General features: G+C 35.4%; 43 protein-coding genes and 5 tRNA genes (2 of these 48 running past the window's edge). 22 read left to right on the forward strand and 26 right to left on the reverse strand.

Features of this window, described 5'->3' with window-relative positions:
- The 6 genes from M2373_RS05170 to M2373_RS05195 form a co-directional block, all read left to right on the forward strand.
- Positions 1-278 carry the final stretch of an adenylate kinase gene (locus M2373_RS05170; RefSeq protein ID WP_259108329.1) on the forward strand. It extends 301 nt beyond the left edge of the window, so the window shows 278 of its 579 coding nt (coding positions 302-579); its start codon lies off the left edge, out of view; its stop codon occupies positions 276-278.
- Between the two features lie 80 nt (positions 279-358).
- On the forward strand, positions 359-1,342 hold the full coding sequence (gene obgE, locus M2373_RS05175; protein ID WP_259108332.1) for a GTPase ObgE: 984 nt from the start codon (positions 359-361) through the stop codon (positions 1,340-1,342).
- 73 nt (positions 1,343-1,415) lie between these two features.
- Complete coding sequence (locus M2373_RS05180; protein WP_259108335.1) at positions 1,416-2,078, forward strand: porin family protein; 663 nt, start codon at positions 1,416-1,418, stop codon at positions 2,076-2,078.
- Positions 2,079-2,126: 48 nt separating this feature from the next.
- Positions 2,127-2,615, forward strand: a complete 489-nt coding sequence (locus M2373_RS05185; RefSeq protein ID WP_259108337.1) for a DUF6438 domain-containing protein — start codon at positions 2,127-2,129, stop codon at positions 2,613-2,615.
- 83 nt (positions 2,616-2,698) lie between these two features.
- Entirely contained in the window at positions 2,699-4,003 is a 1,305-nt protein-coding gene (locus M2373_RS05190; RefSeq protein WP_259108339.1) for a DEAD/DEAH box helicase, read from the forward strand.
- Between the two features lie 50 nt (positions 4,004-4,053).
- Positions 4,054-5,028 (forward strand): class I SAM-dependent methyltransferase, encoded by a 975-nt coding sequence (locus M2373_RS05195; RefSeq protein ID WP_259108341.1) that lies wholly within the window; start codon positions 4,054-4,056, stop codon positions 5,026-5,028.
- A 125-nt stretch (positions 5,029-5,153) separates the two neighbouring features.
- Here the strand turns inward: M2373_RS05195 and M2373_RS05200 are convergent, their stop codons facing one another.
- From M2373_RS05200 to M2373_RS05230, 7 genes are all read right to left on the reverse strand, one after another.
- Positions 5,154-5,924, reverse strand: coding sequence for a TatD family hydrolase (locus M2373_RS05200; RefSeq protein WP_259108343.1), 771 nt, complete (start codon positions 5,922-5,924; stop codon positions 5,154-5,156).
- Positions 5,925-5,928: 4 nt separating this feature from the next.
- Complete coding sequence (locus M2373_RS05205; RefSeq protein ID WP_259108346.1) at positions 5,929-6,456, reverse strand: DUF4269 domain-containing protein; 528 nt, start codon at positions 6,454-6,456, stop codon at positions 5,929-5,931.
- On the reverse strand, positions 6,449-7,408 hold the full coding sequence (locus M2373_RS05210) for a GSCFA domain-containing protein (RefSeq protein WP_259108347.1): 960 nt from the start codon (positions 7,406-7,408) through the stop codon (positions 6,449-6,451). Before M2373_RS05210 ends, M2373_RS05205 begins: the two co-directional genes overlap by 8 nt.
- Positions 7,409-7,496: 88 nt before the next feature.
- Positions 7,497-8,468, reverse strand: coding sequence for a polyprenyl synthetase family protein (locus M2373_RS05215; protein ID WP_259108893.1), 972 nt, complete (start codon positions 8,466-8,468; stop codon positions 7,497-7,499).
- A 256-nt stretch (positions 8,469-8,724) separates the two neighbouring features.
- On the reverse strand, positions 8,725-9,867 hold the full coding sequence (locus tag M2373_RS05220) for an inorganic phosphate transporter (RefSeq protein WP_259108348.1): 1,143 nt from the start codon (positions 9,865-9,867) through the stop codon (positions 8,725-8,727).
- Positions 9,868-9,883: 16 nt separating this feature from the next.
- Positions 9,884-10,522, reverse strand: a complete 639-nt coding sequence (locus tag M2373_RS05225; protein ID WP_259108349.1) for a DUF47 domain-containing protein — start codon at positions 10,520-10,522, stop codon at positions 9,884-9,886.
- A 153-nt stretch (positions 10,523-10,675) separates the two neighbouring features.
- Positions 10,676-12,385, reverse strand: coding sequence for a DEAD/DEAH box helicase (locus M2373_RS05230; RefSeq protein WP_259108350.1), 1,710 nt, complete (start codon positions 12,383-12,385; stop codon positions 10,676-10,678).
- Positions 12,386-12,658: 273 nt separating this feature from the next.
- Between M2373_RS05230 and M2373_RS05235 the strand changes: the two genes are divergently transcribed.
- From M2373_RS05235 to M2373_RS05245, 3 genes are all read left to right on the forward strand, one after another.
- Positions 12,659-13,324 (forward strand): DUF2461 domain-containing protein, encoded by a 666-nt coding sequence (locus M2373_RS05235; RefSeq protein WP_259108351.1) that lies wholly within the window; start codon positions 12,659-12,661, stop codon positions 13,322-13,324.
- Positions 13,325-13,498: 174 nt separating this feature from the next.
- Positions 13,499-14,293, forward strand: coding sequence for an FkbM family methyltransferase (locus M2373_RS05240; RefSeq protein ID WP_259108352.1), 795 nt, complete (start codon positions 13,499-13,501; stop codon positions 14,291-14,293).
- A gap of 9 nt (positions 14,294-14,302) precedes the next feature.
- Positions 14,303-15,781, forward strand: a complete 1,479-nt coding sequence (locus tag M2373_RS05245) for a lipopolysaccharide biosynthesis protein (protein ID WP_259108353.1) — start codon at positions 14,303-14,305, stop codon at positions 15,779-15,781.
- Here M2373_RS05245 and M2373_RS05250 read toward each other — a convergent pair.
- The 5 genes from M2373_RS05250 to M2373_RS05270 form a co-directional block, all read right to left on the reverse strand.
- A complete protein-coding gene (locus M2373_RS05250) occupies positions 15,774-16,844 on the reverse strand; it encodes a hypothetical protein (RefSeq protein WP_259108354.1) in 1,071 nt (356 codons plus the stop codon). The two genes, M2373_RS05245 and M2373_RS05250, sit on opposite strands and share 8 nt — an antisense overlap.
- A gap of 94 nt (positions 16,845-16,938) precedes the next feature.
- Positions 16,939-17,793, reverse strand: a complete 855-nt coding sequence (locus tag M2373_RS05255; RefSeq protein ID WP_259108356.1) for a glycosyltransferase family 2 protein — start codon at positions 17,791-17,793, stop codon at positions 16,939-16,941.
- Between the two features lies 1 nt (position 17,794).
- Positions 17,795-18,589: a class I SAM-dependent methyltransferase gene (locus M2373_RS05260; protein WP_259108358.1), complete on the reverse strand. Its 795-nt coding sequence runs from the start codon at positions 18,587-18,589 to the stop codon at positions 17,795-17,797.
- A gap of 6 nt (positions 18,590-18,595) precedes the next feature.
- The gene (aspA, locus tag M2373_RS05265) at positions 18,596-19,996 is read right to left on the reverse strand and encodes an aspartate ammonia-lyase (protein ID WP_259108361.1); all 1,401 of its coding nucleotides are present in this window, start codon (positions 19,994-19,996) and stop codon (positions 18,596-18,598) included.
- A gap of 71 nt (positions 19,997-20,067) precedes the next feature.
- A complete protein-coding gene (locus M2373_RS05270) occupies positions 20,068-21,093 on the reverse strand; it encodes an N-acetylmuramoyl-L-alanine amidase (protein WP_259108363.1) in 1,026 nt (341 codons plus the stop codon).
- A gap of 136 nt (positions 21,094-21,229) precedes the next feature.
- Here M2373_RS05270 and M2373_RS05275 point away from each other — a divergent pair.
- From M2373_RS05275 to M2373_RS05295, 5 genes are all read left to right on the forward strand, one after another.
- Positions 21,230-21,314, forward strand: a tRNA-Ser gene (locus tag M2373_RS05275).
- 19 nt (positions 21,315-21,333) lie between these two features.
- Positions 21,334-21,408: transfer RNA gene (locus M2373_RS05280), tRNA-Pro, on the forward strand.
- Between the two features lie 45 nt (positions 21,409-21,453).
- Positions 21,454-21,527 (forward strand) — tRNA-Arg (locus M2373_RS05285).
- A gap of 656 nt (positions 21,528-22,183) precedes the next feature.
- Positions 22,184-22,258: transfer RNA gene (locus M2373_RS05290), tRNA-Pro, on the forward strand.
- Positions 22,259-22,273: 15 nt separating this feature from the next.
- Positions 22,274-22,347 (forward strand) — tRNA-Arg (locus tag M2373_RS05295).
- Between the two features lie 171 nt (positions 22,348-22,518).
- On the opposite strand, the gene M2373_RS05300 is transcribed toward M2373_RS05295, so the two are convergent.
- From M2373_RS05300 to M2373_RS05355, 12 genes are all read right to left on the reverse strand, one after another.
- Entirely contained in the window at positions 22,519-23,019 is a 501-nt protein-coding gene (locus tag M2373_RS05300; protein ID WP_259108365.1) for a hypothetical protein, read from the reverse strand.
- A 14-nt stretch (positions 23,020-23,033) separates the two neighbouring features.
- Positions 23,034-23,513, reverse strand: coding sequence for an SMI1/KNR4 family protein (locus M2373_RS05305; protein WP_259108367.1), 480 nt, complete (start codon positions 23,511-23,513; stop codon positions 23,034-23,036).
- A 15-nt stretch (positions 23,514-23,528) separates the two neighbouring features.
- Complete coding sequence (locus M2373_RS05310) at positions 23,529-24,374, reverse strand: SH3 domain-containing protein (protein WP_259108369.1); 846 nt, start codon at positions 24,372-24,374, stop codon at positions 23,529-23,531.
- Positions 24,375-24,393: 19 nt separating this feature from the next.
- Positions 24,394-25,221 (reverse strand): 50S ribosomal protein L11 methyltransferase, encoded by an 828-nt coding sequence (gene prmA, locus M2373_RS05315; RefSeq protein WP_259108371.1) that lies wholly within the window; start codon positions 25,219-25,221, stop codon positions 24,394-24,396.
- 147 nt (positions 25,222-25,368) lie between these two features.
- Entirely contained in the window at positions 25,369-27,294 is a 1,926-nt protein-coding gene (locus tag M2373_RS05320) for a T9SS type A sorting domain-containing protein (RefSeq protein ID WP_259108373.1), read from the reverse strand.
- Between the two features lie 311 nt (positions 27,295-27,605).
- Positions 27,606-28,319, reverse strand: coding sequence for a 3-ketoacyl-ACP reductase (locus M2373_RS05325; RefSeq protein ID WP_259108375.1), 714 nt, complete (start codon positions 28,317-28,319; stop codon positions 27,606-27,608).
- A 170-nt stretch (positions 28,320-28,489) separates the two neighbouring features.
- Entirely contained in the window at positions 28,490-30,073 is a 1,584-nt protein-coding gene (locus M2373_RS05330; protein ID WP_409013189.1) for a calcineurin-like phosphoesterase C-terminal domain-containing protein, read from the reverse strand.
- A 191-nt stretch (positions 30,074-30,264) separates the two neighbouring features.
- Positions 30,265-31,716 carry a SusD/RagB family nutrient-binding outer membrane lipoprotein gene (locus M2373_RS05335; protein WP_259108377.1) on the reverse strand — a complete coding sequence of 484 codons (1,452 nt, stop codon included), beginning with the start codon at positions 31,714-31,716 and terminating at the stop codon, positions 30,265-30,267.
- An 11-nt stretch (positions 31,717-31,727) separates the two neighbouring features.
- The gene (locus M2373_RS05340; RefSeq protein ID WP_259108380.1) at positions 31,728-34,703 is read right to left on the reverse strand and encodes a SusC/RagA family TonB-linked outer membrane protein; all 2,976 of its coding nucleotides are present in this window, start codon (positions 34,701-34,703) and stop codon (positions 31,728-31,730) included.
- Positions 34,704-34,969: 266 nt separating this feature from the next.
- A complete protein-coding gene (locus M2373_RS05345) occupies positions 34,970-36,541 on the reverse strand; it encodes a T9SS type A sorting domain-containing protein (RefSeq protein WP_259108382.1) in 1,572 nt (523 codons plus the stop codon).
- Positions 36,542-36,701: 160 nt separating this feature from the next.
- Complete coding sequence (locus M2373_RS05350) at positions 36,702-37,448, reverse strand: glycerophosphodiester phosphodiesterase family protein (RefSeq protein ID WP_259108384.1); 747 nt, start codon at positions 37,446-37,448, stop codon at positions 36,702-36,704.
- Positions 37,449-37,510: 62 nt separating this feature from the next.
- Positions 37,511-40,606, reverse strand: a complete 3,096-nt coding sequence (locus M2373_RS05355) for a TonB-dependent receptor (RefSeq protein ID WP_259108385.1) — start codon at positions 40,604-40,606, stop codon at positions 37,511-37,513.
- Positions 40,607-40,848: 242 nt separating this feature from the next.
- Here M2373_RS05355 and ligA point away from each other — a divergent pair, with 242 nt between their 5' ends.
- The 5 genes from ligA (at position 40,849) to M2373_RS05380 (ending at position 51,735) form a co-directional block, all read left to right on the forward strand.
- Positions 40,849-42,855 (forward strand): NAD-dependent DNA ligase LigA, encoded by a 2,007-nt coding sequence (gene ligA / locus M2373_RS05360; RefSeq protein WP_259108386.1) that lies wholly within the window; start codon positions 40,849-40,851, stop codon positions 42,853-42,855.
- A gap of 100 nt (positions 42,856-42,955) precedes the next feature.
- Positions 42,956-45,454, forward strand: coding sequence for a T9SS type A sorting domain-containing protein (locus tag M2373_RS05365; RefSeq protein WP_259108388.1), 2,499 nt, complete (start codon positions 42,956-42,958; stop codon positions 45,452-45,454).
- A gap of 199 nt (positions 45,455-45,653) precedes the next feature.
- On the forward strand, positions 45,654-48,110 hold the full coding sequence (locus M2373_RS05370; protein ID WP_259108390.1) for a T9SS type A sorting domain-containing protein: 2,457 nt from the start codon (positions 45,654-45,656) through the stop codon (positions 48,108-48,110).
- Between the two features lie 207 nt (positions 48,111-48,317).
- Positions 48,318-50,798: a T9SS type A sorting domain-containing protein gene (locus tag M2373_RS05375; RefSeq protein WP_259108393.1), complete on the forward strand. Its 2,481-nt coding sequence runs from the start codon at positions 48,318-48,320 to the stop codon at positions 50,796-50,798.
- 292 nt (positions 50,799-51,090) lie between these two features.
- A complete protein-coding gene (locus M2373_RS05380) occupies positions 51,091-51,735 on the forward strand; it encodes an MgtC/SapB family protein (RefSeq protein WP_259108394.1) in 645 nt (214 codons plus the stop codon).
- Positions 51,736-51,774: 39 nt separating this feature from the next.
- Here the strand turns inward: M2373_RS05380 and M2373_RS05385 are convergent, their stop codons facing one another.
- Positions 51,775-52,251 (reverse strand): copper resistance protein NlpE, encoded by a 477-nt coding sequence (locus M2373_RS05385; protein ID WP_259108396.1) that lies wholly within the window; start codon positions 52,249-52,251, stop codon positions 51,775-51,777.
- A gap of 168 nt (positions 52,252-52,419) precedes the next feature.
- Between M2373_RS05385 and M2373_RS05390 the strand changes: the two genes are divergently transcribed.
- The 3 genes from M2373_RS05390 (at position 52,420) to M2373_RS05400 (ending at position 56,700) form a co-directional block, all read left to right on the forward strand.
- Positions 52,420-54,558 carry a S46 family peptidase gene (locus M2373_RS05390; RefSeq protein ID WP_259108400.1) on the forward strand — a complete coding sequence of 713 codons (2,139 nt, stop codon included), beginning with the start codon at positions 52,420-52,422 and terminating at the stop codon, positions 54,556-54,558.
- A 79-nt stretch (positions 54,559-54,637) separates the two neighbouring features.
- Positions 54,638-55,624 (forward strand): polysaccharide deacetylase family protein, encoded by a 987-nt coding sequence (locus M2373_RS05395; protein ID WP_259108402.1) that lies wholly within the window; start codon positions 54,638-54,640, stop codon positions 55,622-55,624.
- Complete coding sequence (locus M2373_RS05400; protein ID WP_259108404.1) at positions 55,621-56,700, forward strand: GNAT family N-acetyltransferase; 1,080 nt, start codon at positions 55,621-55,623, stop codon at positions 56,698-56,700. The genes M2373_RS05395 and M2373_RS05400 overlap by 4 nt, the downstream gene beginning before the upstream one ends.
- A 98-nt stretch (positions 56,701-56,798) precedes the next feature.
- On the opposite strand, the gene M2373_RS05405 is transcribed toward M2373_RS05400, so the two are convergent.
- On the reverse strand, positions 56,799-57,671 hold the end of the coding sequence (locus tag M2373_RS05405; RefSeq protein WP_259108407.1) for a pitrilysin family protein. The gene runs 1,995 nt beyond the window's last position; 873 of the gene's 2,868 nt are visible here — the last part of the coding sequence; its start codon lies off the right edge, out of view — the gene reads right to left on this strand; its stop codon occupies positions 56,799-56,801.

Consider the following 57,671-nt stretch of genomic DNA (forward strand, 5'->3'; position numbering starts at 1 on the left):
TAAAAGAAGAACTGAATGATAAGATCAACGTTTGTCTTTCATTGGTCGTTGAAGATACAATTTTGGTTGAAAGATTACTAAAAAGAGGAGAAATCAGCGGAAGATCAGACGACAGCAATGTTGAGATTATCGAAAATAGAATTAAAGAATACTACGCAAAAACAGCAGAAGTTGCCGAGCTTTACAAGCAACAAGGCAAATATGTAGAGATCAACGGTGTAGGAGATATCAACGAGATCTCTGAAAAACTTTTCGCTGAAGTAGAAAAAGTAAAATAGTTAAAAGTTATGAGTGATGAGTTATAAGTTTTTAAAATTCATACTCATAATTCATAACTCATAACTCATAATTATAAGAAATGTCAAATTTTGTAGATTACGTAAAAATTCATTGTAAAAGCGGTCACGGAGGTGCGGGTTCTGCCCATCTTCGCCGTGAAAAGTATATCCCTAAAGGTGGTCCTGATGGTGGAGACGGAGGTCGGGGCGGTCACGTTATCATGAAGGGAAATGCTCAGGAATGGACTTTACTACCCCTTCGTTACACGCGTCACATTAAAGCTGAACGCGGTCAGAACGGGGCTAAAAACCAGCTTACAGGAGCTTACGGTGAGGATGTTTATATCAATGTTCCCATCGGAACTATCGCTAAAAATGAAGAAGGCGAAATCATTGGTGAAATCATGGAAGACGGTCAGGAAATCATCCTGATGGAAGGTGGAATGGGAGGAAAAGGAAATGAGCATTTCAAATCTTCCACCAACCAGACTCCGAGATTTGCACAACCGGGAATGGACGGGCAGGAAGGCTACGTAGTTTTTGAGCTTAAAATATTAGCAGATGTAGGTCTTGTTGGTTTCCCGAATGCCGGAAAATCTACTTTACTGGCTTCTGTTTCTGCTGCAAAACCCAAAATTGCCAATTATGCTTTTACCACATTAACGCCCAACTTAGGAATTGTGGATTACAGAAATTACAAATCTTTTGTAATGGCTGATATTCCGGGAATTATTGAAGGTGCTGCGGAAGGTAAAGGTTTAGGTCACAGATTCCTAAGACATATCGAAAGGAATTCAATCTTATTATTCCTTATTCCCGCAGATTCTGAAAGTCATTTTCAGGAGTTTAAAATTTTAGAAAATGAATTGAAAGAATATAATCCGGAGCTATTGGATAAAGATTTCATCATTTCTGTTTCAAAATCTGATTTATTAGATGATGAATTAAAGAAAGAAATTTCGAAAGAATTTCCTGAAAACAAACAGCCTTTATTTTTCTCAGGCGTTACAGGCGAAGGTCTTGTAGAATTGAAAGATGCGATCTGGAAACAGCTTCACGGATAAAATTTAAACATTTATCAAAACATATTAAAGTACACTTTTTGTGTACTTTTTTATTATCAATAAAATAATAACCATGTACATTATCAAAAAGAACTTAGCAGTTGCTCTGTTACTATCAGCTGCTGCAAATGCACAGAACACACAGGAAAAAATAAATTTAGAGCCTACATCGGATTCAAAAGTAAGTTTCGGTATCAAAGGAGGATATTCATTATCTCAAATGAAATTTTTCGATAGCAAATTAGACTCAAAATCCTATTTCTATGCAGGAATCGTTGCCGAACAACCTGTATCTTCAAAGGTAAGTATACAGGCAGAAGCACTTTGTACACAGTTGGGCGGAAAACAGGCTTATTCTTACCTATATATTAACGATCCTGATATGTCAATAGTGGATAACACTATAGAGTTTGACTATCAATTGACCCAGATTCAGATTCCGGTCTCTGTAAAGTATTATTTTATTCCTAATCTTTCTGCTTCTGTCGGGATGAATTTCGGAATCAATATCTCTGAAAAAGTAAAAACCGATGAAATAGTGAACGGATCAACTTCCAGAAATTATGAAAACATCAAAACCCTGAATTTGTTTCCGTTCTTAGGCGCAGAATATAAACTTACCGATAACTTTTTCGTTGATGCAAGATATCACTTTAATTTTATTGAAGTTAATAAAGGAGCGCTTCCTACAAAAATCGGATTTTTACAGGCTGGTGTAGGATATCGATTTAAATAAGTTGATTTTGGAACAATTGTTGAAAGACTCCAACAAAGATAAAAAACTATGAAATATTTACTGGGACTTTGTGCCTTTATATTTTTATTTTCATGCAATACGCAGAAAATACAATCGAAATATTCTAAAATCGAATATGAGGCAACACCGTGTTTTGGATTTTGTCCTGTTTTTAAAATGACTATTAATGCAGACAGAACCGCTATTTTTGAAGCTGAACATTTTAATTTCACAAAAACACCGTCAAAAGATGAGTTTTCAAAGCCTCGTGAGGGAACTTTTAAAGGAACAATCACAGAAGCAGATTACCAAAAATTAGTAGCCCTTCTTGATGGTTTAGACGTGAAAAATTTAAAGGATAAATATGGTGAAAGAAATATTTCCGATATGCCTACTTCTTATTTAAGAGTTAATATGGCTGACGGAACTTCAAAAAATATAGAAGATTACGGAAAACGAGGAACCGAAAAGTTATCAGAAATTTATAAATTCTTTGAAGAATTAAGACATAACCAGAAATGGACAAAAGTGAAATAATTCACTTAAAAATATTTAAACTACCTTTGTAAATTGAATTCCTTCAAAATGAGGGAATTTTTATTTAAATTAAAAATATTCATTTGAATTTTACAGACTTACAATTAATAGATCCTATTGCAAAAGCAATTGAGGAACAAGGATATACCAACCCAACACCAATTCAGGAAAGATCAATTCCTGAAATTTTAAAAGGTCGTGACTTTTTGGGTTGCGCGCAGACAGGAACCGGAAAAACAGCCGCTTTTTCCATCCCCATTTTACAGAATCTAGCTAAAAATAAAACGCCAAACAGACATATTAAAGCTTTAATATTAACTCCTACAAGAGAATTGGCGATTCAGATTGAAGAAAATATTAACGATTACGGAAAATATTTACCATTAAAACAATTGGTTATTTTCGGAGGTGTAAAACAGGGAAATCAGGAAGCAGCTTTGAGAAAGGGAGTTGATATTCTGGTAGCCACTCCGGGAAGACTGCTTGATTTTATCGCTCAGGGAATTATCAGCTTAAAAAATCTTGAAATATTTGTACTTGACGAAGCCGACAGAATGTTGGATATGGGTTTTGTACATGATGTAAAAAGAGTGATCAAGCTTTTACCACCAAGAAGACAGACTTTATTTTTCTCTGCAACAATGCCTGCTGAAATTCAGAAATTGGCTGATTCGATCCTGAATAATCCTGTAAAAGTAGAAGTTACACCTGTTTCTTCAACTGCAGATACCATCAAACAATCAGTTTATTTCGTTGAAAAAGAGAATAAATTAAACCTTCTGGCACATATCTTAAAAAATGATATTTCAGATTCTGTTCTGGTATTTTCAAGAACAAAACATGGTGCTGATAAAATTGCAAGAAAACTTCAGGGTGATCAAATTACAACAGAAGCTATTCACGGGAATAAATCTCAGAATGCAAGACAAAATGCATTAAACAACTTCAAATCCGGAAAAACAAGAGTTCTGGTAGCAACAGACATCGCAGCAAGAGGAATTGATATAGATGAATTGAAATACGTCATCAATTTTGAACTTTCCGATGTTTCTGAAACGTATGTTCACAGAATCGGAAGAACCGGAAGAGCAGGTGCTGAAGGAAGCTCTATTTCTTTTGTTGACGGTCTTGATTTACTGAATTTAAAAAATACGGAAAAACTTATCGGTAAAAAAATTCCGGTGGTGAAGAGCCATCCTTTCCATACTGATAATTTAGTTGCTCAGAAAAGAGATTCTAATAATAAACCAGCTGCTCCGGGTAGTGGAAGACCAAAAACATCAAGCCCTTCAGGATCCGGAAATTCAAACAATAAAAAGAAACCTTCCGCAACAGCTGCTGTTGGATACAAAAAGCCAAAAAACAAAAGCTTTTTTAGAAAAAAGTAAATAAATTTGTCTCTTAAATACGTTTGATTTATTCAAAAATCCTTTCTTGCATGAGAATTTTAACCATTGAAGATTTAAAAGATATTTATATTAAATTTCATCAAAGAGGGCTGCCTTTTCTTTTATCCAAATTAAGTTTTAATTCTTATAAAAGAACCCAGAGTGCTTTTAACGAGAAGGAAATACAAACGTCTAACTTCTGGATCATTCCCGAGGTCAGAAAAAGATGGAATAAACTCATCACAGGAGACGAAAATACAACGTATGAGGAGTATTTAACAAATTCTTTTTTCAAAGACAAAAGCAATATAAAAATTCTTGCTTTGGGAACCGGCGTCTGCAGTCATGAAATAAGACTTGCAGAGCTTAATCCCAATATAGAAATCCACTGTTACGATTTTTCTGATGAATTATTAAACAAAGCGAAAAATATTTCTGATCAGAAAAATCTTAACAACATTTACTATTTTGCTGAAAATGTTTTAACGTATTCCTTTAAGCCTGAAGAATACGATATTGTCTTTTTTCACGCGTCTCTGCATCATTTCGATAACATTCCGCAGTTTTTAAATGATGTGGTGATAAAGAGCCTTAAGCCCGACGGATACATTATCATTAACGAGTTTGTGGGCAATAACAGGCTGCAATATTCAAAGATTCAGCTTCAATATATCAATAAGGCTTTACTAGAGATCCCTAAGAAATTCAGAAAAATCTTTAAAACGGAGATTTATAAAAATAAATACTATGGTTCCGGTGTCATCAGAATGATTGTGGCTGACCCTTCCGAATGTGTAGATTCTAAAAGTATTATTCCGGCAATCCATCAAAAATTTGATATTATTGATGAGAAATCTTACGGAAATAATATTCTTCAAAGTGCATTTAAAGACATAGCCCATCATTTCGTAGACGTAGATGCAGAAAAAAAAATCATCCTCGAAAACGTTTTTGCTTTGGAGGATGAATTATTACGTAATCACCCGAGTGATTTTGTTTTTGGTATCTATAAACTTAAAAAATAATTAATTAGGGTCTTCGACAGGCTCAGACTGACAAATCTAATACTAAATGTATGATTTAGCGGCGTCAGATTGAGCTTAACCTGTAGTGATCTTTTATCGTTTTTTAAAGCTAAATTTAAACAGACTCAAGATTGTGCGTTAAAAATTCTTTTGGCGTTTTCAGTTGTGATTTTATCTATTTCTGAAAAATCTTTGCCATAGATATCCACCAGTTTTCCCGCTACCAGATCAAGGTAAGAACTTTCATTTCTCTTTCCTCTGTGCGGAACAGGTGCAAGGTATGGTGAATCGGTTTCCAGAACGATTTTATTAAGTGGGATCTCATTTAAAAACTGATCAATTTTACCGTTTTTAAAGGTAACTACTCCACCGATACCCAATATAAAATTAAGATCAACAGCATGTTTTGCCTGCTCCAGATTCCCTGAAAAGCAATGAAAAATACCTCTTAATTTAGGATGCTTTTTTCTTTCCAGCACCTCAAAAGTTTCATCAAAACTTTCTCTCGTATGGATCACAATAGGCAAATCTTTTTCAATAGCCCAGTCGATCTGCTGCTCAAAAGCTTTAACCTGAATATCTAAAGTAGTTTTATCCCAATACAGATCAATTCCAATCTCCCCTATCGCCGGAAAGGCTCTCTGATCCAGATAATTCTTAACAATTTCCAATTCTTTTTCCCAGGACTCCGGTTTTACATAGCACGGATGTAAACCCATCATTGAGAAAATATGATTGGGATATTCCGCTTCCAGCTGTAACATTTTTTCATGAGATCCGGAATCTATAGCCGGAAGATAAAAGTCTGTAATGCCCTTATCTAAAGCTCTCTGAATCGCTTCTTTTCTGTCTTCATCAAATTCTTCCGAATAGAGATGTGTATGTGTATCAATCATTCTTCTAAAATTTTAATAGATCTTCATAAGGGTTTTCCAAATGTAACAGCATCCCAAAAGCAGGTTCTGTTTTAATCCCTTTTTTCTTTAATTCTATTATTTTTTGTTTAAAATCTTCTCCTTTTTCCTGTAATATTTTGTATTCAGAGATCATATGGCGATAAGCATTCTGTTGTTCTGTCGGCCTATTCTGACCGAAAATTTCGATCGGAAATTCTTCCAGCATGAAACTTAAGACAATGCATTTTTCACCATTTACAATCGGATATTCAACGTCAACTTTTGCGTCATCAGGGATCAATTTACTGAACATTAAATCATCTAAAAAATCTTCTTCAAACTTCAAATCGACTTCGCATATTATATCCAGATCACTTCCTTCAATATCAATTTCAATAGGAACTGTTCCCGCTAAAAGCGGTGCATAATAACTTAATTTTTCGAATACTTTATATTGGGTAAGAACTTCATAAGCTCTTTTTTGCCTTTCATTTCCGATTTTCAGATAATCAATAACTGTAAAATCAATCATTTAAAAATATTTTATGTTTTACTTTTTGTTGCTGACTTTCAATTCTCTGATTTAATTTATCTCTGAACTCAATATATTTCGGATCTTTTTCGTCATTTGTCCTGTGCTCCAGAGATTTATATATCTTAAAATTTTCTTTGATAAAACTTTTGGTATTCTCAGAAAAATAAGCCTCCCCAAACTTATCAAAAATATAATTAACAGCTTGATTATTAGGATGAATCATATCTTCTTTATAGAACCGATAATCTCTGAGATCGTCCATCAAGATTTCATAAACCGGAAGATAATGGCAGTATTCCAGCTCATCAATCATTTCATGAATTGCCGTAATTAATTTTGACTTACTCAATTGGTTTTCAACCATTCCATCCTTTGTGTGACGAACGGGTGAAACAGTAAATAAAATCTGAACATCATCCACGCAGATATCTTTCAGATTCATGATCGTATCATAAATCGAATCCGTTAATTCCTGATAAGTCAGCAATCTTTTTTCAAAAAATTTTTGTGGAATTTTATGACAGTTGGCGACCAGTTTCTGCTTGGGAACAAACTCATATATAAATGATGTTCCGTAAGTAATAATCACCCAGTTGGTTGTCTGAAGAAACAGATTTCCCTTCTCAATATCACCATTTATTTTCTGTAGTGTCTGATGGATATACCGGCTGTCGAAACTCGTGTGATGGTCTAAAGAAATAAATTCATCATTAAAAGTGATCAGTTCATCTTCAGTATAAAATTCTGAATCATGAAGCCTTTTGATTGAATTACTGATCGAAAACGGGTTAAAAATAGTTCCAAACGGATTATTTACTGTCTGTAACTGTCCCTGAGAGAAAAGATCTGACATTTCTGAAGCAAAACAGGACCCAATTGAAAATATTTTATCTTCAACTTCAATTTTCTTTCCCGATGCTTTAATATCAACTTCTGTCCTGAATTTCATGTTTTTAGAGATAATGGTTTAGGACTTAGGGCTTAGTTTAAACCTTTTAAAGGAGCTAATTCCTAAGCCCTACATTCTGTTACCTCAATTAACTTTCTCTTCTCAATAAATAATTGGCAAGTTCTGCGAATGGTTTTTTCTTTTCCTCAGGAATATCTATTTTCTGAAGGTAGCTTTGTCCAATTTCATTGTGCTTTTCAATTAAACGCAATGCTTTTTCGTCAACTTTAGTTCTTCTGAAAATCTTTTCGACATTATATACTTTGTCGATATTATCTGTTTTTTTAGAATACCAGTAGTCCAGCTCTTTTCTTTCTTCATCGGTTGCATGTTCTCTTGCCAATAGATAAAGTACTGTTTTTTTGTTTTCGTAAATATCTCCGGCATGTTTTTTTCCAAACTGCGCCTGATCTCCGAATACATCCAGATAATCATCCATAATCTGGAAGGCAATACCGATATGTTTTCCGAAGTTGAAAATTGCCTTGGCATCTTTGAAATTTGCCTTTGCAATTAAAGCTCCGATTTCAAAAGAAGATGCACTTAAAACCCCGGTTTTGTAAGTAATCATTCTGATATAATCATCATAATTTACATTTTCCTGCGTTTCAAAATTGATATCGTACTGCTGACCTTCACATAACAGAAGACCTGTGTGGGTAAAGATTCTGATACAGGCTTTAAAAATTTCCGGTTCAAGATCTTCAAAAAATTTATAGGCTTTCAGCATCAAGCCGTCTCCGGAAAGAATTCCCACATTGATTCCATGTAAGGTATGAATCGTAGGTTTATTTCTTCTTAAAGGAGCCTCATCCATAATGTCATCATGGATCAATGTGAAATTATGGAAAAATTCGATAGCCAAAGAAGGCTTAATCGCTTCATTAAGATCACCACCGAATAAATCACATGCCATTAAAACCATAATCGGACGAAGACGTTTCCCACCATGTGAAATGATGTAGTTCATCGGATCATATAATTCTGAAGGCTTGTCTTTAAAAGTATATTTAGTAATGGCATCAGCAACAATCTGTTGGTATCGGTCTAAAAATTCCATAAATTCTAATAGTTTGGGCAAAAATACAATTTTTCAATTCTTTATAAAACAAAAACCTTGCCCAAAAACAGGTAAAGATCTAATATATTAATTATAATTATGAAATAATATCATCAGTAAAATTTCAAACTAAATTTTTCTAGTATTTAGTGAAGGTTAATTACTAAATTCAAACTCCAAAATGCTATATTTTTAATAAAAAAAACTTTGCCCGAACGGACAAAGTTTATATTTTTAAATTAATTTCTTAATTCTATTATGTAAGAAATGTTACGATAAGATATGTAATTCCCGCTACAATTGCTGAGATAGGAATCGTTAATACCCAAGCCCAAAGAAGACTTACGGTAATTCCCCATCTTACAGCAGAAATTCTTTTCGTTAAACCAACACCAATGATTGATCCTGTGATCGTATGTGTTGTAGAAACAGGAATACCGAAGTGGTCTGTAATAAACAAAGTGATAGCCCCTGCAGTTTCAGCACTTACCCCTTCCAAAGAAGTTACTTTTGTAATCTTCGTACCCATTGTTTTAATAATCTTCCAACCACCGCTCATTGTTCCCAAACCGATGGCTAAGAACGACACCAAAGGAACCCAAAGATAATGCTCTGCAAAGTAGTCGAAACGTCCTGCAGAAGGTATGTTTAAATACACAGGATCCTGTAGCATATTTACATGATAATAAATCAATGCTGCTCCGATGATCCCCATTACTTTCTGTGCATCATTCAAACCGTGTCCTAAACTGAATAGCGCTGAAGAAGCCAACTGCAATCTTTTGAAAGACTGATCTGCTTTATGCGGATTTGATCTTTTGTATAGATGAACAATAATTAATGTAATGATAATTGAGATGATCATCCCGATAATCGGTGCCATGAAAATGAACAGGAAAATAGGGATTACTTTATCAAACTTTACAACACTTTGTGTAGTCACCTGATAAGCAGCCTCTTTAAATGTTGCCCACAATCCTAAATTAGGTTGTGCAGCCACTACATCATGATAATCCATCATAAAAGCATGCATCAGTGCCGCTCCCAGAAATCCTCCGATCAAAGTATGTGATGATGAGGAAGGAATTCCAAACCACCATGTCAAAAGATTCCACAGAATAGCTGCTACTAAGCCTGAAAATATTACCTCAAGGGTGATAAAGTTCTCATTAACTGTTTTGGCAATTGTGTTACCGATTTTAAATTCTCCAATGATATATGCCGCGATAAAGAAAGCTGCAAAATTCCAGAGTGCTGCCCAAAGTACAGCCTGGAATGGAGTTAAAACTTTTGTAGAAACAATAGTTGCAATTGAATTGGCCGCATCATGGAAACCATTGATATAATCGAAGATTAAAGCCAGTGCAATAATAACTATAAGTAAAATAGGAAATTCCATTTTTGTTAATTATTGTTTAAGCGTATTTAATCATGATGTTCTCAATCGTGTTGGCAACATCCTCTGCTTTGTCAGTTACTACTTCAAGATAATTAAGTACCGATGAAACTTTAATAATATTGATTGCATCGTTTGTTTCAAATAATTCTACCATTGAGTTTGAAAGCAAATCATCAGCAATATTTTCAATAGAATTCACTTTAATACAAGCTTCTTTTACCTGATCCATATTCTTAAATCCTTTAAGATTTTTCATTGCATTCTGAATTTCAAGACATGCTTTGTGGATCAATAGGGAGAAATCTGAATAGGCCTTCATTTCAGGCGACTTGTATAAGAAAATATATTTTGTAGAAGCGTAGATATAATCTGCGATATCGTCTAATCCTGTTGCTAACGTGTGGATATCTTCTCTATCGAACGGAGTAATAAAGTTTTTCCCCAGTTCTACGAAGATCTCGTGCGTTAATTCATCATTTTTGTGTTCATAGTCGCTCATCTTTTTCAACATAGAATCGTCGTTAAGATCGAAATCTTTGATCCCGTGATTGAATTCCTCAGACATTGCTACAAGGTTTTCTGTTACTTTTTCGAACAGTACGAAGAAGATTTTATCTTTTGGTTGAAAAGCGTGGAAAATATTACCAATTCCCATTTTTAAGTATTTATAATTCGACTGCAAATTTCCTAAAAAAGGACCTTACCTGAAACTATATAACATTAAGTTTTGTTAACATACGCTTAACTCCTGATTATCAAACAAAAAAACCGACTTTACAGCCGGTTTTCAATATCATTTGGAATGAGTTTAGTTAGCCTCTTCAGCTCTCATATCTTTACCTCTGAATTTCATCGTAGAGATGTTGCTCAAAAGATCTCCTTTGAACGATTTTTCAATTTCAAAGAAAGAGAATTTCTCTAAAATTTCAATATCGCCGATTTCAGCTCTTTTTTTGCTTTTTCCGTTCGATGTAGCTTTGTTGATGATATCTAACACATCTAATTTCTTCAACTGATCTTTTTTACCAAGATTGAAGAAGAATCTTACCATGTTTTCATCCTTTTTTCTTGGTTTTCCACCACGCTCTCTTCCTCTGTCATTTCTTTCTCCTCTTTCACCTCTGTCGCGGTCTCTACCTCTGTCACGATCTCTTCTGTCTCCTCTTCTTGATGAATAGTCGTCATCTCTGCTGCTTAGTTTCTGCTCGATAAGATCATGTCTGTCTTTGTAGTACAATGCAAGATCTTTCAACTGGAACTGAAGTAACTTGTGAACCAATTCTTCTTTTGTAAAGGCTGATAAATCAGGAATTAAAGAATCATCAAATTCAAAGAAATCTTCGTGTACTTCGAAAAGACTTTCAAAAACACCACCTACCTGAGCTTTGATAACTTCTTCCCCAGTAGGGATTCTAGCTTCATTAATCTCAATTTTGGTAACTGATTTTATCTGCTTCAGTTTTCTGCTCTCTTCAGGTTTAATTAAAGCGATAGAAATACCGTCTTTTCCTGCTCTACCCGTTCTACCACTTCTGTGAACGAATACTTCCGGATCATCAGGTAAAGAGTAATGGATAACGTGAGTCAGAGAGTTTACATCCAGTCCTCTAGCGGCAACGTCTGTTGCAACAAGGATATCGATGTTTTTCAATCTGAATTTTTTCATTACCGTATCTCTCTGAGCCTGAGAAAGATCACCATGAAGTGCATCAGCTGCATAGCCATTCTGCATCAGGAAATCAGCAACTTCCTGAGTTTCCATTCTTGTTCTACAGAAGATAATTGAGTACTGATTCGGGTTTGAATCAATTAATCTTTTTAGAGCTTCTTTTTTCTGACGGTATCCAGCCACATAATATTCGTGCTTAATGTTCTTCTTAACTTCGTTAATAGAACCAACAGAAATTCTGTGAGGTTTTGTCAGGTAATTTTTAGAAATTCTCTCTACCTCCTTACTCATCGTAGCCGAGAATAAGAAAGTTTGTTTTGTTTCAGGAGTTTCGCTTAAAATTGTTTCCAATTCGTCTTTGAAACCCATTGAAAGCATTTCATCGGCTTCGTCTAATACTAACCAGTGAATTGCTGAAAAGTCAAGAGCTTTTCTGTTGATAAGATCGATTACTCTTCCCGGAGTTCCCACAATAATTTGCGGTTTATCCTTCAAAGATCTTATTTGTTCCATAATACTACTTCCACCATAAACTGCAGTCGTTTTGATGTCTTTCATATATTTAGAATAGTTTTTTATGTCTTTAGTAATCTGAAGACATAATTCTCGTGTCGGGCAAAGCACCAAAAATTGGATTTTGCGACTCGTTGCGTCAATCATATCCAAAATCGGAAGCGAAAATGCTGCTGTTTTGCCTGTCCCCGTCTGCGCAAGTGCGATCAAGTCGCGAATATCTGAAAGAATAAAAGGGATAGTCTGTTTTTGGATTTCTGTCGGGCTTTCGTAACCCAGTTCGCCAATTGCCTTAAGGATATCAGGACTTAAATTGGTTTCCGTAAATAAATTCATTAAATATTTTAAAATTTTTGCAAAGATACAACTAATATTTGAATTTTCTTTTAAACAATATTACGAATTTAATAATTTTATTTTATAAAACCATAATCATTTTTAAATTTCAACAGAAATACCACAATTTTTTTATTTTTAATTTAATAATTTTTCAAATAGAATTTATATTATCAAAAAAATCAATTTTAATACTTAAAATTATGAATTACTAAAAATAATTAAAATTTGGAGTCTGAATAGTTTTAATTATTTTTGATTAAAATAAAAATTATGTCGGCTATCTTATCTCCCAAAACTTTTGAATTTTTAAAGAAATTAAATAAAAACAACAATCGCGAATGGTTCAATGAAAATAAGGATCTTTATACCGAGTCGCAGCAAAATGTGATTATTTTTCTGGAAGAATTAATCAAAGAAATGGCAGAATTCGATGAAGAGCTTGCAAAAATTGATGCTAAAAAATCATTATTCAGAATTTACAGAGATACCCGGTTCTCAAAAGATAAAATTCCTTACAAAACAAATTTCGGAGCATCTTTGGGAATGGGAAAAGGAAGTCAGAAAGGAGGCTACTACCTTCATTTGGAACCCGGAAAATCATTTATAGCCGGCGGAATCTATATGCCCGAATCTTCGGTCCTGAAAGAGCTGCGAAAAGAAATCTCGTTGTACGGGGAAGATTTTATTAAAATTTTAAACAATAAAGACTTCAAAAAATATTTTCCCGAACTGGATCAGGAAGGCAAGTTAAAAAAAATACCGCAGGGGTTTGAAAAAGAAGATCCGATGGCGGAATATCTGAAACTTAAAAACTTCATCGTGGTCTACCCTGTAAAAGATGAAGAAATCTTAGATAAAAATGCACCTGAAAATCTATCAAAAATTTTCAGACTGATGAAACCTCTCAATGATTTTTTAAATACACCGTTTCAATAGATTTTAAACTTGCAGTAAATATATAAACAAACTTTTTTTAAACCATTTCAAATTCAATTCACTAGAAAAAACACATCATACTTACCTTCTGTAAATCAAAACATTACAATTGAATTAATTTAACATTAGTTTAACATTTTTGCTTATCTTTGCTGGTCGTCAAAAAATCTAAGGATGTCTCTATACCAAAGAATTGCAGAAAAACTACAATACATAAGCCCGAGTTTTTATAAGAAAAGATATTTTAAAAATCTTAATAATCTTACCAAAGAAAACTTTTCAAAGCGTAATGTAGAACCGGAATTGGTCTGGATCAAAGACTATTTGTCTAAAAATGCAATCATACTGGATATTGGCGCCAATGTAGGATCTTTTCTTTATCAGCTGGAGAATAAACTGAATCATGAGCATATTTATGCCTTTGAGCCTAATAAAAAACTGTACCACAGACTGAAAAGACTTTTTCCGGGAATGAGAATCCTTCCTTTGGCTCTTTCTGATGAAAATACAACAGCAGAATTTAAAGTACCTATCATCAATGGAAAAGCTATTGCTTCCAGGGGAACTCTGAAAACTTCTTACAAAGAAAAAGGCGAAGAAAAAAGCTATACTGAAAAAGTAAAGGTGATCAAGCTGGATGATTGGGCAGCGATTGAACATTTTACCAGACTGGATTTCATCAAAATTGATGTAGAAGGCAACGAAATGAAAACACTGTATGGTGCCAGAGAAATCATCAGACAGTTTTTCCCGACCTTAATGGTAGAAATGGAGCAAAGACACCACGACACCCCGATCTGGAATGAAATATCTGAAGTTGAATCCTGGGGATATGAAGCCAATTATCTGAACAGAAATACGTTTAAAACAGAAAGACTGACTGAAAAAATCATCTCAGGAAATACCAATGATGAAAAAAATAAAACCGACTACATCAACAATATCATCTTCATCCCTAAAAATCTTTAAAACAAAAATATGAGTGTAGTAGCAAGGCAAGGCTTCAAATATTCCATTATTGGATACATTGGTTTTTTGTTGGGTACTGTGTCGGCGATATTTATTTTCCCTAATGATTTTGAATTTTACGGAAAACTTCGCTACATTCTTCCCAGCGCAGAATTTCTGGTTCCGTTTGTAGTGATGGGAATCTCCTATTCCAATGTGAAGTTTTTCCATGCGGTGGATAAAGACGGCAAAAAACAGAATATGCTCTCCTTGTCCCTGCTTGCCGTTTTTATTAATTTTTTAATTTTTACTGTCGTTTTTTTTATTCTGCCTCATATTTACCCGAAATTTAAACACTCGGAAGCCTGGAAAGCCAAGGAAATTATCTTACCACTGGTCATTATCCTATCATTCTGTGCTGTTTTCAATAAATACATTTCAAACTACAAAAGAATCGTTGTTTCTAATATTTTTGACAATCTCATTCCAAAAATAGCCAATTTAGGCGCTTTCTGCCTGGTTATTTATTTTTCTCTATCACAAAACATTGCTTTTGCCTTCTTCTTCGGAATGTTTGCTTTAATGCTCTTCGGTTATATTTATTACACCAATAAATTAGAAAAGATAAATCTGGATTTCAGCACTGATTATTTCAAGAAAGACGGCTTCTGGAAAGAGTTTTTTAATTATAGTTTCTTTGGATTTCTGGGAACTTTTGGAAACTATCTGGCCATTAACAGTCTTATGATCGGCGAATTTATGGGAATGGAAGAAAATGGAATTTATGCGGTTCTATATGCTTTAATTTCGCTAATTTCGATTCCTCAACTGGGATTATTCAATGTTTCAGCTCCCATTATCAGCAAAAATCTTGCAGACGGAGATATGGAGGGACTGGATAAATTCCACAAGAAAACCTCTCTTACATTATATTTTTTAGGCGCTGTTTTATTTTCGTGTATTATGGTAGGGTTTCCTTATCTGACACAGTTTATGCCTAAAAACGGTACAATGCTGAGAGAATACGAACCTGTGGTATGGATTTGGGGATCAGCGGTTTTACTGGATTTGGCAACAGGATTCAACGGGAATATTATTTCACTTTCAAAGTATTATAAATTCAATATTCTGGTCATGCTTTTATTGGCGGGGCTAACGATCGGGTTAAATCTTTATTTCATTAAAAATACAGACTTAAAACTCATTGGAATCGCTTTATCCACTGCCATCTCTTTAACCACTTACAATGTCGTGAAAATCATTTTCAACTACATTATGTTTAAAGTTTCACCATTGACTATTGAAATGATTTTTGTTTCTATTATCTGCACACTAGCCATTACGGTGGCCATTGTTTTGCCTAATTTTGATAATAATTTCATTAATCTTTTTTACAAACCGGCAGTTGTTCTGATCCTGATCTATATTGGGAATTATTTCACTAAAATCTTTCCGATTGAGGATTATTTGAATAAGAATTTCATCAAAAGTATGTTTAAATTTAAATAGAAATCAAGCCTTCCAAAATTTTTTCGAGCTTAGCCTGTACTGTTGCTTTATTATAGTCAGTCTGAAAATCAAAACTACTGGTCTTCAGTTTCTGAAACTGTGTCATCACGTCCTTCTGTTCAGGAACAATAAAGCCTAGCTCTGAATGATAATCAGCAGGAAAAACAGCCATTTTACCATACTTAATGGCATCGCCTATATTACCCGTCATTTTTGTAAGTCCATACACTTCTTTTTGACTGAAAAACCTGGTATTGCGTTGAATAGGACACCACAGAACATCTGCTTTATTCATCCATTTTTCAAAATCAGTCTGAGAAACTCTTTCTGTAAAATAAGTGATGTTAACATATTCAAGAGCCCGCTCCAAATCAGTTATTTCCTTTAACTCATCCTTTTCAACAACTTTTCCTAAAAATACGAATTCAATTAATTTATTTTCAAGAACCTCCCCCACTTTAAACTGATTTTCAAGCTCTTTTATTTTTGAGATCACTTTTTTATAATCTCTTCGTTTCTGAGAAACTCCCCCAGGAATAACAACAGTAAGAACTTCATCATTCGTTTTATCAAAATTTTTGTTGTAAAAAATAGGCAAAAACTGATATTCCTCGGATAAAAGTGACTCATCGAGTACCAGAAGTTTTGCCGTTTCATATACTTTTGGCACACAAAACAAACCTTCTTTCAGCCATAACTTAAGCCTGTAAATCATATCTTCTTTGAAAATATTTTTAAATAACCCGAATTTGGAAGCCTTTACAAAATTCAGATTATGGGCAATAACTGCCGTATTATAACGCTGAACAATAGCCTGAAAAGTATTGAAAAAACGATGTACAGTTCCGATAACAATAAGATCATATTTCTTTTCCTTTAACTGATCTATAATCATTGAACTGTCAGAAACAAAAATATAACCTTCTCTTCCCACTTGTTTTTTTATTTTTTCGGAGAAATAATAATCCACTGAAAACTGCTGGGAGCCCTCCATAATTTCCATGAATGACAAAGCAACTTCCGCATGATGGTTATCTATTTCTATGTAGGCTATTTTTTTCAAATGTTGAAATTTTAACTAAATCTATTGAATTCTGTGAAAAAGTCAGCCTTCAAAAGGTTCAGGATGACTTATAGGTCTCTATTTACAGCAGAAATTATAATTTCAGCCACTTCTTTTTCAGTAGTTGCCAACGCTTGTTATTGACAATCTTTTGCTCTTCTTTTGATATCTTCAGTTCGAGTTTATTTGAACGGCAATTTTCGTAAGATTTCACAATCTGAATAAAGAAATCAGGCGACTTACTTTTCATGGCTTCCTTTGAAGCCGCAATATAAGTTAAGAATCTGTTTAACCCTAAAAAATAGAAATATCTTCCGTAATAATCGGCAGGTTTTATCGTATAATCAGCTCCTTTTACCTTGATTAACTTCACATGCAACTCAGGAAAAACGATCTCTTTCCAGCCCAGATTATCCAACAAAACAGAATCTATATTATCCCAGCCAAGGGTTTCGCGCAGCCCTCCCATAGCAAGAAAGCATTCTTTTCGATAGGCTTTCATCGGTCCTCTTACATGATGCTTATTGGAATTTCCTTCATATACCCAATCTCCATTTTTTTCAATATACAGCAATCCTCCTATCAGCCCATATGTCGGATTTTCCTGAAAAGCATTTTCTATCGTTTTAAGATAATTTTCAGGCAGGATAATATCTGCATCAAATTTACAAATGACATTAAACTCGTTGATATTCTGAGTTTTTAAACCATTATTAAAGGCGCTTACGACTTTTGACCCTGGTTGATGAGCTGATTTTTCAAGGTTAACAGTTTCAAAACGTGAATCTCTTGCCATAAAACCTCTGATAATATCCGGCGTTTTATCAACAGATCCATCATTAACAACAACAACTTTAAAATCTTTAAAACTTTGATTTTCTAAAGATTCCAATGTGTAGGAAAGATTATTTTCTTCGTTATGAGCAGGAATGATAATTAAAAACCTCACCTTATTTTTTTATTTTCAAATTTACTTCAAATAAAAATTCGGGCTCATTTAAATTTTCAAATTTCTTTGTTTTAAAGCTGCCTTTAATGAAGACTGCACAAATTGAATTGGCCACATGATATAGATTTTGGTGAAACTCTCCGGGCAGACCGTCCAGAATCCCCTGAAAAACTTCATAACGGATTTTTTCCGGGTTAAAAGCATAATCATGCCACACAACAACCGTATTCTCATGAACAAGATGCTGGAAAACTTTCTCTGTATCATTTTTCACCATTTCATACGAATGGTCCCCGTCAATAAAAATAAAGTCGTATTTTTTATTTAAACCCGCAAAATCATAATTTTTTGAATTGCCCTCCAAATGAAGGATTGCAGGATTTTTCTTAGAAACAATTCCGTGAAGATCTGCATATTTTCTGTCGATACCCAATTCCAGAATTTCCTGATGCGAAAGATTTAATGTTGTACAGTCATCAATTACCTTAGCCACATTCCAGACACTTTCTCCTCTCCATGTTCCGATCTCAAAATACGATTCTTTTCCTTTCGCCAGAGTTTTTAACAGGGCTAAATCCGTAGGAAGAGAAGCTCCGTCTAAGAAACAGATATCAATATTTTCCTCAAAATCCTCACTCAGATCAAAAAAACTGATCTGAGGAAGGGTTTCTAAATGAGGATATTTTTTAAGAAATTCTTTTTTCCTTACTTCCCGGTCATTAAGCACAAGATTGAGCAAACTAGGCTCCTGAGCTATATTTTGTAATGCCTGAACTGTTTTTTTTATTTTACTCACGAAATATTATTTGCTATGAGGTTTCAACATGTTTTTAGGATCAAGAATCTCGTCCAGCTTTTCCTGAGAGAGAATTCCCTTTTCCAACACCAGGTTATAGACACTTTTTCCTGTTTCCAAAGCCTCTTTTGCAATCTGGGTAGACTGTTTATAACCAATGTATGGGTTAAGTGCCGTTACAATTCCGATGCTGTGCTTCACCATGTTTAAACAAACTTCTTTATTGGCCGTAATACCTGTTACACATTTATCACGAAGCGTATCCAAAGCATTGCAAAGAAAATTGATATTTTCCATAATTGCATGCGAAAGTACCGGCTCCATTACGTTAAGCTGTAATTGTCCTGCTTCGGCAGCAAAAGTTACCGTCAGATCATTTCCAATTACTTTAAAACATACCTGATTCACTACTTCCGGGATTACAGGATTTACTTTTCCCGGCATAATAGATGATCCCGGCTGCATTGGAGGAAGATTGATTTCAAAAAGTCCGGCTCTTGGCCCTGAAGAAAGCAATCTTAAATCATTGCATATTTTCGATAATTTCAAAGCCAGACGCTTCATCGCTGAAGAATAAATCACATAAGAACCTGTATCAGGTGTTGCCTCAACCAAATCCGGAGCGGAAATCACAGGAAAACCTGTTAGTTGAGCCAGATTTTTCGCGCACAAGGCAGCATATCCAACTGGTGCATTCAAACCTGTTCCGATCGCTGTAGCTCCCATGTTAACTTCTACAAAAAGATCTGCGTTGTTATTTAATTTAGAAATATCTTCTTCTAACGTTGCTGCAAATGCTTCAAATTCCTGCCCCAATGTCATCGGAACAGCGTCCTGAAGCTGTGTTCTTCCCATTTTAATAACATCCTGAAATTCCTGTCCTTTTGCACGGAAAGCAGCAACGATTTTTTTAAGTCTTTCCACCAAACCGATGTTCATATGCAATAATCCCATCTTGATTGCGGTAGGATATGCATCGTTTGTAGATTGTGAAAGATTGATATGATCATTGGGTGAGCAAAATTCGTACTCCCCTTTATGTTTACCTAATTTCTCCAGTACTCTGTTGGCAATTACCTCATTGGCATTCATATTAATTGAAGTACCAGCCCCACCCTGAATCATATCTACAGGGAATTGCTCATGAAGTTTACCATCAATAAGCTCATCGCAGGTTTCTGCAATTTTGAAATATAAACTTTCATCCAGTAATCCCAATTCATAATTTGTTTTTGCAGCTGCTTTTTTTACAAAAGCCAGCCCTTTGATAAAATCGGGATATGAAGACAGCAGCTGTCCTGAAATTTTAAAATTATTGATTGCTCTTTGAGTCTGAACTCCATAATAAGCATTTACCGGAACTTCCAGTTCACCCAGTAGATCGCTTTCTTTTCTGAAATTTTCCATTACAGATTTTTTTAATGTGTTTTATTTTGAACAGTAAAAACGCATCCTTTACGAATGCGCTTCAAAATTACTTATTTTACGGGATATTTCTGATTTAAAGATTGCAATATTGCCCATGTTTCTATATCCATGATCCCGTCATAGTTTTGAGGGCGGAAATGATACTGAAAGGCTTCAATTGTTTTTTTGGTCATGTCATCCCATTTTCCGCTTAGGTCAAGGGCGTATCCGAATTTCTGTAATGCGGTCTGTACACTGTATACAAAAGAAGGCTCGTTGTATTTTGCAGCAAAGTCAACCTGTCCGAGACTTACAAAGTTTTGTTTCGAAGCTTCATCATACCACATTCCGATCTGGTATTCATCATACAACTTCTTCCATGGAAACATAGGTCCCGGATCCTGCTTTCTTGTCGGAGCAATATCCGAATGTGCCAGAACATTTGTCGGAGGAATATTATATCTTGTAATAATATCTTTGGCTAAAGCTGCCACTTTTTTTACCTGATCATCATTAAAGACTGCAAATATTCTTTTTCCGGTAGCATCAGCAGTGTACCCTGCATTTACAATTTCAATTCCGATAGAAGTATCGTTAAGATTTTTATCGTTTCTCCAGGCACTTACTCCTGCGTGATACGAACGTTTGTTTTCGTCAACCAACTGGTAGATTTCATTATCTCCTGTATTATTTACAAGATAATGTGCACTCACCGACTGCTGAGTAAGAACAGTGATTGACTTATCATCCGGAAGCGCCGTATAATGTAAGATCAAATATCTCTGTCTGAAATTCTGAGCAATGGCCGGAAAATAGGTTTTTACCACTTTATATCCTGCAGGTTTTGCAGAGACTATTGAACCATAACTTGCCGTATTATCATTTTTTGCAGGATCTGCTATATTGGTAGTATAAAATTCTACTCCATGATCATTTGTAATTTGCGTTTTGGGCTTTTCCGGAGTCTGAGGTTTTACAGCAGTTTTTGGCTGTGTCACTGGGTTTTTAGGCTTATATGAACTTTTCGTAATATTTTTTTGTGGAGTACACGAAAAAACAAAAGCGCTTAATCCGATGATATATAATGTCTTACGCATTAGTTTAATTTTTTAATCATTTATTACCTCAAAAATACACAAATTTTTCTTGAAAAATATTTGGTAAATAAAGAAATCTGTTCTATATTTGCACTCGCAATAACGGAACAACGATCATTAAAAAACAAGATAAACAGGAGGGTTGCCAGAGTGGTTAATGGAGCAGTTTGCTAAACTGTCGACGCGAAAGTGTCGCAAGGGTTCGAATCCCTTACCCTCCGCTTTTTCTATATATCTTTTCGGGGCGTAGCGTAGTCCGGTCATCGCGCCTGGTTTGGGACCAGGAGGTCGCAGGTTCGAATCCTGCCGCCCCGACTTTTTTAACGCGCTTATTTTAACTAAGCGAGAATCAACCCTAATGGGTGCGTAGCTCAGCTGGATAGAGCATCTGCCTTCTAAGCAGACGGTCAAAGGTTCGAATCCTTTCGCGCTCACATAAACCTTGCAACTTTTGTTGTGAGGTTTTTTGTTTTTTTAAACTAAATTATTCTTAAAAATTAAATATTCTCTTACATTTTTAATTGTCTATTTCAATTTTTCAGCTTTCATTTTTATTCTAATTCAGTTTTTAATAAAACTTCCCGTAAATTCAAGCAATTCCTGATCGTCAATTCCTTTAACCGCCAAAATAATAACCTCAGTCATTTTGATTTATTCTTAAGCAATTTCAGACCTCTTTTTTGATCTGCATACGTATCACTTTTGTATTTCAATCCATTTTTGTTTTTAAGCAGTTACATCTATCTTCATAATATTGTAAATTTACGTTTTCCACTCCTATTTTAGTCTCATTATTTTTCCCGAATAAACTCTTAAGTTTAAAATATACGATATGATTATCTCTTAATCTAAAATATTAAAAATCCTTGAAATCGCCATTAACAAAGAAAATATGGATAAAACTTCAATTTTTTATTGTTAAAATAATTCACTCTAACACCATGGTTATTAACCTTATAAATTCAATAAAAAAATATCCTGAAATATTAATTAAAATTATTTCACATTTTATTTTCACAATTCAAAAAAACATTATATATTTGCAACCACAAAAAACAAGGTAATACACACTGTTTTAGATGACCTCAATCGGGGCGTAGCGTAGTCCGGTCATCGCGCCTGGTTTGGGACCAGGAGGTCGCAGGTTCGAATCCTGCCGCCCCGACAACAAAAGCCTTTAGGGTGCGTAGCTCAGCTGGATAGAGCATCTGCCTTCTAAGCAGACGGTCAAAGGTTCGAATCCTTTCGCGCTCACGAAAACTCACAATTCATTGTGAGTTTTTTTGTTTTTATTACAAACCTTTAAATAAGCATAAACCTAGCCCCGAATACAACGACATCCTTTTATGTAGCGAAGCGAAAGATATAGTGAAAAGCTGAAAAAACTTAAAACTCATTGTGATTTTTTCAGATCATTTTCAGACATTATCCAAATCCCGAGCTCCATTGCCAATCATTTAGCAAAATTTCACTAACTATAAAATCATTCGGATATTTATTAAAACCTTCTTTTTGTTTAAGAAAATCGACTACATCATTGGCCATTTTTTCATCGGAGAAAACACCTATCTCTCTTTCGTCATCTAAAAATGTATGAATTGTATAAACATGACTTACCTTAAAAACCTTTTTTAAATTGAGTTTTTTAATTATTTGGCTGTAATCAGGAACACAATCATCTTCCGGTAAATAATCCCGTCCTATTTCTCCAACAACTTCTGTAAATCCATTTTGCCAATGAATTTTATTCAATCCTACTTTTTTCAAATAAAAATCATTGGGATAATCTGAAAAGCCCCGAAAATGTAGTAATCTTTGTTTTTCTTTTTCCGCTTTTTCAGGATCGTCAAAATAGCCCAAAAACTTACTGTCACGGTGAGTTTCATCAATATAAGTATGTTCTAAAGCGTAAACAAAACAATCCATACCTTTTTAACTATTTAAATATAAATGTCCTCAGATTTATTTAAGTATAAATTTATAAACTCTGTAAAGCTATTTGCTATGATTTTAAAATTTTTTCCACAAAAAATAAAAACTTTGTTTTCAGAAGAAAAATCCTGAAACAATTCAATTCCAAAAGCATAAAAATTAAATTCATATTCTCCGAATACGTAAATATTTTCCATTCCGTCGAAATTTAATTTACTGTAATCAGGAATTCCAGTCCAATTGATTAATTCTTCATTAACCTTCTTGATTCGGTTAATATTATAAAATTCATAAAGATTGTTTAAGGTTTCATTTCCACTTCCATTAATTTTCAAATAATAATCCTGCAAATCCTGTGGAATTTCAACATTATATTTATTTTGAAAAGCTTTGATTTCATCCAAATCAGAAGGAAACAGCTTAACACCATTTTCTTCGAAGTTCTTTCTTAATAAGCTAAAATCAATATTTTCTTTCACTACCATCATAAAAATTAAAAATTTTTATTTCAATTTATATGAATTTCCGTCCCATAGATAGATTTTTGAGGACTTTTTCTTTTTCTCACGATCTTTATCATCTCTTTCCATTTCCTCCATTTTAAAGATGAAAGCATTTTGAATTCCGCCTTTATCATTAGGGAAAACAAATTCTTCTGAATGATAGTATACATCTGCATCTCCAACATTCATCAGCTGAGGCAGAGCAACCAGTTTTTTGTCCTTAAAAAGAACATACTGATCATAGCTCGCAATTCCGCAAGCCTCGCCGGAAACCATCGCTTTTAAGGTTAATTCAACATTCTGCAATTTATGATTGCTTTCAATGAAAAATGTTCCATAACTCAAGCTTTCACCCGAACCGGTATCAAAAGAAACCTCATCAACCAAGGTATTTCCTTCAACAACTTTAATGGATGCTATATTTTGCTGAATAATAATATCCGGATACTGTTTATCCTTTTTATTAATGGTCTTGGTGAGACCGAAAAGAAAATCATAGCCGTTTTTATTTCTGTATCCGACACAAAGGTTTCCACCCCAAATATAACCTTCGGAGGTTTTATCGCCTTTCTGATAAGATACTTTATACCAGTTTGACCTTCTCTCGCCCAATTTTAAGATGGTTTCATCCTGCTTAACGATCAGAACCTGCTGATTGGTGGGTAAAGAGTCCAGAATCTGTGCATCGACTTTCGGTGACTGCCTTACTCTCGTCCAATCTGTAAAAATTTTTTGGGTTTTATTCTCTTCGAAATTAAAAATTCCGTTCGCATATTCCATTTCTTCTTCCTGAGCAGAGAAAACCTGAATGACAAATAAAAATAAAACAGTAAATAGAGATTTCATATTAATATTTTGCAGTGTTTTATTTCTCAAGTAATAAACTTACCCACTCTTCTCTCTGAAGCTTCTTTTTCAATTCCAGTCCGTTTTCTTTGCAGACTTCTAAAATATCGTCTACATCAAAGAAACACAATCCTGAAAGTAATAATTTACCCCCATTATTTAAAACAGAAACATAAGTCGGAATATCGGAAATCAGAATATTTCTATTGATATTAGCCAAAATAATATCGTAATTTTCTTTTCCTAAATTCTCAGCAGTTCCCTGTTCAATATCCAGCTCAACATTATTTCTTGCTGCATTCTCCTTTGAGTTTTCTACAGACCACTCATCGATATCAATTGCTTTTGTATCGCCTGCTCCCTGCTGTTTTGCATAGATTGCCAACACAGAAGTTCCGCACCCCATGTCAAGGACTTTTTTTCCATTAAAATCAATATCCATCATCTGCTGAATCATCAAGTGCGTCGTTGGGTGATGTCCCGTTCCGAAAGACATTTTTGGCTGAATAACAATCTCATGCATTCCGGGAACAGATTCATGAAACTCGGCTCTGATTAATACTTTATCATCAATATTAATGGGTTCAAAATTCTTCTCCCATTCTTCATTCCAGTTGATGTTAGGCATTTCCTGAAAAGTATATTCTATCTTCACTTCTTCATTCTGAAAAAGCGGAAGTGCTTTTAACTCTTCTTCATTAAATAAATCTTTCTGAATATATCCTAAAATGCCCTCCAGTTCTTCTGTGAAGCTGTCAAAACCTATTTCAATAAGCTCTGCCATTAATATATCACTCCAGGGCTGAAGCGGAGAAATTTTAAAATCGAATTCTAAATAATTTTGCATGTGAATAATTTGTTGCAAAAATAAAACTTGTTTTTTGATTTACCGGAAAATTGTGCTTTTGTTTTCAAACCTATCCGGAATGATCTATTTTCACGTAAAAAAGCGGGCTAACCCGCTTTCATTATATATTTCCGATACTTTTCCGTATTATTTTTTGATGACTTTAAACGTTTTTGCTGTTTTATCTGCAGTGATCAGAGAAATAACATAAGATCCGGCGGTTAAGTCCGACAGATTAATTTCATAAGCAGGATTTAAATTTTTAATTTGTCTGCCTGACATATCGGAAACAATTATATTTTTAATCCCTTTAATATCAGAAAAATTCAATAAATCTGTAAAAGGATTAGGATATACTGAAAAGTTATTTTTCACAGATTCTGAAACTGCCAGAATTGATGAAAATTCATCAGCTCCTATATCTGGACTAGCAGTATTTCTTATCTCATTATCAATATCTGTAACAACTGATGGTATAGGAGTTCCTGAATTATCCAATCCTGAGTTGACAGAAGAGTTTATTAAATGTAAATCTGTAGCTGACACAAAATTCGGAGCGATATTTTTAGAATTTATATTTCCACCAAAAGAGGTTTGCATACCCGATAATGAAGATGCAACAGAGCCCACTATATATCCTAAATTACCCGAACTGTAATAATTATTATAATCAATATTTGAAAAAATATTGTTAGCCGACACAGAATAGACAGAGTATCTTGTTCCTGTAGTCTGTGAATTTACCAAAATATTATTTCTCAAATCCAGTGCTCCTACTGTAGTCACAAAGTCATCAACATAAAAAGCAGAGGTAATTCCCGCATTAGTCTGGTTGATATTCAGATTTACAGTATTGTTATAAATTTTGTAATCTTTCCCGATAATAACATAAATTCCATGCCCATTGGCCCTGGCATTTGAAGTACTACCCACTGAAATAACATTTGATACAAAGTTATTATACACATAACCTGCAGCATCTGAAACAGGATATGCCAAACAAATGCCTGAAGCCGGAGCTACAGAAGTATTTTGCACAGAAGTGATTTTATTGGAGAAAGTTCTGGTATTGGCAGCAGCCACTCCTATACCACATATACTATCCCAATATAATCCCGGAGATACAATATCAGAAACAATATTTCCACTAATCTCTATATTGGTTGCAGTCACACCACTGGAGACATATATTCCACGGGTAATGGTATTTATACCCGCTCCTGTATTGGAGATGTTAGAGATCGTATTGTTTTTAACAGCCGTATTATTGGTATCTGTTGAAAGCCAGATGCCCATCTGATACGTTGTACTATTTGATGTTCCGGGAATTGAGTTGGTAATATTAGAAATCGTATTCCCTGAAATAACAGCTGCTCCGCCTACCCCCTGAAAATAAATTCCGATATTTCTAATCCCGGCAGTCAACGTATTATCTTTAACAAAAAGTCCTGTTCCGACCGTTTTATCTGTTTGATTTCCGTAAATGTAGACTCCTATATCAGCGGTACGAATATCATTGTTTTCCAGAGTAATATTTTTAAAATATCCGCTACTCACCGCCGATCCATTACCTAAGACAATAGCAGAACTTGTATTGGCTCCATTGATAAAGATTGTATTTTTAAAAATAACATTATCCAGTGGAGCTGTACCTGTTGATGATCCCAAATAGACAACGACAGGAGATGTCGCAGAAGTATTATTAATCGTTAAATCCCGACTTGCCCCTTCAATGGTATTAGAACCATCAATCGTCACATTATTTCCTAAAATTTTTATCAAAGCCCCGGATTCTACTGCTCCGGAGATTACAGGAGTTACAGAGGGAGCCGGTTTTATTAAAACTGATGTATAAGTGGGTACAGCATTTAATTGTGCTGTAGCTGTTTCCGCTGTATTACCCGTAATACTGATATTGATCATTCCTTGATGTACCCCTGAATTAATAGCATCAAAAGCGCTTTTAAGGGTTGTATAACTTGTTGAAGCTGTTCCTGATGTTGCCGTAACATTTACTTGCGAATAAGCAACATTAGCGAGAAAACAACTTAACAGAATAAATATTCTTCTCATTTTTGACATGGTGTTAATAGTTCAGGCATAAACATACAAAAAAACCACATAACAACCATTAAACAAATCAATACATCAATAAAAAACCCGTTTATTAAAAAATAACGGCAATTTAAGTTCTCAATAATTGACCGGATGATAAATAACAAAAAATCAAACAGGCACTATACTTTTATAGAGTTTCAGCGGGCCTTTGGCTAGTCGAAACTATATAAACAATTCTCAAACCTTACAAAAAAAGCGGACCAAAGTCCGCTATCATTAATATTATTCATTTAAAGTTTATTGAACCCCCAAAAATTTAAAGTACATTAAGGATTTGTAGAGAAAATAGAACCATTTGCAATCAATGCTCTTCTGTTCATTTTCAGGATATCTCTTACCCATTCTGCGAAATCTTCAGGCTGAAGAACCTTATCCGGGTTTCCGTCTGTCAATCCACCCTGAATAGACATATCAGAAGCAATTGTACTAGGCGTCAATGTGATCACACGGATGTTTTGTTTTCTCCATTCCGCCATCATAGACTGAGACAGAGAAACCACCGCTGCTTTGGAAGCCGCATATGCCGACATATTAGGACCGCCTTTCAAACCGGCTGTTGATGCTACATTAACGATATCCCCTTCTCCTTTTGCTTTCATAAAAGGATGTACTGCTTTTGCTGCATAATACACTCCGAAAAGATTGGTTTTAATCACCTGTTCCCAAGTTTCAGAAGGCATTTCTTCGATACTTCCGAAATCACCGATTCCGGCATTATTGATTAAGATATCAACCCCTCCCAATTGTTCTGCCAAAGATTCGATTCCCGCTTTTACCTGTATTTCGTTATCAACTGTGAAAACAGCATAAGCTGCATTTACACCAGTGTTTTTGATTTCTTCAACGGTCATTTTAAGATTTTCCTCGTTTCTTCCCGTGATCCCAACGTTCACTCCTTCATTAGCCAGTGCCAAAGCCACTGCTTTACCAAGTCCTCTTCCACCACCTGTAACAATGGCATTCTTTCCGTTTATGTTCATATTAATAGAATTTTATTTTTGGCAAATTTACGAAAGAAGATTTCTAAACACCTGATTAATCCGTGATTTTAATCAAAACTTAACCATAGATATAAATTATAGAATCAAAACAAAACCGACTTCAAATAAAGTCGGTTTCTATTGAAAGTATAGTAAAAAAAATGAAAAACTTAAGGAATAAGAATCGGGTTTTGAACCTCAAATTCTTCAGAGGATGAAAACTGATTTCCATACATATCTGTTGCTCTTACCTCAACTTTATGTTTTCCTACAGAAAGTTTTTTAGAGAAATCCCCTGTCCAGATATGTTTTGACATTTCGGGATTCGAAGGTCTTCTGCCCGGGAAAAGATTCTTAGTTGTATCCCATTTGAATACTGACATTGCAAAGCTAGGATCTACTGTTTCGTCATACTGCATATCCTCCCACTTCTCATTATCGATTCTGTATTCTACTTTATCTTTTTTGCTGCCCATGAAAAAATTGGCCATGATTTTTGCGGAAGTTTTTCCAGGATGCGGAACTGCTTTCGGAACATATAAATTGATCTGATAATCTTCTGATTTTCCGGCCGTTTTGTATTTAACTTTATATTGATTATCATTAAAACTGATGAAAGAATATCCTTTTGCTGTACCGTCCCTCATTGTAGAAGTCGGCAACCCCGCGTCATCTGAAGTTCCGGACCACCAATCCCCACAGGTTGTTCCAACATTATATTCGTGTAAATCTTTTGAACCGTTCCAACCCGCTGCTTTTCCGTAAAAAAGCTGTTGCTGAATGTGGGTATGTGCCGATAAAATCAAAGCATTCTGAAAAGGAGCCAGATAATCAAATAATTTCTGACGGTCTGAGTTTCTGAAATTATCTTCATTTTTATGCTCCAGCGGAATATGGAAAGAAACGACAATCAGTTTATTTTTATCCACTAATTTTAAATCATTTTCAACAAATTTCAACTGATCTTCACGGAAACCTCCCCAATACCCTTTTCCGTCTCTCGGATCCGGATATAAGATATCGTCCAATACAATGAAGTGAATATTTCCGTAATTGAAAGAATAATTAGCAGGTCCAAAGTTCGATTCAAAAGTTTCGTCTGAAAGATGGTCTTCTTTTGCATCATAATTCATGTCGTGGTTACCCATTACATTGTACCACGGCAATCCGATCTCTTTCATCACATCCGCATAAGGTTTCTGCAAACTTAGATTGTCTCCAACCAAATCTCCCAAGCTGATTCCCAATACTGCATTTTTTTTGGTATTTTTCACCTCATTGACAATGGCTCTTTTAAAATAATCCAGCTGTTTTTCTGTGTAAGGCTGAGGATCTCCGAAAACCAGAATATCGAAATTTTTACTTTCGTTTTGTTTGTTTAAAGCAAAATTAACTTCTTTTGGAAGTGCTCCTGTCGGCGCCGTTCCTTTATATTTAAAATCTGCCGGTGAACCTTGTGGTTTGTACGGATAATAATACTGAGGCAGATTGTTACCATTAACAGGTGTCATATATCCTGAAGGTTTGATCACAAAAACGGTCTGTCCATCCTGAATAGGAAGGCTATATCTTCCGTTTTTATCGGTAAGAATGACCTGTACTCCATTGGAAACCGCCACTCCCTCGATCCCTTTTTCTTTATTCTCTTTTTTCTGATTTTTGTTGATATCTTCAAACACATATCCTGAAACTGAAGTTTGAGAAAACGCCATTGCTGAAACCAACAAACATGGCATTAAAAATTTTATATTCATTTTACTTTTTGCTTAAATTTGTTTTGATTTTTCGATTTTAAAACTTTCGTCAGCTCGAGTGTTTTTCGTCATAAAATGAAGAAAAATATATCGGGAGTTTTTTAATTTAAATAAACTTCTCGATACTATTTTTTCAAAACCTACTCGAAGTGACGGCGGATTGTTATTAGAATTCTCCGAAATTTATTGTATTATTGGTTCCACCAGGTTTTGACATTAATATCATCGCCACCCATTTGCTGAACTGCTGCCTGATAATTTGTCGTATTCAAAACTTTAGGATTCGGAGGATACATCAATCTTTGAGGCAGATTCCCATTATTCAGAAGCCCTCCGTTGTTAGGAAGCACAGGAAAACCTGTTCGCCTTTTCTCAAACCACTGCTGCTGATCCACAAAGAACAGTGCCACATATTTCTGCAGCATAATTCTTTCTAAAGTTCCATTGTAAGCTACACTGGTATTTGTAAAATAATTGGCTGGCATGGTAGAACCCCATTGTTCAATGGTAGCTTTTACACCGCTTTCGTAATACGTCTGTGCACTTCCGGAAATAATTCCTTTAAGAGCAAGTTCGGATAAGGTGAACTGCAATTCAGCATAAGGATACAGTAAAATATTCAGAGGTGCTTTTGCCAGATTCTGATTCATATTGGACGGCTGATAATCGAACGTTGTTCCGTAGGCATACCCTGAAGGAGCTCCTTTATATCCAATATTGGCATTAGCAGGGATACTCTTAGCCTGACCAAAAAACAAAGCCATTCTCGGGTCATTATTAGCCTTCAGCGTTTCAACAAAAAATGCTGAAGCCGCTCTTCCCGTTGTAAAATCCTGAGGTCTTGCAATCGGCGGAAGAAGTGGCGCAACTCCCGTTACGTTTAATTTTGCAGTTTCATTATTATTTTGAAAAATAGGGTAAACAGTAGGATTATTGATGATCTCCTGAATTCTTTCATGAACATTTACTTCCCCGTTTTTCTTTAAAATCCTTGTAAGAAGTCTTAATGAAAGAGAATTACAGAATTTTTTCCAGTTGGTAATTCCATTGACATCACTTTCCGCTTTATAAAAAAGATCAGGTCCGGTAAGAAGTTTCGTTGTAACGAAGAGTGAGTTTGCCGTTTTTAAATCGTCCAGTAGCTGAAGATAAATATTCTTCTGCTGATCAAATTTAGGCTGAGAAATCCCTTCATCCATCCTTGATGCTTCATTAAAAGGCACATCCCCATAAGTATCTGTAAGATTTGAATACATCAAAGCATTCAAAACCATTGCAATAGCCTGATAATTTACATCATTATCTCTTATCGCCGCTTTTTTCATATCCTGAATCTGCATGATCCATTTGTAGCTGTTATTCCAAAAACCGGCTCCTGTATTTTCCGTCATATAATAACGGCTCAATGAATTTCCTTCATTAGGAAAATCAAGAGAAACCTGCATGATATCAAATGTGAAATCATTGGCTCTCATATAATTCACAGCCGAAATATTATACTCGATCGGCACTAATAATTTTGAAGCTACAGGTTCACTGATTCTGCTTTCGTCAACATTTACCTCATCCAAGCTTCTGCCACACGATATTGAAACTAGCCCAATTCCTGCAGTTAATACTATATTTAACAATAATTTTTTCATGATTTTACATTTTAGAATTTAACATTAAGCTGAATACCTACTGTTCTCGCTGTCGGCAACTGCCCCATTTCCACTCCCGGAGTGATCTGGTTGTCGTTCAGGGTAGCTGCTTCCGGATCGAATAATGGAAACTTCGTCCACATCCAAAGATTTCTTCCGAATACCGCTAAAGTCAGATCTGTGATTTTAAGCTGTTCGGTAATGCTTCTTGGGAAAGAATATGAAATTCGGGCATCTCTTAATTTAATAAAAGAGGTATCGAATGTATTCGTTTCTACGTTGGCTCTTCTGTAATAATCGGCATAATACGCTGACGCCAAAACTCCTTTCGTATTAGGTGAGAAAGAACCGTCAGGATTCTGTACCACTCCTTCTCCGATGATCAAACCGCCAGGGTTATCTCTTCCTATTAAAGTATGTTCCAATTTCCCCTGCTCCGTCATTTTGTGATGAGACTGTGAGTAGGCCATCCCTTTGTACTGACCGTCAAATGAGAAACTCACCGTAACATTTTTATACCTGAACTCATTTTGAAGACCTGCCCTCCATTTTGGATAAGCATTTCCTATCTTTTTCATCTGAGTAGGCTTTGCCGTCAATCCATCAGTTGCATTAAAAATAACCTGTCCATCAGGAGAATACATCAATCCATATCCATACATATCACCTAATGAACCTCCTACAAATGCATTATAATACACCACTCCTCCCACGCTTGCCATAGTGTAAGGCTCACCGTTGAATTCTTCAGGAAGAGAAAGAATTTTATTTCTGTTCATCGACCAGTTGGCGTTTACGCTCCATGAGAAATTTTTATTTTTAACCGGATATGTATTTAAAGTCATTTCAATCCCTCTGTTTCTTACTTCTCCTGCATTGATCACTCTTGTGCTGTAGCCCGTTTCCCACAACGTAGGAATTTTCACGATCTGATCTTTGGAATTGTTTTGATACGCTGTAATGGTATAATTAATTCTGTTTTTAAGAATACTGAAATCCATCCCAGCTTCCATATTTGTGATCATATTCGGTCGTAAATTCGGATTGGGATACATCGACGGTATTTCTATAGATCCATTAAAATCACTATTGTTATAATATTTAATCAACTGGTAAGGATCGGTATCGTTGCCCACTTTAGACCATGAAGCCCTTAGTTTCCAGTAATTAAATTTATCCGATGTCAACTTGAAAATATCTGAAAGAATAAATGATGTCGCTACCGAAGGGTAAAAATAAGAACGGTTGGCTTTCGGAAGTGTGCTGCTCCAGTCATTTCTCGCTGTAACATCTAAGAACACTTTGTTTTTATAACCCAAAGTAGCCAAAGCATAGGTACTGTTCACCTGCTTATCACTTGGTTTCGCAAACTTCATGATGGTTGAAATTCCGTTTGGCATGGTGTACACTCCCGGTTTCAGAAGCCCTTCTGCCAGATAATCATTCATTGTGTATTCTGTGTAACGGATATTTCCTCCGACGGATGCACTGAAATCAAAATCATTAAATTTATTTCTGTACGTGAACAGGACATCGTTATTCAGGTCCATCAATCTGATATGCTGTTCTCTGTACATCCCCTGAAGGTAATTTGCAGAACTCCAGGGTCTTTTTTGGGTACGCAGTTCATTGGTTAATTCCATTCCCGATCTCACCATGACATCAAGATTTTTGGTGATCTTATAATTAAGATTTACGTTTCCTGTGATGAAGTTTTTATCAACCCCATTCAGCATTTCGTAAGCAATCAGATAAGGATTATCGATAAACGAACTGAAAGGGTGAACCTGATCTACCTGCTCTTTCCCGGATTTCCAGATCGGCGCATACCATGACAAATCAACATTCGGATTCTGGAAGATCATGAAATAAGAGATCGACTGGTTGCTGTAACCGGTAGCCGGTAAATTGTCGCTCTTTGTTTTATTATAATTCAGCTTAATCCCTACTTTCAGTTTTTCATTGACTTTATGATCTACTGAAAAAGCGGCATTAAATCTGTCGAAACCTGTATTCGGCATCATCCATTCATTCTTCAGATATGTTAAAGATGATCTGAATGATGTATTTTCATTAGAAGCCTCTATGGCGATATTGTTGGAGAAAGTTGTTCCGGTTTGCCAGAACCCTTTGATATTGTCTTTGTACGGCTGCCACAATTGTCTTGTTGCACTTTGTCCTTCTGTAGCAGGATCATACTGGAAATAATACTGTCCATCGAATTTCGGTCCGAAAGCACTGCTCGTCCCTCCCGTATTTACCCCATCAGCAGAAGCCTGATAGGAATAGAAATAATTTCCGCTGGTGTCTTTCTGCATTGTTCCCTGACCGTACTGGTACTGATAATCGGGCCATTTCAGAACAGTATCGTAGCTAGAATAAGAATTTAAAGTAATCTGTACTTTTCCTTTTTTGCTTTTTCCGGATTTTGTAGTAATCATGATTGCTCCGCCTGCTCCTCTTGAACCATACAGTGCTGACGCTGTAGAACCTTTCAGAACGGTGATTGATTCAATATCATCTGGATTAATGGTATTGATCCCGTTACCGTAATCAATCGGAAGATCCGCCTTTGAACCAGCACCATAAGCTGAAAAGCCCGTTCCGGTTGTATTATTATTCATCGGAACACCGTCTACCACAATAAGGGCGTTATTCTGATCGGCATTCATGGAAATATCGCCACGAAGCTTGATGACAGAACTTCCTAACGGTCCCGCTCCCGCAGTCTGAATTTTCAACCCTGCCACTTTTCCTTCCAAAGCCTGCGACCAGTTATTGTTCTGAGTCTTCAGCAATTCGTCTGATTTTATGGTTTCAGCAACATATCCTAAAGATCTATCCTGCCTTTTGATACCCAAAGCAGTCACCACGACCTCATCAATGGATTTAATAGTATCTTTTTTAGCTTTTTGCTGAGCCGCCAGATTGACACTGACTAATCCCAGAAGTGATAAGATCAACAGCTTTTGTGTCTCTTTACGCATATCCTTTTTTGTTTGCGCAAAATTAAAACGACATTATGATTACAGTTTTAACACCATTTTAACATTTATTAAAGAATTATTAAACACCATATTAATTTAATCTTAACAAAAACACATACACATTTGGTTAACAACAGGTTAAAACAATTAAGCATTTTTAATACAAATAGCGTATAATATTTGCTTAACTTTATTGTCTTTCTCTGAGAAAATAAAAAAACATCTGCAAAAAAAAGAGCTTAACCATATCCGGCAAGCTCTATTTATTATCTTTTTATGATTTTTTCAGTATGTACTTTTCCATTTTTCAGGATCATCCGTATAAAATATATTCCGGGCTCCAAATCGTGTACATCAATAGTCTCAGATTGCTTATAATGTCCGGTCTTAATTAACTTTCCTGACAGGTCTGTTATTTTGAAATCTATATTTTCCGTCTCACTTTTAAGGTTTTTAAGTCTGATAAAATCATTAGCAGGATTTGGGTACAGCTTAATCTCGTCTGTTATTATTGAGTTTCCCTGAATTCCGAGTGTTTCGTTTCCGATATTGAATCGGGTTAACGTAAACTGACGGTCAACAAGTTTAGAATCACCTGCCACAATGAGTCTTTTTTTATCATCAAATTTAATTTTAGCAACTCTTCTCATCATTTGATCCGCTCCAAAAAAATTATAGAATCCATTATTACCAAAACTTAAATCCGGGGTTCCATCGAGATTGAATTTAGATAAAAAACCAGAAGCATACTGCTCATAATAAAAACTGGTCTCAAACATATAGCCTCCCACATAAATTCCATTGGAGCCTATTGCTATAGACTTGATCATTTCGTCTTTATAACCATTGATATTTAAGAAAGAATAATTTGCCACCCCGTTATCTCCGAATGCAGAGTCCAGAGCGCCCTCCGGCGTTACTTTCATAATTCTCGTAGAAGTCGTTGTACTGGCAGGAGTTGCTTTACACCACCCACCGATATATATATTACCAGAGTCATCCCTGGCAGCATCTACATAACTGGTATTATCATTGGTAAAAGTTTTCATAATTCTACCATTATTCCCGAAAGCAGTATCAAAAGCACCGTCTAAATTGAGTCTTGCTACATAAAAAGTTCTTGTCGGAGGGGTTACAGCAATTCCATCTGCTCCTGTCAGTATCAATTTATTATTGGAAAGGAAAATATTATGTGCAACACTGCCGGTATCATTTGTATTAAGATAGATAAATTTCTTACCATTAATTCCAAAAGATGTATCCAGAGTACCGTTGGTATTGATTCTCAGTAAAACGGTTCTCAGCTTGTTATCGGTATCTGTCCCGGCGCCGGCTACTATCAGCTGACCATTAGCCAGTTCGATAACACCGTTCGGAATATAATAACCACTGGCATTATTCATATCGATACCTTCCATTGTCCCGTTATTACCAAAAGCAGTATCAAATGTACCATCCGCATTGAACTTTTGAATATTAAGCCCAAAGTGCCTTCCCATGGTTATAAATTTTCCGTCACTCAACCTCAGAATATGATCCTGATTCACCATAATGGAAGTCGGACTGGCACCAGCTGTACCAAATGATGTATCCATCGTTCCGTTTTCAGCCGTTTTATAAATCATCCTGAAAGTAGTAAAGCCCATACCGCCAGAACCCATACCCGGGCTTCCCAGCACTACCATACTGTGATCCGGATTGGTGAAAAAATTGAACGCAATATCTCTTGTACTAGGTGTATTGACGAAAGTAGTTCCGGATCCTCCAAATGAGACATCCTTTGTTTGGGATAACAATAATCCGGATGCGAATAAAGCAATTAATAGAGTTTTCTTCATGTCTTAGTTTTAAGAATTATCAGTGTATTATAATGAGTTGCAAATTTAAATGAATACAATCATAAAACCTATGTTTTCAGAATAATCGGATAAAAAAACCTGCCTCATTGGAGACAGGTTCTAATAATATATAAAGACCTAAGTAAAAAATTGCAAATTATTATCTGCTTTTCAGCTGATCCGGAATATTGGTCGTTACAAACTTAATATTCTGCTTCTTCAGCTCATCAAATACAGCCGTATCATTCACCGTCCAGGCATTAGTAATTAAACCTAAAGCATTTCCTTCGGCAATCCATGTCGGGTTTTTCTGGAAAACACTGTAGTGATAGTCCAATCCGTCCAAACCTTCGTTTTTGATCTGCTCAGGTGACAATTCTCCGTTCAGATACTGTACTTTGAATTTCGGATCTACTTTTTTGATTTCTTTACAAATATTTAAGCTGAAAGAAATAAACTGACTCTTGGATTCAAGCTTCATATCCTTCACCATTTTAATGGTTTTTGCTACCAGCTCATCTTCTTTTTCTTTCGTCTTAGCTGGTTTGATCTCAATAATCAATGCTAAATCAGCATCTTTTTTTCCCTGTTTTAAATAATCTTTCAGGGTAGGAAATTTTTCACCGTTTGATAATTTCAGTTTTTCCAATTCTTTGAAATCGGTTTCAGAAATTTCCATTTTTCCGTGATGTTCATCGTGATTGATTACCAATACACCATCTTTTGTCATTCTTACATCAAATTCCGCCCCATAAATCTTCAATTTCTGAGCATTCTCTAATGATTTAATTGAATTTTCCGTTGTCGGAGGTTGCGACTGGAAGTATCCTCTGTGCGCAACAATCTGGGTTTGTGCCTTCATTGCAACTGTACTTAAAACTGCTAACCCTAAGATAAAATTTTTCATAATATAATTAGATAATTAATATAAAAGCCGTGAAACTTTTAGATAAAGATAATGTTTAATTGTTAAAAACTATATTTGGCTCCGACCTGAATCTGATACGGATTTCCTCCCAATGGCTGCAGACCACTGTTATTCAAACTATATTTAAACTCTTTAGCTACCGGATCAAATCCTGTAATTCTGTAAAGCGATGCATTGTTATAAGATTTATTCACGCCCCACTCTTTATTCAGTAAGTTGGCCACATTGAAAATATCAACAGACAATTCAAAAGCTCCGATTTTTTCAAATTTAATTTTTTTCGCCACACGTACATCCCAAACACCGTAGAATCCATTTTTACCACCATTACGTTCAGCCACTCTGTTACTATTTTCGATAATATAATCCTTTAAGGCCTGTCCGGCTTCCGGATTATCAAGCAAAGTCTGGGTAAGATTCGGGAAAATATAAGCTAAATCATTAGAATCAACAAAATCTCCGTTAACATTACCTCCTGCGGTCAATGAAAAACGTGTTCCTCCAATTCCTGAATACCTAAGTCCTAGAGTAAATCCGGCAATCGTCGGCGAGTTTCCGTAAAGCACCACTTTATTTCTGAACTGGTTATCCGAATAAGACATTCTCAAATCTCTCGGATCGCTCTGCACCAGAGTAGATAGTGTCGCCGAGTTGGCCACGTTCCCGTTGTAAGAAGTATTATCCCTGATGTCGGACCACGTATAACTTGCCGTGATTTCCCCATCTTTCCAGTAACGGTAACTTGTGTCTACCACGAAAGAGAACTGATTTACCTTACCATCACTTACCAACTCAAGAACTCTTCCGAAATTAGTATTGTTTCTTCCTGCTTTCCAGTCCAGTGTTCCGTTGGCATTAATAGCGGTTACCGGAACAAAAACACCTCTTCCCCCTTCATTAGCAAGCGTAAATAAAGGATCCGCTTTCATGTTTCTGTCATAGTAGAAATAATTGTTTCTTCCCAATGCCATATATCCTGCGATTCCTGCTCTGAATCTCTCGTTGAAAAAGTGAGTATAGGAAATATTCGCTTTGTAAACGATCGGAATTTTTGCATCTTTTCCTGTGTAGTTGATTGTCGGAAGCTGATACTGCTGAAGTGTAGGAACCGTTCCGTAATCATTTCTGTAGCTGTTGAAATCCGGAGTCAGACCGACCTGAGCCGGGTTAACGTCTACAGTTGCCAAATGATTCCCATCAAACACCAAGTTATTAATAACCATATAATTATTGATATCCGAAGAGAAAATCCCTGCTCCGAATTTCAGGAAATCTTTGTTGGCTTCATTCATATTCCATTCAAACTGGAATCTCGGCTGAATCACAAATGATTTGATCTGATTATCTGTTCGGATTCCCATTTCATCAAATAACTTCTGATTAAACTGCGCTTTCGGATACCCTCCGTAATCCAATCTTAAACCCGCCATTAAATCAAGGCCTTTGGCAATTTTTGTCTGAAACTGTCCGTAAACACCAACATTCCAGATATTTGATTTTACAGAAGGATCATCCATCAAGGGAACTTCTCTGTAAAACCTGTACGGTGTAAGATTTTCGAAGTTGAAATAAGGACTTGCATTGGTAGAGTTTTCCCTGAAATGGAACCTTCCGTTCACCTCACTTCCGTATACCGATTTTGCCTTGGTATACATGATATCAGCTCCGAAAGTATATTTTACTTTATCTGTATTGTAGTATAAATTATCAACTAGCTGTAAAACATTATTTCTGAAGCTTTCCTGTGCAAAACGGTGTCCCCCGATCTGAATATTCGTAGCTCCGACGCTTGAAATCACATTTTCCACAATAGCTCTCGGAACCGGACGTCCCAGCTCATCATTCTGATAACTATCCTGGAATGTATATAAATACTGAGCTTTTAATTCGTTGGTAATATTGGGTTTTATGTTTGACCTTAACGTTAACAATAAACTGTTGTCCATATTTTTGTCATTCCCGTAAGATTCAAAGAAATTGATGGACGTATTATCTGCCAAACCGTTTTTATTTAAATCGTACGTAAAATTATTTCTTAAGGTCAATAAGTTTTTATCATTAATCTGCCAGTCTAAACGTAAAAATGCGGCATCAGAGTTTCTCACCTTATCAAAAGCTCCGAACTGCGGGGTATTTCCTACTCCATATTTTGCTCTTGCAATATCCAGAAATTGATTTAGCGTTTCATTAGTCGTATTCAGCCTCAGCTCATCTTCTCTCGACTTGATATCAGCGATCAGCAATGGTCTTGAATCCAGCTGATGGTCCCAAGCCATAAAAAAGTGTAATTTATTCTTAATCACCGGACCTCCTAATGAAAATCCAAACTGGGAAGTTGAGAAGTCATTGGTTCTTTTATTCCCTCTGATATCATAAGGACTCGAAAGCCAGTTGGTTCTTAAGTATTCCCAGGCACTTCCGGAGAATTTATTGGTTCCTGATTTTGTTACGGCACTTACTGTTCCGCCACCACTTCTTCCCAACGTCACATCATACTGGTTGGTTGTGATTTTAAACTCACGAACCGCTTCAATCGAAATAGAGAAAGGTGCATTGCTTCGGCTCGTGGTAGCCCCTGCTGAAGTCGGGTTTTTTGCAGTCATTCCATCAATGGTAAAATTGGTAGAAGAACCAAGCTGTCCGGATAAATTTCCACCTTTTCCACTTAAAGGAGAAAGCTCGGAAAGACTCACAAAATTTCGCCCATTTACAGGAAGAATCCCAATATTCTTTGCAGTAACAGCTGTTGCAGCTCCTAAGTTTCCGATTTTATTTTTCAGGTTTCCGGTAACAATAACTTCTTCAATGGCTTTTTCTTTACCATCACCCAAATTCATATTTACAGTAACCTGATCTCCGAAATTGACATTATACCCCTCTTTTTTCTCATTATTCACAATCACGGTGTAAGGTCCGCCTAAAGGGATTTCTTTAAAAATATATTCTCCTTTTGAATTGGTTTCCGTTTCGGTTTTAAAACCGGTCGATTCGTTGACAATCGTTACTTTCACCTTTTCCTGGCCTGCATTCCCAATGGTTGTTACCTTTCCTACAATCGAGGCCTGCGTAGTCTGTGCATACGCCATTGTCCCAAAACTCAGAAATAATAATCCCAATACAATCTTTACTTTTCTCATATCTTCAAATTAGCTGAGTGCAAAGGTATTGCGACTTTCCCCCGTTCCCCTTTACGTGAATTTTAACATTTTTTAAATTAAATTATAACATTATGTTAAATAAACTTAAACAGGTAATTTATCCTATGGATAATCAGTTTATTGGGATGTGTTACGCCTTTTTAATATTATCAAAATATTTAATTCTCATATTTTTTAAATGAAATTAGTTTAGTTATTTTTGCTCAAAAGATAAAAATACAATGTCCGACAACATTCAACAAAAAATAGAAGATCTCCGTAAAGAGCTTCATCAGCATAACGAAAACTATTACCTTCTGGATACTCCTACCATTTCAGATTATGATTTTGACATGCTGCTGGAAGAGCTTCGGGATCTGGAAGCCCAATATCCTGAATTTTATGATGAAAACTCTCCCAGCGTACGTGTGGGCGGTGGAATTACAAAAGTTTTCCCTACAATTCAGCATAAATTCAGAATGTATTCTCTGGACAATTCTTATGATTTTGATGATCTTGAAGACTGGGAAAAAAGGATCATTAAAACCATTGATGATCCTGTAGAATTTGTCGCTGAATTAAAATATGACGGTGCTTCAATTTCTATTTTATATGAAAACGGAAAACTGGTTCAGGCTGTGACCCGTGGAGACGGGTTCCAGGGTGATGAAATTACAGCGAACGTAAGAACCATTTCGGATATTCCGTTAAAGTTAAAGGGTGATTTCCCGGAGCACTTCTTTATGCGTGGTGAGATTTATTTAACCAGAAAAAATTTCGACAAGATCAATAAACTGCGTGAGGAAGAAGGTTTAGACCCATTCATGAATCCAAGAAATACAGCAAGCGGAAGTTTGAAAATGCAGGACAGTGGAGAGGTGAGAAAAAGATCTTTATCATCGGTTTTGTACCAGTATATTTCAGAAGAAGTACCTGCAGAAAGCCATTGGGAGCTGCTTCAGAAAGCTCAGGGCTGGGGTTTCAAAACATCTCAGCAGGCAAAATTGTGCAAAACATTAGATGAGGTTAAGGAGTTTATTAATTTCTGGGATGTTGAAAGACACAATCTGCCTTTTGAAATCGACGGTATTGTTTTAAAAGTCAATTCATTAAAACAGCAAAGACAGCTAGGCTACACGGCCAAATCTCCGCGTTGGGCAATGGCTTATAAATTTAAGGCTGAAAAAGTGGAAACTGAATTACAAAGTGTTTCTTATCAGGTCGGAAGAACCGGAGCAATCACTCCTGTTGCCAACTTGAAGCCCATTTTACTGGCCGGTACCATTGTAAAAAGAGCCTCTCTGCATAATGAGGATATTATCAAAAAACTCGATCTTCATGAAAACGACTTCGTCTATGTAGAAAAAGGCGGCGAAATTATCCCCAAAATTGTTGGCGTAAACACAGAAAAAAGAACGGAAGAAAGCAAAGAAATTGAATACATCAAAAACTGTCCTGAATGTGGCACAGAGCTTATAAAAATTGTAGATCAGGCGATTCATTTCTGTTCCAACGATCTTCACTGCCCGCCTCAGGTTGTGGGAAGAATGATCCATTATGTTTCAAGAAAAGCATTAAATATTGAAAATTTAGGAAGTGAAACGATCGAACAGCTTTACAGAGAGCGACTGATTGAAAATCCGGCAGATTTTTATGTTTTAACGAAAGAGCAGCTTCTACCTTTGGAAAGAATGGCTGAAAAGTCGGCACAGAATATCATTTCAGGGATCGAAAAATCAAAAGAGATAGCTTTTGAAAAAGTTTTATACGGAATCGGAATAAAACATGTCGGCGAAACGGTAGCTAAGAAGTTAGTGAAAAACTTTGCAACAATAGATGACCTGAAAGCTGCAACAGTTGAGGAACTTTGTCAGGTGGAAGATATCGGAGCTAAAATTGCGGTAAGCATCGTTGATTTCTTTGCAAATTCTGAGAATATCTTAATGCTTGAACGATTAAAATCTTACGGTGTTCAGCTTGAAAAAGGTGAAAATACGAATGAAGTACTGTCTAATGTTCTTGAAGGAAAAACCTTCCTTTTTACAGGGAAATTATCTTTATTCACAAGAGAATCAGCAGAAGATATGGTGGAAAAACACGGTGGTAAAAATATATCTGCCGTTTCTAAAAACCTCAACTTCCTTGTAGTGGGCGAAAAAGCAGGAAGCAAACTGAAAAAAGCACAGGATATCGGAACAATTGAAATTCTTGACGAACAGCAGTTTTTGGATCTGATAGAAAAACAATAAAATTTTTGAAAATATTTAACATATTAAACCATTGAGATACACTTTCAATGGTTTATTTTTGCTTTCAATAAAAAAATAAAAATAATACAACTAATAATACATGAAAAAAATCTACCTCATCATCTGCATGGTTTTGCTTGCTTTATTTCAGGCGCAAAATGTGAATATTCCGGATGCAGCTTTTAAGAATTTTTTGTTAACAGCTAATTTCAGTAATGGCTATGCAAAAAATCAATATGGCATCAGTATTACTATTGATACCAATAATGATGGCATTATACAGCAAAGTGAAGCTGATAATGTCGTAAAACTTTCTGATCTTAATTATGGAAATAGAGCCAACATCCAATCTATTGAAGGGATTAAAGGCTTTACCAATTTAGATGAATTATATTTATTTGGAACTTCTGTAAGTACTATTGATGTAAGTACCATGACTCATTTAGCTGCTCTGAGAATGAATTATAATTCACAATTAACCTCTCTGAATATCGCAGGATGTACTTCTTTAACAGGTATTTTTTCTGAACACAACCATATTACCGATTATAATCTGCAAAGCAACTCACTGATAAATTTGATTATTAATAATCAAAATTCTGCTCAGCCTATCAATAATATCAATCTTACTCAGTGTCCCAACTTAGAGTTTCTGGAAATTAACAGCACTAATATCCAGTCTTTAAATTTCAGTAACATGAGTTCTCTGGAATGGCTTCAGATCAGAAACAGTACTCTAACAAATAATATCAATTTAACAGGTTGTACGAATCTGAATAATCTGGGAGTTTTTAACTGTCCATCTCTAACAGCGCTTCAATTAAATAATTTACAAAATTTAGACACTGTTTACCTTTCAAACAGTCCGATCTCGACCTTATCTATGATTAATACGACCAACATAGAATCTTTTGGTTTAATGTCTACAAGTTTAGCAGCTATAGATCTTTCAATCTTCCCGTCTTTAAGACAATTTGCTAGCACGAACAACTATTTTACAACATTGAACTTAAGCATGAATCCTTTGTTGGAAAATATTACAATCTATGACAATCAGTTTCTAAAAGATATTAATCTGAAAAGCGGAGGAACTGCTTTAAATGTTTTATCCTGGTTTCATATTAACAATAATAACCCTAGTCTTAAATATATCTGCTGTGATAATGAAGATTTTGCACCGATCAGCAATTATTTATCTTCTTATTCGCTTAATAATATCACTCTGAACTCTTATTGCTCATTCACACCAGGTGGTACGTACTATAAAGTGATGGGTAATACAAAATATGATATTAACAACAATGGCTGTGATATCAATGACACCTACAAACCTTTACAAAAATTTTCAGTAACAAGCGGATCTGTTTCCGGAAATATACTTGCCGATTCGTCAGGAAATTATTCTATTCCATTACAGGCGGGCACTCATACAATTACTCCAATTTCGGAAAACCCAGCTTATTGGACAATATCTCCAAGTACTTTAACCGTTAACTTTCCGGCACAAACAAGTCCATTGACTCAGAATTTCTGCTTAACTGCCAACGGGAATCATAATGATCTTGAGGTATTAATTATTCCGACTACAAGTGCCATTCCGGGGTTTGATGCACAATATAAAATTATATACAAAAACAAAGGAACCACTTCTCAATCAGGAAATGTTGCTTTGAGTTTCGATGATAATGTAATGAACTATTTAACATCTACAGTTACTCCAAATACTCAATCTACAGGCAGTTTAACCTGGAATTTCACAAACCTTCTTCCATTGGAGTCTAAGGAAATTATTGTAACATTCAAACTGAATACTCCTACCGCAACGCCTCCTCTACACGGCGGAGACCTATTGCATTACACCGCCCAAATCACTGGAGCAGCCGATGAAACACCTTTGGATAACATTTTTACGTTAAATCAAACCGTAGTCAACTCTTTTGACCCGAATGATAAAACATGTCTTGAAGGAACTTCTATTACTCAGGCAAAAGTTGGAGATTATGTTCATTATTTAATCAGATTTGAAAATACAGGAACAGCCAACGCTCAGAATATTGTGGTAAAAGATGTGATTGACACTTCAAAATTCGACATTTCAAGTTTGATAGCCCTAACCGGAAGTCATAATTTTGTTACTAAGATTACCAATCCCAATACGGTAGAATTTATTTTTGAAAATATCCAATTGCCATTTGATGATGCAAATAACGACGGATATGTTTCATTTAAAATTAAAACAAAATCTACTTTAAATATTGGGGACAGCTTCAGCAATACAGCTAATATCTACTTCGATTACAATGCTCCGATCATTACCAATACGTATACAACAACGGTTCAGAATGTATTGGCAGCCGCCGAAATCAGTAAAGAAAACAATGCGGTTTCTATTTATCCGAACCCTGTACAGGATGTTTTATTCATCAAATCAAAAGATCAGGTGATAAAAGCTGAAATTTACGATGAAGCAGGAAGAGTTTTAAAATCTGTAAGCGTGACAGATCATTCGATCAATGTTTCTGAGCTTTCTAAAGGAAACTATATCATCAAATTATCTGCAAAAGATAAAACGACGACTCAGAAGTTTATGAAAAAATAAATTCAAGCTTATATAAAATCAAGACTGTCTTCAAAGGCAGTCTTTTTTGATTCCAGATCGTATAAACTTTCATAAACAGTGTAACCTAGCAATAAAAACGACATCATATCATTACAATAAATATTTAACGAAAATACCCATTGAAATATAAGCTTAATGATTTATTTTTGCTCATTGACAACAACTTAACTAATAATACATGAAAAAAATCTATTTCATCATTTCTATGATGATTTTTGCAGTGTTTCAGGCGCAAATTATTAATATTCCGGATGCTAACTTTAAGGCGAAGCTTCTTGCCGCTGATACGACCAATGGCATCGCATCAACAAGTTCCGGCAATTTTAATATAAAAATTGACACCAATAATAATGGAGAAATTGAAGTATCTGAAGCCCTTCAGGTCGGAACATTGAGACTCTATGGAGGTGGAATATCAGACCTAACCGGAATCGCTGCTTTCACCAATTTAGGATCATTGGAGATATCCGGGAACAACCTTACTTCTCTTAATTTAAGTTCCAATACCAAACTCGGACAACTAACCTTTGACGGGACTACCCAATTAAGTTCTGTGAATCTTACCAATTGTAACCAGCTCAACAGAATTCATTTTTCCAATACAGCCATTACTTCATTAGACTTGCAGAACAGACCTTCTCTAAAAACACTGTATCTTTTTAACAGTCCGCTAACCAGTGTAAATATCTCCGGATCTACACAAATTGAAGAACTGGATATTGAGAATACCCAACTTACCTCATTTGATGCTTCCAATCTGCAGAATATTTTTGTTTTCTACCTAAGGAATAATCCTTTGCTTTCTTCCATTAATTTCACCAATTCAAACATGCAGATTATAGATGTCAGCAAAAACAACCTGTCAACGCTGAACATTCAGAATCAGAGTAATCTTCGTGTTATATATTGTGGTGAGAATCATTTAACCAATTTAAGCGCTCCGGGATGCCCTGATATGAGAATGCTCTATTGTAATAATAATTTACTGACAAATCTTAACCTTTCTATATATCCTCTTCTAACTACGCTGGATTGCCATAATAATTCAATTCAGTCATTAGATTTATCTCAAAATCCTGAATTCTACAGCATCAACTGCAGTACGAACGGAATGAGCTTTCTGAATCTGAAGAATGGTAAACTCAGCACCACGACCAATGCCGTTTATAACCCTAACCTGGTTATCTGCTGTGACGACAATGAGCTGAATACGTTTCAGAGTATGATTACCAATTCTCCGTTTTTTTACTCAACTTATCAGGCAACTACGTATTGTTCCTTTACCCCCGGCGGCACATTTTATACCGTCTTAGGAAATACGAAATATGACAGTGATAATAATGGCTGCGATACCAATGATCTTAACAAAGCATTTCAAAAATTCAGCATTACCAGCGGAAGTACGTCCGGAAATGTTATTGCCAACCATTCAGGAAACTATTCAATTCCGTTGCAGGCGGGAACACACACCATTACACCGGTTATGGAAAATCCGACATATTTTACCATTTCACCGGCTAATATCATTGCTAGCTTTCCGGCACAATCTAGTCCACTAACACAGAACTTCTGTCTTACGGCAAACGGAATCCATCATGATCTTGAAGCCGTTATCATTCCGATAGTGGCTGCCAGACCAGGGTTTGATGCACAATATAAAATCATTTACAAAAACAAAGGAACGAGCACTCAATCCGGAACACTGGCATTTAATTATAATGATGATGTCATGAATTATCTGGGTTCGACGCTATCTCCAAACTCTCAGGCAACAGGAGTTTTAAACTGGAATTTCACCAATCTTCTTCCATTGGAGTCTAGGGAAATTACCGTAACTTTAAAATTAAATACTCCAACGGCCAACCCTTCTCTGAACAGTGGTGATGTACTTCATTATACTGCTCAAATCATGGGAAGCGTTGATGAAACACCTTCTGACAATATATTTGCATTACATCAAACGGTTGTTAATTCTTTTGATCCGAATGATAAAACCTGTCTGGAAGGAGCGACCATTTCACAGACCAATGTTGGAGATTATGTTCATTATCTGATCAGATTCGAAAATACGGGAACAGCAAACGCTCAGAATATTGTGGTAAAAGATGAAATTGATACTTCAAAATTTGATGTATCCACTTTGGTTCCTCTTACTGCAAGTCATAATTTTAACACAAAAATCTCAGGAAATATAATAGAATTTATTTTTGAAAATATTCAGCTTCCTTTTGATGATGCGAATAACGATGGATATATTTCATTTAAAATCAAAACTAAATCTACACTAAATCTTGGTGACAGTTTCAGCAATACAGCTAAGATTTATTTTGATTACAATTTCCCGATCATTACCAATACATATACAACAACCGTTCAGAATGTATTGGCAACAGCCGAAATTAGTAAAGAAAACAATACGGTATCTATCTATCCGAACCCTGTACAGGATATTTTATTCATCAAATCGAAAGATCAGGTGATAAAAGCTGAAATTTATGATACAGCAGGAAGAATTTTAAAATCTGTGAGCATAACTGATCGCTCCATCAATGTTTCTGAAGTTTCTAGAGGAAACTATATCATCAAACTATTTACAAAAGATAAAACGGTGACTCAGAAGTTTGTGAAAAACTAAATTCAATTAAAAGGTATAAAATCAAAGACTGTCTTCAAAGGCAGTCTTTTTTGTTAATCTAAATTCATTCTTATATTATTCAAAAAACAGTTAAAATTTTAAAAAATACGCACCCATAGATCGATTTAAGTCTATAATTAAAATTAAAAAGTAAATATTTTTCAGAATCATATTTTTTGTATATTTAACAATCAAAATCACTAAACCATGAGAAATTTTTACCTATTCGTGCTATTCTTAGCACAAATTTCACTCAGTGCACAAATTGTCAATATCCCCGATCCTTATTTTAAGACCAAATTATTGTCCGCAACCCCAGCAACTCAGATTGCGAAAGATTTAAATGGTAACTGGACCACCATTGACGCTAATAACGATGGCGAAATACAGCTTTCCGAAGCTTTGGCCATCAGCGATATCGGAATTTACAATAACAGCAATCAAACATCCGTTTCTACCTATCAGATTCAGTCTGTGGAAGGGATAAAGGCATTCGCCAATCTTATTTATCTGGACCTTTCCAATTTTGCCAATCTTACTTCTATTGACGTAAGCGGAATGCAAAAACTGAGATTGGTGGGTTTTGATGACGATCCTAAACTAGCTTCCGTCAATTTCACCAATTGTAACTTATTAGAAACAATTTACGTAAGAAGAGCCAATATCGTCAATCTTAATGTTTCGAATTTACCAAAACTTAATATTCTTGACTGTTCAGGAGGAAGTATCCAGACGATCAATTACGCAGGAAGTACTACATTAAAATTATTTTTCTGCGATGATAATAACATTACGAGCATTAATGTAGCACCTCTTACCAATCTTGTAAGATTTACAATTACACAAAATGCATTAACTTCTCTTGATGTAAGCAACCACCTATTTCTTGAAAGACTTTCATGTTCTTCCAATCAGCTTACTTCTCTAAATCTGCAAAATACCCCAAAACTTAATAATCTTGAAGCCAGCTTTAATAATCTTACTTCTCTGAATGTAAGCCAGAGTCCATTATTAAATTATATAAGAGCTGTGAACAACCAAATAACAAGCATCGATGTTTCGGCTCTTCCTGCGCTTCAGACTCTTAAACTTGAAAATAATCAACTTACCACCCTTAATATTGCCAACAATTATCAATTGACCTATCCAACCGTTCAGAATAATAATCTTCAGACGTTATTTCTCAAAAACGGAAAGATTCAAAGTATCAATTATGCCAATAATCCCAACCTTACATACATTTGTTGTGATGAAGGCGAAATCAATCAGATGATTACCAGTAACAACGGCTATGGATATAATAATGTTGTAGTCAATTCTTACTGTAATTTCACCCCGGGAGGAACCTACTTTACCATTCAGGGAAATACAAAATATGACGAAAACAGCAATGGCTGCGATCCCAACGACATTAATAAACCTCTTCAGAAATTCAATATTTCAGGAAACGGATCAAGCGGAAGTTTCACAGCCAATGGGTCAGGAGATTTTTCAATTCCTGTAGTTGCCGGCAGCCATACTATAGTTCCAGTTCTTGAAAATCCCGCTTATTTTAATATCTCACCTTCAAGTATTACCGCTTCATTCCCAAGCCAGACAAGTCCGCTTACACAAAACTTCTGCTTAACAGCCAACGGGACACATCATGATCTGGAAGTACTGATTATTCCTACTACTGTTGCAGTTCCGGGATTCGACGCAAAATATAAAATCGTATATAAAAACAAAGGAAATACAACACAGTCCGGAACACTTACCCTTGCTTACAATGATAATTTAATGGATTATCAGACCTCAACGGTCACTCCCAATGCACAGTCAACAGGTCTTTTAACCTGGAATTTCACCAATCTTCATCCGTTTGAAACAAAGGAAATTACTGTAACGCAGAAAATGAATACACCAACAGCAACCCCACCTTTAAACGGCGGTGATATCCTTCATCACACAGTTCAGATTAATGGGGCGAGTGATGACACACCAGCTGATAATACTTTCACACTGAATCAAACTGTTGTCAACTCTTTTGATCCGAATGATAAAACCTGTCTGGAAGGCACTTCAATTACCCAGACTCAAGTTGGAGATTATGTTCATTATCTGATCCGATTTGAAAATACAGGAAGTGCCAATGCACAGAATATCGTTGTGAAAGATGAAATTGATATCTCAAAATATGACCTTTCAACATTAATTGCTCTTAACGGAAGTCATAATTTTGTAACAAAAACAACAGGTCCGAATGTAATAGAATTTATCTTTGAAAACATTCAGCTTCCTTTTGATGATGCCCATAATGACGGTTATGTTTCTTTCAAAATAAAAACCAAATCTACCTTAACCTCAGGAGACAGCTTCAGCAATACTGCTAAAATTTATTTTGATTACAACCACCCTATTATTACAAATACCTACACGACAACCGTTGAAAATAAACTGGGTACCTCAGACATCAAAAACGATAAATCTGATATCAGCATCTATCCGAATCCTGTACAAGATGTTGTTTACATAAAATCAAAAACAGAAGTTTTGAAAGCTGAAATATTTGATGCTACAGGAAGAATTGTAAGAATAACATCTGTAAAAGATAACTCAATCAATGTTGTTGACCTTCCTAAAGGCAATTATATCATCAGACTGTTCACAAAAGAAAAAACAGCAGCACAAAAATTCATCAAACACTAATATTAATATCTGATACATTATTTTTTTTAGGACCGTCTCTTCTGAGGCGGTCTTTTTACAAACCGGAAAATCAAACTCATCATTTCAGTTATTGGTCATAATGAATGAGGAAATATTTACAAAGAAACGACAGGCCTTAACCCCTACAATAAAATGAAGTTCTATCTGAAAACTAAAATTTTTAATTCCCAAATTTCCACCTTCATCTCCAGGCCTCAAACCTACACCTACCTGTACTTTTTCATTGAAAATTTTATCGTATTTTTATATAAGTAAGTTTAAAATACAAAACATGGAATTTTTACAGGATCATTCAATTCAAAATGAATTGCTGCTGATATTCATTTCCGTTATTCTGGGTTTATTCATTGGAACAGAAAGAGAATACCGGAACAAATCTGCAGGGTTGCGTACTTTTATTTTGGTATGCTTCGGATCTTGTCTGTTTACAATACTTTCTATTAAAATCGGTGTTAATGATCCCGATCGTATTGCCGCCAATATCATCACAGGAATCGGTTTTTTAGGTGCCGGTGTCATTTTTAAAGGAGATAATAAAATTGACGGAATCACAACAGCCACCACAATTTGGGCCACAGCATCCATCGGAATGGCAGTAGGCTCAGGGTATGTCTATTTATCTTTATTGGGAACTGTTTTGGTATTACTGATCTTGAGTTCGCTTACTTTTTTCGAGAAATTTATTGACAAAATACATAAGATCCGAGAATATAAAATTGCCGTTACAGACTACCATGATATTCCCCATTGTGAAGAGCTTTTTAAAAAATATCAATTACGATTTATGATGTCAAAACAACAATATACCCAGGGAAATCTTGCTACTACCTGGATTCTTACCGGTAAAAATTCACATCATGAGGCCTTAATGAAAAACCTGATGATCGACGAAAAAATAATAGCCTACCAGTTTTAAAATAAAAACAGAGGCTTCGAAAAACCTCTATTCTATTATTTATTTCTTTTTGAAGACGTACAAATCTTTATTCGGACCATCGATCGGCTGACCACTCATATCCAGCTGTGTCAGGCTATTTTCGCCAACTTTATACTTATATTTTGCGCTTTTACCGTTTAATGTAATTACACTTCCTGAGGCATCCCATTCGAAATTACCCTTATCTTCATTTTTAGATTTTCTTTCAAGATATTCTTCAGAAATCGTAAATGTTTTATCCTTATTTAAAGTCAGAACCGTTTTTATTCCAGGACAGTCTGCACAAGGCACTACTGCTTCATAAGTTCCGTTCCAGTCTAAAGAATTTGCAGAGTTGTGAGCCGTGGCTGCAGTATCTGTTTTTGTAGTATCCATAGGCGTCTGAATAGCCATCGGATCAGTTTTAGGATTGACTTCCTGTGGTTTTTCTTTTGGTGAACATGATGCGAGGAAAGCAATTCCTAAAATCCCTAAAATTTGAATTTGGTGTTTCATAATAGTGATGATTTAATGTTTATTTTTAATAGTAAACTGTTATTTAGGCAACAAAAATCAAGCCGACAAAGAGTTTCAGAGCCCGGGATTTGAATTTCGGTTTCAGGAACTCAAAACACATCATCCACAATTCCTATTTTCTTTGTAAATTAGGGCAAAATTTTGATTATGACAAAAAAGATACTTTTATCTGTATTTCTTTTGCCAGCTGCAATGGCTTTTGCACAGCAATACGGAGGAATGTGGATCCCTACAGAGCTTAATGAGAAGGAAATGAAAGATTTGGGAATGAAAATCTCTGCTAAAGACATCTTCAATCCTCAAAAAGCAAGTATAAAAGATGCTGTAGTTCAGTTCAACGGAGGTTGTACTGCCGAAATCATTTCTCCTAAAGGATTATTATTGACCAACCACCACTGTGGTTACGGGCAGATTCAGGCGCACTCTACTGTTCAGAACGATTTATTATCAAATGGTTTCTGGGCTAAAAACATGAGTGGGGAGCTTGCGAATCCTGGGGTAACCGTAGATTTCATTGTAGACATCAAAGAAGTTTCGAATCAGATTTTAGAAGGTACAGACAACCTTACAGAACCTGAGCTTTCGAAGAAAATAGCCAACAATATTGAGATTTACAAAAACTCTCAAAAAACAGAACAGTTTCAGTCTATTTCTGTAAAACCGATGTACTACGGAAATAAGTATTATGCTTATACAATAGAAACTTTCAAAGATATCCGTTTGGTAGGTGCACCACCACAAAGCATCGGAAAATTTGGTTCTGATACCGATAACTGGGTTTGGCCAAGACATACGGGAGATTTCTCTATGTTCAGAATCTATGCTGATAAAAACAACAAGCCTGCAGAATATTCAAAAGACAACGTTCCTTACGTTCCGAAGCACTACCTTCCGGTGTCCATCAAAGATAAAAATGAAAATGACTTCACTTTTGTATTTGGTTTCCCGGGAAGAACAACGGAATATCTTCCGGCAATCGCTGTTGAAAAGATCATGAAAGAAATTGATCCTGCAAGAATCGCCGTGAGAGATGTTGCTTTAAAAACACTTGACGAAAAAATGCGTGCAGACGATGCTACCCGTATCAAATATGCTTCAAAATATGCTTCAGTAGCCAATTACTGGAAAAAATGGATCGGTGAAGTGGAAGGTTTGAAAAAATCTAATGCTGTCGAGAAAAAAGTAATGTATGAAGGTTCATTAGTTGCTAAAAATCATGAGATTAAATCTACTTTAGATCAAATCAACAAATTATACAATGACCAGGCGCCTTTTGCTTTAAATAATGCTTATTACACCGAAGTAATCAGAAATGCGGAAACGCTGAAACTGGCAAGTGACTATTACACCTACATCGCTTCTGTAGAAGCAGGAAGAATGAACGACAGTGAGCTGGCTAAACTGAAGACTAAGCTTTCATCATTCTATAAAGATTACAGTGGCGAGCTTGATGCAAAAGTAACCGCTAAATTATTAGCTTTATATGCCAACAAAACTGCTCCGCAATTTTTGCCTGCAGGTTTTGAAAAATATAAAAATGAAACTCAGAATATTCAGACGATAGAAGAGATTTCTAAAAACTCAATCATCTCCGGAAGAGCCGAAGTAAACGGAACTTCTTTGAATAAAGATATCGACAAAGCATTCTCCAATCAGGACAAACTGATCAAAACATTGAAAAAAGATCCTGTATATCAGCTCTATGTTGCCATGAGAGATACCTATATGACCAAAGCTGATCCTCAGTTTGCTTCAATGCAAAACAAAATCGATGCATTACAGAAAACATTTATGGCTCAGCAAATGTCGACGGATAAAGACAGAAAATTCTTCCCGGATGCCAACTCAACATTGAGAGTTACCTACGGAAAAGTGAAGGGATCTTCTCCAAGAGATGCAGTGTCTTACAGCTATCAGACGCATTTGGCAGGAGTAATGGAAAAATATATTCCGGGAGATTATGAATTTGATGTTCCTAAAAAACTGATTGACCTTTACAGCAAAAAAGATTTCGGAAATTATAAAGATAAAACCGGTGATGTTCCTGTAGGATTTACAGCGACCAACCATACCACAGGAGGAAACTCAGGAAGCCCAGCCCTAGATGCCTACGGAAACCTGGTAGGACTAAACTTCGACAGACAGTGGGAAGGAACAATGAGTGATATCAATTACGACCCGCGTTTCAGCCGAAATATCATGGTTGACACCAAATATATCCTTTTCATCATCGATAAATTTGCCGATTCCAAATGGCTTATCGATGAAATGAAAGTGATCAAGTAATTTTTAACCCATAAAATATTTGAATCTATTTAAATTTTACATGAATTTAAATAGATTCTTTTTTTATTTTTGATCTGCAATGAAAGATAGTATCATTAATTTTTTAGCAGGATTTGAAAAGGAAAACATTGAAAAATCATTTCCTTTACCATATTGTCTGCCCGTTTATCATTGTGTTTCTGATGAGAGCTTGCCTCACATAAAAAATGTCATTAAGTATAAAAATGTAAGGCAGTTTGAAGAAGATCTGGATGAGTTTTCAAAGCATTTTCAATTTGTTAACTGGGATGAGTTTAAAGAATTTGTCAATGGAAATTTTAAACCTAAAAAGAAAATTGCGCTATTAACATTTGATGATGGTTTCAGAGAATTTTATGATATTGTTGTCCCTATTTTAGAAAGAAAAGGTATTTATGCCGTCAACTTTATCAATCCCGCTTTTATTGATAATCAGGATCTCATGTTTCGCTGTAAAGCCAGTCTGATCGTGGATCGGTTGGAAAAAACGACAACGGTAAATCCAGAAATTCACAAAATTTTCAGTTCAAAAGAAGATATCAAAACTCAGCTTCTTAAAATCAGGTATGCTGAAAGAGAAAAATTGGATCAGGCTGCAAAAATACTGGATATTGATTTTAGTGCTTTTTTAAAAGAGCAAAAGCCTTATTTAAGTTTCGATCAATTAAATATTTTAACTCAGAAAGGATTCGGAATTTCCTCTCACAGCTGGGACCATCCGCGCTATCACGAGCTAAGTCTTCAGCATCAGCTGGAAACAACCCACAGAACTTTTGAATATTTGAAAGAGCATCATTTTCTATACGAAAGTTTTGCATTTCCATTTACCGATTTTGGTGTTTCAAAAGCTTTTTTTAATGAGGTATTTAAAAACAAGGAGATGTTCTGTATTTTCGGAAGTGCAGGAATAAAACTTGACAGCGTAGACAAAATTTTCCATAGAATTCCAATGGAAACGGTTGAAAATGCAGCAAAAATCTTAAAAAAAGAAATCATTTATTTTAAGTTAAAGAAATTTTTAAACAAAAATAAAATTATCAGAAGATGATCTATTTGCAGACCTTGAATAAAAAACAGCTTGAAGAATTTGTATCATCGGGTGATTTCAAAAAACACGATTTTCTGCCGATCAGTGAGCACAGGGCAAAATCCCAGATTAAAAATCCGAAAGCTGATGATGATCAACCCTTATTGATTCTCGCATATGATGATGACCAGCTTGCCGGTTACCTTGGATGCCTTCCCGATAACTTCAATATTGACGGGAAAACATTCTCCTACGCCTGGCTGAGTACTTTATATGTAAGTCATAAATTTCGGGGAAAAAGAATTGCACAAAGTCTTTTAAACAGAGCTTTTGAAGAATACAATGGCAATATTGCCATCACTGAATTTACGCCGGAAGCCGAAAGTTTATATAACAAAATCGGAGTCTTTAAATACATTCAGCCCAAAAACGGAAAAAGATTTTACTTCAGAACAGAGCTGGCGACGATCATTCCTCTGAAAAAGCCTAAAACAAAGTCATTTCAGCCACTGTTTTCAGTCGGAGACCGTTTGTTGAATGCATTCGTAAGTTTAAAAAACAGTCTGATTAAAAAACCCGATTTTAAGTTTGAAATTCTCAGTGCTGTAGATCCGGAAAGTTCAATATTTATTTCACAGTTTCATACTAACCGAACTGGTGAAGAAATAAAGTGGATAATGCAAAATCCATGGATTCTTGAAGGTCAGATTAAAGAAAAAAAATATTTATTTTCAAGCTTCTCCGAAAGTTTCAGATATTTCTGGATAAAAGTTTTTGATGCTAAAAATAACATGACAAGCTGTGCTCTTCTTCTTGAAAGAGACGGTTATGTGAAAATCCCCTATTTTTTTTCAGCATCGGATTCTGATCAATTTACAGATTTTTTAAGCTATTTTATTGTCAAACACAAAGTTAAAGTATTGGTGAGCTATCAGGCAGAGCTTAATAAAAAGCTGGAAAACTCTCACCACTTTCCTAAAATCCATCAAAGAAATATGGAAAGAAGATATATGTTTCACGAACAGATGCTACAACATCTTCCTGATGATTTTGATCCGAAATTTCAGGACGGAGATGGTGACTGTGCAATGACATAATTATAAAGCACTGATGCCAGAAGAGGAAAGCCGGAAGTTTATTTGTAAATATTGTTTAAACCTTATAAACTTCCAGCTTTATTTCTTCAAACTTCTGTTTAATGTCCGAAAATATCCTTTAAACTAACCTCAGTAAAGGTGCCCATCTGATCTACAGCTTCCCTGTTCAGGTTTTCTTTTTTCCCGATAATGGCTGTATTAAAATGAATCGGTTTAATTTCCGTCTTATAAAATTGTTTTACATCTTCAAAACTAAGATTTTGAATCTGCTCATAAATATTTTTTCTAAAATCATGAGAAACACCTAATCTTTTCAATCGCAATGTATTGAAGAAAGTATTGGTTCTCGTGATTCTGGTTGAAGCAATCTGCTTTAAAGCCGAGTTTTTAGCATTTTCAAACTGAGTCGGAACCTCCGGAAGCTCTGCCATAAGTTCTGCCATTGTATCAACAGCCAGCTGAAGTTTATCCGGCTGTGTCCCAATATAAGTCGTCACATAATCCGGATGCCCGGACTCCGCGTTGGCAGCATAAGATACATAAGCTGAATATGCCAGACTCTTACTTTCACGGATTTCCTGGAAAACAATGGATGACAATCCTCTTCCAAAATATTCGTTAAAGACATTTACCTTACCAAAATTATTAGTATTTACGGCATTTCCCTTCCCTACTTTGGTCATTTCCATCTGAACCATGTCATAATCTGTAAAGTATACCTTGCCATTGGTTTCAGGCTCAGGATATTCTTTAGCCTTAGGAATCTCTAAGCTTGTTTCTTCAACATATTTTCCGATATAATGATTGAAATTTTTGAAATCTTTACCATAGAAAAATATCTGATAAGGATATTTGAACAGTTTTCTCATTCTGTCTGTAAATACCTCTACACTGCTGGATTCAAGTTCTTCTTTTGAAATAATATCTGTAAAACGCGAGTATTTTCCAAGCTTCGTATAATTTGTCAAAGC

The organism is Chryseobacterium sp. JUb7, assembly GCF_024806495.1.
Taxonomy (GTDB): domain Bacteria; phylum Bacteroidota; class Bacteroidia; order Flavobacteriales; family Weeksellaceae; genus Chryseobacterium.

Coding starts and splice junctions, on each gene's coding strand:
- obgE (WP_259108332.1), top strand. CDS start 359: ATGTCAAATTTTGTAGATTACGTAAAAATTCATTGTAAAAGCGGTCAC.
- M2373_RS05180 (WP_259108335.1), top strand. CDS start 1,416: ATGTACATTATCAAAAAGAACTTAGCAGTTGCTCTGTTACTATCAGCT.
- M2373_RS05185 (WP_259108337.1), top strand. CDS start 2,127: ATGAAATATTTACTGGGACTTTGTGCCTTTATATTTTTATTTTCATGC.
- M2373_RS05195 (WP_259108341.1), top strand. CDS start 4,054: ATGAGAATTTTAACCATTGAAGATTTAAAAGATATTTATATTAAATTT.
- M2373_RS05200 (WP_259108343.1), bottom strand. CDS start 5,924: ATGATTGATACACATACACATCTCTATTCGGAAGAATTTGATGAAGAC.
- M2373_RS05205 (WP_259108346.1), bottom strand. CDS start 6,456: ATGATTGATTTTACAGTTATTGATTATCTGAAAATCGGAAATGAAAGG.
- M2373_RS05210 (WP_259108347.1), bottom strand. CDS start 7,408: ATGAAATTCAGGACAGAAGTTGATATTAAAGCATCGGGAAAGAAAATT.
- M2373_RS05215 (WP_259108893.1), bottom strand. CDS start 8,468: ATGGAATTTTTAGACCGATACCAACAGATTGTTGCTGATGCCATTACT.
- M2373_RS05220 (WP_259108348.1), bottom strand. CDS start 9,867: ATGGAATTTCCTATTTTACTTATAGTTATTATTGCACTGGCTTTAATC.
- M2373_RS05225 (WP_259108349.1), bottom strand. CDS start 10,522: ATGGGAATTGGTAATATTTTCCACGCTTTTCAACCAAAAGATAAAATC.
- M2373_RS05230 (WP_259108350.1), bottom strand. CDS start 12,385: ATGAATTTATTTACGGAAACCAATTTAAGTCCTGATATCCTTAAGGCA.
- M2373_RS05235 (WP_259108351.1), top strand. CDS start 12,659: ATGTCGGCTATCTTATCTCCCAAAACTTTTGAATTTTTAAAGAAATTA.
- M2373_RS05240 (WP_259108352.1), top strand. CDS start 13,499: ATGTCTCTATACCAAAGAATTGCAGAAAAACTACAATACATAAGCCCG.
- M2373_RS05245 (WP_259108353.1), top strand. CDS start 14,303: ATGAGTGTAGTAGCAAGGCAAGGCTTCAAATATTCCATTATTGGATAC.
- aspA (WP_259108361.1), bottom strand. CDS start 19,996: ATGGAAAATTTCAGAAAAGAAAGCGATCTACTGGGTGAACTGGAAGTT.
- M2373_RS05270 (WP_259108363.1), bottom strand. CDS start 21,093: ATGCGTAAGACATTATATATCATCGGATTAAGCGCTTTTGTTTTTTCG.
- M2373_RS05300 (WP_259108365.1), bottom strand. CDS start 23,019: ATGGATTGTTTTGTTTACGCTTTAGAACATACTTATATTGATGAAACT.
- M2373_RS05305 (WP_259108367.1), bottom strand. CDS start 23,513: ATGATGGTAGTGAAAGAAAATATTGATTTTAGCTTATTAAGAAAGAAC.
- M2373_RS05310 (WP_259108369.1), bottom strand. CDS start 24,374: ATGAAATCTCTATTTACTGTTTTATTTTTATTTGTCATTCAGGTTTTC.
- prmA (WP_259108371.1), bottom strand. CDS start 25,221: ATGCAAAATTATTTAGAATTCGATTTTAAAATTTCTCCGCTTCAGCCC.
- M2373_RS05320 (WP_259108373.1), bottom strand. CDS start 27,294: ATGAGAAGAATATTTATTCTGTTAAGTTGTTTTCTCGCTAATGTTGCT.
- M2373_RS05325 (WP_259108375.1), bottom strand. CDS start 28,319: ATGAACATAAACGGAAAGAATGCCATTGTTACAGGTGGTGGAAGAGGA.
- M2373_RS05330 (WP_409013189.1), bottom strand. CDS start 30,073: ATGAATATAAAATTTTTAATGCCATGTTTGTTGGTTTCAGCAATGGCG.
- M2373_RS05335 (WP_259108377.1), bottom strand. CDS start 31,716: ATGAAAAAATTATTGTTAAATATAGTATTAACTGCAGGAATTGGGCTA.
- M2373_RS05340 (WP_259108380.1), bottom strand. CDS start 34,703: ATGCGTAAAGAGACACAAAAGCTGTTGATCTTATCACTTCTGGGATTA.
- M2373_RS05345 (WP_259108382.1), bottom strand. CDS start 36,541: ATGAAGAAAACTCTATTAATTGCTTTATTCGCATCCGGATTATTGTTA.
- M2373_RS05350 (WP_259108384.1), bottom strand. CDS start 37,448: ATGAAAAATTTTATCTTAGGGTTAGCAGTTTTAAGTACAGTTGCAATG.
- M2373_RS05355 (WP_259108385.1), bottom strand. CDS start 40,606: ATGAGAAAAGTAAAGATTGTATTGGGATTATTATTTCTGAGTTTTGGG.
- ligA (WP_259108386.1), top strand. CDS start 40,849: ATGTCCGACAACATTCAACAAAAAATAGAAGATCTCCGTAAAGAGCTT.
- M2373_RS05365 (WP_259108388.1), top strand. CDS start 42,956: ATGAAAAAAATCTACCTCATCATCTGCATGGTTTTGCTTGCTTTATTT.
- M2373_RS05370 (WP_259108390.1), top strand. CDS start 45,654: ATGAAAAAAATCTATTTCATCATTTCTATGATGATTTTTGCAGTGTTT.
- M2373_RS05375 (WP_259108393.1), top strand. CDS start 48,318: ATGAGAAATTTTTACCTATTCGTGCTATTCTTAGCACAAATTTCACTC.
- M2373_RS05380 (WP_259108394.1), top strand. CDS start 51,091: ATGGAATTTTTACAGGATCATTCAATTCAAAATGAATTGCTGCTGATA.
- M2373_RS05385 (WP_259108396.1), bottom strand. CDS start 52,251: ATGAAACACCAAATTCAAATTTTAGGGATTTTAGGAATTGCTTTCCTC.
- M2373_RS05390 (WP_259108400.1), top strand. CDS start 52,420: ATGACAAAAAAGATACTTTTATCTGTATTTCTTTTGCCAGCTGCAATG.
- M2373_RS05395 (WP_259108402.1), top strand. CDS start 54,638: ATGAAAGATAGTATCATTAATTTTTTAGCAGGATTTGAAAAGGAAAAC.
- M2373_RS05400 (WP_259108404.1), top strand. CDS start 55,621: ATGATCTATTTGCAGACCTTGAATAAAAAACAGCTTGAAGAATTTGTA.